Consider the following 54036-nt stretch of genomic DNA (forward strand, 5'->3'; position numbering starts at 1 on the left):
TACAGCCACTACCCCAGGCACAGCAGGGACTTCAGGAAAGCTCACCCTGACGAGCCGAAGTCAGTAACCTCGCCGGTTATCCGACCTGCTGATCTGCGGTTCTTCCCGGGACAGCGAAGGCGGCCGTTCTCCACGCTTCGAGATTCCCGCGTAGGGCCCTTGCCAGGTGATGGCAGCAGCACCCAGTAGGCACCGCCTGCCCCTCAAAGCCGCGCGCTAGTCGCCGACTCGCCTCATCCAGTACGGGTAACCACCTGAATGCCGCTGCTATCAGGCCCCCCCCCCGGAACCCCGTCGGAGCGACGGCCCTCGAAGGAGCTCTCACTAGAGTGCGATCCATGGAACCCCGTTGGCTCTCCCCCGAGGAGCAGCGCGCCTGGCGCGCCTACCGCGACCTCAGCCTGGTGCTAGAGGACGCTCTCGACCAGCAACTGCGACATAAGGCCGACCTCAGCCACCTGTACTACTCGGTGATGGTGTTCCTCTCGGAGGCCCCCGAGCGACGGCTGCGCATGACAGACCTCGCCGAACAGCTGAAGATCGCCCGGACACGGCTCTCCTACACCGTCAGCCGCATGGAGGAGCGCGGCTGGGTGCGCCGCGAGGACGCGCCGGGGGACGGACGGGCTCAGCTCGCCGTGCTGACGGACGAGGGGCTGACCGCCCTTGAGCAGGCCGCCCCCAGTCACGTCGCCACCGTCCGGGCTGCCGTCTTCGACCGGCTGACACCCGAGCAGGCGCGCGCCTTCGGTGAAGCGTGCGAGATCATCCTCAACGGCCTCACGGGCCCGGACCGCCCGGCCTTCCCCGCCGACCTCCCCTGGCGTCGCTGACCTCCCTCCAGAGGCAGAGGCAGAGGCGAGCCCGCCGAACTCCCATCCTCCCTGACTACCCTGCATGACAGTCCAGACACTCACCGCAACTTATTGCAGATTTGCAGTACCTGCTCTAGAGTGACAGCAGATAGTTGAAGCATCAAGCTTCCCCTTCTTGTCCCCACCACGAAGGAGCCGAGTGTGAAGTCCTCCCGCAAGGCATGGGCCGTCGCCGCCACCCTGGGCGTCCTGGCCGCAAGCGGTGCCACCGTCGCCGCCACCACCCCTTCCCCGAAACCCGCCCCCAAACACACGAGCGAAGAAGACCAGCTGCAGAAGCTGTACAAGGAGGCCGTGGCCGAGGGCGGCCGCCTGGTCGTCTACGCCGGCGGTGACAAGCCGGGCCAGGCGGACTACCTCAAGGACGCGTTCGTCAAGAAGTTCCCCAAGATGAAGGTCGACATCGTCGTCGACTTCAGCAAGAACCACGACGCCCGCGTCGACAACCAGATCGCCGAGCACCACGTGGTGGCCGACGTCGTCCACCTCCAGACCGTCGACGACTTCCCGCGCTGGAAGAAGGAAGGAGTGCTGCAGAAGTACAAGCCGGTCGGCTGGAACAAGGTCTTCCACCAGATCAAGGACAAGGACGGCTACTACACCGGCCTGTTCTTCTTCGCCTTCTCCAACGTCACGGCCACCAAGCTCGGCGACGATGCGCCCGTCGAGGCCAAGGACTTCCTCAAGCCCGAGTTCAAGAACAAGCTCGTCTTCACCTACCCGAACGACGACGACGCCGTCCTCTACTACTTCAAACAGCTCACCGACAAGTACGGCTTCGACTACCTGAAGAAGCTGCTCGCCCAGAACCCGAAGTTCGTCCGCGGCACCCAGGACTCCGCCGACCTGGTCGGCTCCGGTGACTACGTGGCGAGCTTCGGCACGAGCGGAGGCGTCCCGGGCGTCGCCGAGACCACCCTGCCGAAGAAGTCGCCGTGGGTCGCCTGGCCGCAGACCGGTGCCATCCTCAAGAACGCCCCGCACAAGGCGGCCGCCAAGCTCTACCTGAGCTGGCTGCTGTCCAAGGACGCCCAGCGAAACTCCATCGACACCTGGAGCGCCCGCACCGACGTCGCCGCGCCGGCGGGCCGCAAGGGCATCTTCGACTACGTGAACATGAACCCGCTCGGTCTCGGCGAGTTCATGAGCGACCGCACCGCCCTGGACCGCTACAAGGCCCGTATCAACCTCTATGTCGGCGACGTCAAGGGCGTGAACCCCTCCGACCCGCAGGGCGTGCTCGGCCTGTACCCCGTCAACCAGGACGGCACCCAGGGCTGACGGCCCTGAGTCAGCCAGCCTCACAGGAATCCACATCCCAGAGCTGCACCGTCTGCCAAACCCTGCCCGGTGACCGTCCGCGAGCACTGCTGGAATCGGCCCAAGGCAGGAATTTGGATGCCACACTTCTGTCGTGGCACACCCGAGACCGCACCCGGAGCAACACGCCGCCCCAGGCGGCAGCCGCAAGGAAGAACCGCGCTCCGCCCACTGTTGTCTGTCACAGCAGCCCTTGCACGATTCCCAAGGAGGCCGAGCTTGTACGGCGACGCAGCAACGATCCGCAAGATCCTCACCGAGCTCGGCGACACCTGGGCGATCGTGGGCCTGTCGACGAACCAGCGGCGTGCGGCATACGGCGTCGCCGACGTCCTCCAGCGCTTCGGCAAGCGCATTGTTCCTGTGCACCCGAAGGCCGAGACGGTCCACGGTGAAAAGGGATACCCCTCCCTGGCAGCGATCCCCTTCCAAGTCGACGTCGTCGACGTGTTCGTCAACAGCGACCTCGCCGGCCCCATCGCCGACGAGGCCGCTCGCATCGGCGCCAAGGCCGTCTGGTACCAGCTCGGTGTCATCGACGAAGCCGCATACGAGCGCACCCGCGCCGCCGGTCTCGACATGGTCATGGACCGCTGCCCAGCCATCGAGATTCCCCGGCTCGGCTGACCTGCCCGGCTCACGGGGTCACCTCCATACGAAACGGAATCGCACCTGCGGACACTGTCCCCGTGGACGTCGTCGACGTCTTCGTCAACAGCGACCTCGCGGGCCCCATCGCCGACGAGGCGGTCCGCATCGGCGCCAAGGCCGTCTGGTTCCAGCTGGGCGTGATCGACGAGGAGGCGTACGACCGCACACGCGCCGCCGGCCTGGACATGGTCATGAACCACTGCCCGGCGATCGAGATACCGCGCCTGGGCTGAACTCCTTCACGGCCCGAGCGGCCTGGGAGGACCTCAGTCGTGTGCGACGACCGCGACCGGGGCCGTCGCATGGTGGAGTACGGCGTGGGTGATGGGGCCGATGTGGGTGCCGAGGGGGGAGTGACGGATACGGCGGCCGACGATGACCAGGGAGGATGTGTGGGAGGCGTCGACCAGGTGGTCGGCCGCCTTGCCGAGGCGGGACTCCTCGATGACCTCGACGGCGGGGAACTCGCGCCGCCAGGGGCTCAGTACTTTGGCCAGTGCTGTGGCGTCTTCGCGGCCCAGGTCGGCGGCCGGTTCGGGGTCTTCCCGCAGGCCGAGCACGAAGTGGGGCGGTGGGCTCCAGTCGTGGACGACCCGCAGGGCCGTCTCCCGCAGGGCGGCGGCCTCGAAGGCGAATCTGATCAGTGTGCCGTTCGGGTGCGCCGTGTCCAGGCCGAGGACGACGGGCCGGAACGGCGCCGCGTCCGCCGGGGTACCGGAGGGGTCCGGCGCGTGTTCATCCGCGGCCCGCTCCTCGGCGCGTACGAGGACGACCGGCCGCTCGGTGTGCGCGATGACGTGCAGTCCTACGGAGCCGAGGAGGAACCCGGCGATCCCGCTCACCCCTCGGGAGCCGAGCACGACGAGTTCGGCGTCTTCTGCCGCCTTCACCAGTGCCTCGGTCGCCCGACCCGTCAGCTGCTCGGTGGTGACCTCCACGCCGGGGTGGCGCAGCCGGATGCCGTCGGACCTCTCGCGCAGGATCCGCCCGGGGCCGGTCCCGGGCACCTCCGGCTCGATCCGTGCCTCGGTGTCCAGCATCGGCGCCCGCCCCATCGGCTCGGGGAACAGTTCCCAGACGTTGACCAGCCGCAAGGGCAGTGCGCGCAGCCGTGCCTCCCTGGCCGCCCACTCGGTGGCGGCCATGCTCTCAGGGGAGCCGTCGAGGCCCACGACGACGGTGCGGGGCATGGGACGCACCTCCTCGGGTCGGGCTCTGTGTCCTTCCCTCTCCCCCGGGTCACCCGAATCGGCGCGGTCAGGCCTACGAGGGCCTACGAGGCCGAGCGCACTCAGGCGCTCACACCGGCAGCAACCGCGTCACCAGTTCGCCGAGGCGCCGGGCGTTGCGGCAGGCGTGCATGTCGACGACCTCGGCGTATGTGTGGGCGGCGGAGTCGCCCGTGCCCCACTGAGAGGGGGACTCCGGGTTCAGCCAGTGGACGCGGCGGGCGCGGGCGGCGACGCGTCGCAGGGCGGCCACGTTGGGGTCGAACCCGTTGGTGCGGGCGTCGCCGAGGACGATCACCGACGTACGCGGGCCCACCGCGTCGAGGTGGCGCTCGGCGAACTCGCCCAGCGCGGCCCCGTAGTCGCTGCTGCCGTGCCAGCCGCTGATCGTGGCCTCGGCGGCGAACCGGCGGCCGAGTTCGGCGGGGTCGGCCTCGCCGGTGGTGACGAGGTGGGTGACCTCGTCGACGCGGTTGACGAAGGCGTAGACCCGCACCTTGCTGAACTGGTCCCGCATCGCCTGCACCAGCAGCATCGTGAAGTTCGCGAACCCGGCGACCGACCCGGACACATCGCAGAGGAGCACGATCTCCGGACGGGCCGGCCGGTGCCGCCGGTACGCCGGGCGCAGCGGCACCCCTCCGGTGGACAGCGAGCGGCGCAGCGTACGCCGGATGTCGATCTGCCCTCGCGCGGCCCTGCGTCGCCGGGCGGCCAGCCGGGTCGCGAGCTTGCGGGCCAACGGCTGGACGGTACGGCGGAGTTCGACGAGTTGCTCGCGGCTCGCGATGAGGAAGTCGACCTGGTCGGCGCTCGGTGCGATACCCCGTTCGGCGATGAACTCCGCGCCACGGCGTTCGGCGACCCGCCGCCGCGCCTCGGTCCGGATCCGGTTCCGGAAGTCCTCGATACGGCGCCGGATCTCATCGGCGTCCAGCCGTTCGGTGAACCCGCCCGAGCCGATTCCCCCACCGAAGCCCCCGCCGAAGCCCGAGCCGAATGCGCCGACGCCCGAACCCGAGCCGACGCCGGACCCCGACCCCGCCCCAGGGCCGCCGCCCCTCCCGCCTGCCCGCTGGTCCGCCAGGATCCGAGCCAGCAGCGTCTGCGGCCGGAGCCGGTCCAGCGTCTGGTGGGCCGACCAGCCGTCCGAGCCCGGCGACGTCCCGTACCGGCCGAGCAGATCCACGGCCTCACCGGCGAGGCGGTTGAGGGCGGCCGTGTCGTCCGCGGCCAGCGCCTGGGCGAGCCGGTCGCGCAACTCGTCCCGGTCCGCGGCCGGCGCGCCCGACGTTCCCGTCAACTCGCCCACGCCGAGCGGGAAGTACAGCTCGAAGGCCGCGTCGAACACGGCTCGCTGACGGTCGGCGCGCAGCAGCGCCGCCGCCAGCCCCTCGCGGATCCGCTCCCGGTCGGTGAGGCCCAGCGCCTCCAGGACGGCCGCCGCGTCCACGGTCTCCCCGGGACCGATCCGTATCCCGTGGCCACGCAACGCCCGTACGAGCCCGGTGAGCCGCTCGGCCAGGGGAGAACGCGCGTCGGTGGCCGGGGCGTTCATACCAACGTCAGCTTCCGTGTGGCCTTCGCGATGTCGTCCTGGTGCTTGAGGATCACCCCGAGGCTGTCCCGTACGACGGTCTCGTCCAGGTTGTCGGCGCCGAGGGCCAGCAGGGTGCGGGCCCAGTCGATGGTCTCGGCGACCGAGGGCGCCTTGCGCAGTTCCATCTCGCGCAGCGCGCCGACCACCCGGACCAGGGAGTCGGCGAGCGTGGCGTCCAGGCCCGGTACCTGCAACCGTACGATCCGCTGCTCCAACTCGGCGTCGGGGAAGTCGAGATGGAGGAAGAGACAGCGGCGGCGCAGGGCCTCGGAGAGTTCGCGGGTGGCGTTGGAGGTGAGGACGGTGAACGGACGCCGGGTGGCGGTGATCGTGCCCAATTCGGGGACGGTGACCTGGAAGTCACTCAGCACCTCAAGGAGCAGGCCCTCGACCTCGACGTCCGCTTTGTCCGTCTCGTCGATGAGGAGCACGGTCGGCTCGTCGCCCCGGATGGCGGTCAGCAGGGGCCGGGTGAGCAGGAACTCGTCGCTGAAGATGTCGGTGCGCGTCTCGTCCCAGGCCTCGTCGCGCCCCGCGGTGATGCGCAGCAGCTGCTTGGCGTGGTTCCACTCGTACAGGGCGCGGGACTCGTCGATGCCCTCGTAGCACTGGAGCCGGACGAGCCGGGCCGCGCCGACCCGGGCGACGGCCTTGGCCAGCTCGGTCTTGCCGACGCCCGCGGGGCCCTCCACCAGCAGGGGCTTGCCGAGCCGGTCGGCCAGGAACACGGTCGTCGCGACGGCCGTCGAGGCCAGGTATCCCGCTTCGGCGAGCCGGGCGGAGACGTCGTCGACGGAGGCGAAGAACCCTGTTCCCTCCGGCCTGCCGTTGTCGTCGGCCATGTGCCCACTCCCCCTCGTGCCGAGCGCGATGTGCCCCCACTGGCACCCGCATTCAAGTTACCAAGCGGTCGCTTGGAATGCCTCCGCCTCGGTATGTCTCCGCATTCACGCCGCGACGACGAGCCGCCCCACCAGGTCCTCCCATCCCCGCTCCAGTCGTTCGAGAGACATGCCCCGGCGGTTGATCAGGTGGTCGACGAGGTTGATGTCCAGGTAGCCCAGCAGGGTCTGCGCTATGAGTTCGATGTCGCCCGCGGCGTCGGCGCGGCGCAGCAGCATGCAGAGGTGGCCGAGTCTGAGCCGGCTCGCCGGGTTGGTGTGGAGGCGGGAGACCTCGGTACGCGCGGCCAGGTACAGATCGCGGTGTGCGTGTTCGTGCCGTATCACGGCGGCGCCGAAGGCGCGGAGCCGCTCCACGGGCGGAGCGTCGGGGCCGAGGGGCGGCGGCCCGGTCAGGAACGCGGCCTGGAGCTCCCGCTCGTGGTGGTCGAGGAGCGCCACCACGAGCCCGAACCGGTCGCCGAACCGCCGGAAGACGGTCCCCTTGCCCACCTGGGCGGCGTTCGCCACGGCTTCCATGGTCAGGTTGGCCGCTCCGCACTCCGCCGCGAGCCGGGCGGCCACCTCCAGCAGGCGGGTGCGGTTGCGCGCCGCGTCCGCCCGCAACCGAGGCTGGTCGGCGGGGGTGAGCGTGAGGTCGATGAGTCCGTCGAGGGGGTCCGGGTCCTGGGGCACGGGGAAGGGCGGCAGCGGCTCGTTCATGAAAGGAGCGTAACGCTCGTCACGAAGAAATGGACCCCGGTCCGAATAGGTGCTACAAATTTCAGCGGACCCTGGTCCGCTTAAGCCTCGGTCCGCTTGGTCACCACCCTTTGGCACCCTGCTAGGAGTCAGCTCATGTCTGTCCGCATCCTCGCGCTCGTCGGTAGCCTTCGCGCCGGTTCGCACAACCGCCAGCTCGCCGAGGCCGCCGTGAAGCACGCCCCCGAGGGCGTCGAGATCGAGCTGTTCGAGGGCCTGGCCGACGTCCCGTTCTACAACGAGGACATCGACACCGAGGCCGCCCTCCCGGCCACCGCGGCGCAGCTGCGCGAGGCCGCGGGTCAGGCCGATGGCTTCCTGCTCTTCTCCCCCGAGTACAACGGCACCATCCCGGCCGTGCTGAAGAACGCCATCGACTGGCTGTCCCGCCCGTACGGCGCCGGCGCGTTCACCGGCAAGCCGGTCGCCGTGGTCGGCACCGCGTTCGGGCAGTTCGGCGGCGTGTGGGCGCAGGACGAGACCCGCAAGGCCGTGGGCATCGCCGGCGGTACGGTCCTGGAGGAGGCCAAGCTCTCCATCCCGGGCTCCGTGGTCCGCTTCACCGAGACCCACCCGGCCGACGACGCCGAGGTCGTCACCGGCCTCACCCAGGTCCTCTCGCAGCTCACCGCCCAGACGGGCACCGCGGCCGCCTGAGCCGGACCCGCACCGTGCGGCGCCGGGTTCCGGGTCACGCACCCGGGGCCCGGCGCCGACGTTCAGGCGGGAGCCGGCGAACCCGCCTCGATCAAGCCGATCAGGCAATCCCCAGCCCCTCCAGTACCACAGCGTTCGGCAGTTCCGCGAACGCCTTGCCCGGCACCAGCAGCTTGCCCCGCCGCCGTCCGCTGCCGACCAGGACGTACGGCAGGTCGACCACCGCGGCGTCCACCAGGACCGGCCACGCCTGAGGCAGCCCGACGGGCGTGATGCCGCCGTACTCCATCCCGGTCTCCCCCGTGGCGGTGTCCATCGGGGCGAACGAGGCCTTGCGGGCGCCCAGTTGGCGGCGTACGACGCCGTTCACGTCGACCCGGGCGGCGGACAGCACGACGCACGCGGCCAGGCTCGACTCGCCGCCCCGCTTGCCCGCGACGACCACGCAGTTCGCGGACTGGTCGAGCAGCTCCTGCCCGTAGTGCTGGACGAACACCGAGGTGTCGGCCCACTCCGGGTCGGTCTCGACGTACAGGATCTGGTCGGCGGGCACGCTGCCGCGCCAGTGGCGTACGGCGTCGGCGACCGGGCCGACGAGTTCGTCGAGGCAGTCGGGGGCGGGGGTGGCGTGGTCGAAGTCTCCGATGGGTGCGCGCATGAAACGCACGCTAACAGGGCCCGTGGACAGCCGAGTCGGCGTCTCAGGTCACGGGTGGCACCGGTGGCACGGACACCGTCAGCACCATTTTCGTCGGCACGTCGCCCTGATTGGCGTACTCGTGCGCGGCGTTGGCCTCGAAGGTGACGCTCGCGCCGGCCGGGACGCGGTACTCCGCGCCCTCGACGGTGAGCGTCAGCTCGCCCGCCGTGATGTGGGCGATCTCGACCGTCCCGACGGGGTGCGGGTCCGACCGGCTGCTCTCCCCCGGCATCAGCCGCCAGTCCCACATCTCCAGCGGGCCGGGGGCCTCCGCACCGGCAAGGAGCCTGCTGTAGCTGCCGCCTTCGGTGTGCCACAGCCGCACCACCTGGTCGGCCGGGACGACCCGGACCTTGGGGCCCTGCTCGTAGTCGAGCAGCGTGGTGATGCTGACGCCCAGGGCGTCGCCGATCTTGACGACCGTGCCGAGGCTGGGGTTGGTGCGGGCCTGCTCGATCTGGATGAGCATGCCGCGGCTGACTCCGGCACGGGCGGCGAGCACGTCCAGCGTGAAGCCGCGTACCGCGCGCCAGTGCTTGACGTTGCGCGCCAGGGACTGGGTCAGCAGGTCGAGGTCCGACACATTCCGTCCAATATTCTGAATGACAGAGTTCAATGCAATGAACTACGGTGTGGTGCACCCTTCGTTCACCGAACTGTACTGCGAGGCCACCGCATGACCGCACTCTTCGCCCTGGCCACCAGCCTGCTGTGGGGGCTGGCCGACTTCGGCGGCGGTCTGCTGACCCGACGGGTCCCCGCGCTCACGGTGGTCGTCGTCTCGCAGTCGATCGCGGCGGCCGTGCTCGGGACGATCGTGGTCGCGACCGGCGGCTGGAGCGAGGCCGGCCCTCAACTGTGGTTCGCCGTGGCCGCCGGCCTGGTCGGCCCGGTCGCCATGCTCGCCTTCTACAAGGCGCTCGCCCTGGGCCCGATGGGCGTGGTCTCCCCACTCGGCTCCCTGGGCGTGGCCGTCCCGGTCGGCGTGGGTCTCGTCCTCGGCGAACGCCCCGGCCTGCTGCAGTTCCTGGGCATCCTTGTCGCCGTCGCAGGCGTGGTCCTCGCGGGCGGCCCGCAGTTCAAGGGCGCACCCGTCCAACGGCAGGCCCTCCTCCTCACCCTCCTCGCGGCCTTCGGCTTCGGCGCGGTGATGGCCCTGATCGCCGAGGCGTCGACGACCCTCAACGGCCTCTTCCTGGCCCTGTTCGTCCAACGCGTCACCAACATCGCCGCAGGCGGCACGGCCCTGTACGTGGCGGTCCGACGCGGCACCCCCGCCCTCCCCCCGGAAGGCTTCCCGTACCGCTCCCTCCCCGCCTTCGCCTTCGTAGGCCTGGCGGACGTAGCAGCCAACGGAACGTACGCCCTGGCCGCGCAAACCGGCCCGGTCACCGTGGCCGCCGTCCTGGCCTCCCTCTACCCGGTGATCACCGCCCTCGCCGCCCGAACGATGCTCGGCGAACGCCTACGGGCCGTACAGGCAGCGGGAGCGGGCCTGGCCTTGGTGGGAACGGTCCTGCTGGCGACGGGTTAGAGCACCTTCCCAGCAGGGGCCGGCTTTTCAGGGGCGCGGGGAACCGCGCGACAAGCCACAATGGACCCGCACCCGCCACACGACAAACGCCCCCGAGCTATTAGGCGGTCTCCCCCATCCCTTCCGCCTCCAACTCAGCCAACGCCAACAACTGCTCCGGTGTAACCCCGGAGGGAATCGGCACAGGCGCAGGCGTCCGAAGCGGCGGCTGCCACCCCTCCACCGCATCCCACCGCCGTACGACCTTCGCGGGCGCCCCGGCCACCACACAGCGATCCGGCACCACACCACGCACCACGGCCCCGGCGGCCACCACCACATTCCGCCCGATCCGCGCCCCCGGCAGAATCACCGCCCCCGTGCCGATCCAGCACCCGGGCCCGATCGACACCGGATCCATCCGCGGCCACTGCTTGCCGATGGGCTCGTCGGGATCGTCGTACGAGTGGTTCGTGGACGTCACATACACATACGGCCCGACGTAGCAGTCGCTGCCGATCGTGACGGTCGTATCGGCGATGACATGGCTGCCGCGCCCGAGGACGACACCGTCACCGATGCGCAGGATCGGTTCGGCACCGAGGTCGAGGTCGGGCATCAATCCGGCGGTCAGGGTGACCTGTTCGCCGATGATGCAGTGGGCGCCCAGATGGATCCACGGCTCACCGAAGACCGTGCCGAGCGGAAAGGCCAGTCTGGTACCCGTTCCCATCGCGCCGAAGCGGAAGCGTCCGGGCCGCTCGGCCGTCACCGACCCCGTGCGCTGCAGCCATGCCCAGCCCGCATGGACGGCGCGCTGTACGAGGCGACACCGCCAGGACGAGAACGTGTTCTCACTCTTCGGCACCCGCTCACCGTACTCACCGGGCGGCACGCGCGCGGTGTCGTACGGCTGTGATCTTCACCCCACGCAGGGTCCCGCCCATGGCTTACGGTTCGCGTGGGACTGATCCACGACGAGGAGGCGGCAATGACTCGGCAGCGGGCGCTGATCACGGCATTCGGCGGCAAGAGGCCGGACGTGGAGGAGGCCGCGTTCGTCTCCCCCACGGCGGTGGTGATCGGAGACGTGACGCTCCACGCCGGGTCGAGCGTCTGGTACGGGGCGGTGTTGCGCGCGGAGTACGAGCCGATCGTCATCGGCGCCGACGCCAACATCCAGGACAACTGCACGCTGCATGTCGATCCCGGGTTCCCGATCTCCATCGGCGAGCGCGTCTCGATCGGGCACAACGCGGTGGTGCACGGGGCGACGGTGGAGGACGACTGTCTGATCGGTATGGGTGCGACCGTGCTGAACGGCGCGGTGATCGGGGCGGGGTCCTTGGTGGCCGCACAGGCCCTGGTGCCCCAGGGGATGCGGGTGCCGCCCGGTTCGCTGGTCGCGGGGGTGCCGGCGAAGGTGAAGCGGCCCCTCACCGATGAGGAGCGTGAGGGGATCTCGCTGAACGGGGCGGTCTACACGGAGCTGGCGAAGGGGCACCAGGAGGCGCAGGAGAGCTACGGCGTCTGAAGGGGCGCCCTACTCGGCGGCGGGGACCAGTTCACCTTCGGGGCTCTCTGCCTTCTCCGCCGCCTTCTTGGCCTTCCGCTTGATCACCAGCATCGACGTGGCACCGATCAGCACCGCCAGGACCAGGCCCAGCCAGGAGAACCGCTTGAGCCAGGCCTCGGCGACCACGCCGACGTAGTAGATGACGGCGGTGGTGCCGCCGGCCCAGAGGATGCCGCCGAGGACGTTGGCCGTGAGGAAGCGCCAGTAGGGCATCTGGAGGACGCCGGCGAGCGGGCCGGCGAAGATGCGCAGCAGGGCGATGAAGCGGCCGAAGAAGACGGCCCACATGCCCCAGCGGTCGAAGGACCGTTCGGCGACCGCGATATTGCTCTCGCTGAAGTGTTTGGGGAACCTGCGCCCGAGCTTGGCGAGGAGCGGACGTCCGCCTTTGCGGCCGATGGCGTAACCGATGGAGTCACCGATGATCGCGCCGGCCGTCGCGCAGGCTCCGAGGATGAACGGGTTGATGTCGCCGTGCTGGGAGGCGAGCAGCGCGGAGGAGACCAGGATGATCTCGCCCGGCAGCGGGATTCCGAGGCTCTCCAGGCCGATGACCACGCCCACCAGCAGATAGATGCTGAGTGGGGGCACTGTTTCGAGCCACTCCTGGACGTGCAAAGCCGATTCCTCCCATGTAGCGGATCCCGGGCCCCCGGCGCGCGCTCACAGAGCGCACGCCGGGGCAGCCTACCCGCTTGGTTGGACGTCGGCGGAGTTCTACAGGTGGTCCCACAGGTCGCACTGGTGCTCACTGTGCACGGTCGTGCTCAGCCCGTTGCCGCCCTGTCCGGCGGTCCGGAGGGTGAGCACCTTCCCTCCGTCGGCCGGTGCGGCGGGCTGACCGGCGGCCCGTGGGACGCCGTCGCGGATGAAGGAGCCCCAGTAGTCGATCATCTGCCGGGACAGCGTCCGCTGCCCGGCGTTCAGCGGTGTCTCCAACCCGAAGTGCTTGAAGAGGTACTGCACCTCGTTGACATGGGTCGCGCCGAAGTCGAAGTCCGTGCCCAGGTCGCGCAGCGAGGCGAAGGGCGACGAGGTGCGGTCGGCGAACTCGTACGCGTACACCGGTCCGCGATCCGCGAGGAGCCCGGTCAGCCGCAGCGCGGAGCAGGCGAAGCGCTGGTCGCCCTGGGCCGTGCCGTAGGCGATGGTCGGCGAGGGGTACGCCGACAGCGGGTAGCGGTCCAGTGCGCGGTCGCCGAAGTCGGTGCGCATGACGCCCGGGTACTGCTCGGCCGTGAGCGGGGTGCCGACGGCGTCGAACCGGGCGAAGGCGAACAGCCGCCCCTCGTCCTGGTTGGCGCCGTTGAGGACGGGTACGCGGGCCGCCGCCCCCTTCGCGTACAGCGCGGCGGGCTGCTCGGGCAGGAAGTCGCCGCCGATCACGGGTCCCCAGTTCAGACCGGCCTGGGCGGCGAGGATCTCGGCGGCGGGCTTGGCGCGCAGGCAGGCCATGTCCGCGCAGTCCAGCTTCGCCATGAAGGCCTTGCCCTGCGCCACCGCCGTATCCTGCGTACGGGCCGCGCAGTCGCCGTATGCCCCGCTCTGCACGATCCCGGCGTGGAACAGGCCCTTCGACGTCGGTGAGGCCATCTGGTTGCAGACCGAGCGGCCGCCCGCGGACTCGCCCGCGATGGTGACCCGGCCCGGATCGCCGCCGAAGCGACCGATGTTGGCGCGCACCCAGCGCAGCGCGGCCTGTTGGTCGAGCATGCCGAAGTTGCCGGAGACCCCGTCGCGCGACTCGGCGTCGAGGTCGGTCGTGGCGAGGAAACCCATCGCGCCCAGGCGGTAGTTGACGGTCACGACGACGGCGCCGGTCCGCCGTGCGAAGGTGTCCGGCACGATGTCCTCGCCGGCGCCCGCGGTGAGCCCGCCACCGTGCAGCCACACCATGACCGGGCGGGCGCCACGGCTGCCACGGCCTTCCGGCACGTACACATTGAGGTCGAGGCAGTCCTCGGTGTGGCTCGGCTGCTCATAGCCGGGGTCCCAACTCGCCGTCTGCACACATCTGTTCCCGAACTCCCGCGCCTCGCGCACCCCGTGCCAGGGCCGCGTCGACCGGGGCTCGGTCCAGCGGAGGTCTCCGACGGGCGGCTGAGCGTAGGGGATGCCGAGGAACTGCCGCCCCTCGGTGGTGGTTTCGCCGCGGATCCAGCCGGCGTCGGTGCGGACGAGGGTCGGCTGCCGGGGTTCGACGGCTTGTACGGGCGCGGGAGTCAACAGGGCGATGGCAAGGGCGGTTGCCGCTGCGCCGAGCCGCCATAAGCGGGTGGTTGCGGAACTCCGCCGGGACACGGTGTCTGACATGAAGCCGTCACTCCTTCGTGCAGGCGTCTGTGGACCGCGTGTGCGTATGCGTGTGCCGGGCGGGAAACTAGGGCCGGCGGTGACTCGCGTCAATGAAGTGAACGCAAGAAACCCTCGTCGCCCTCGTTCAATGGGAAGGAGAGGGCGGCGAGGGTCCGGGGGCGACCGGAGTCAGGCGTTGGGACGCAGCGTCCAGATGACGGTCATCTCGCCGGTCACGGCGCCGTCGGCGCGCCGGATGGCGACGGAGACGGGGAACTCGGGGCGCTGACCGGCGTCGAGTTCGGCGACGACCTCGGCGGCGGGGCGGCCCAGCGTCGCGGTGGCCGTGACCGGGCCCATCGCGAGCTTCTTGTACGCGATCTCCGCGCTGACCGCGAGCGGCACGGCACGGGAGAGTTGATCCCCGAACGCGGCGAGCACGATCGTCCCGCTCGCCGTCTCCCCCAGCGTGAACATCACTCCGGCGTGCGGCCCGCCGACATGGTTGTGGTACTCGCTCTGATCGGGCAGCGCCACCACGGCCTTCTCCGCCGAGGTCTCCAGGAACTCCAACTTCAGTGTCCTGGCCATCGGCACCGTGGCGGCGAGCATCTCGCCGATCGACATCTGGTCTGCGCTCATGACCCAGATGTTACCCGCGAGTAGACAACCTGGCCAGGAGCGCCCGGCGTCAAAAGTCGTCGGCCCGGGGCGTTTTGGAGCCGTTCGTCCCAACTGCAAAGCCGCTTGGTGGACTCCCGTGGCACCCCGCCCCCCGGCGCCTTTATGGTTACGAGCCATGTGGCCAGGACAGCAGCAGCCGCCCGGGGGCGAGCACAATCCGCAGCAGCCGAACCCGTATCAGCAACCGGGGTACGGACAGCCGGGACAGCCGGCACCAGGACAGCCGGGGCAGCCGGGGCAACCGGGGCAACCGGGGCAACCGGGGCAACCGGGACCAGGACAGCCGGGACAGCCAGGACAGTCGGGATACCAACAGCCGGGGTACCAGCAGCCCAACCCCTACCAGCAGCCCGGTTACCAGTCGACGGGTCAGCAGTCCGCGTACGGGCAGCAGCCCCAGTGGGGTACCCCGGCTCCCGTGGGCGCTCCGGAACCGCCGGGCGGAGGCGGCGGCAACCGGACCAAGCTGATCGCGATCATCGCGGCCACGGCCGTCGTCGTGGCGGCCGGGGTGACCGGGTTCCTCGTCCTCGGCGGCGACGGGGACGAGAAGACCGAGGCGAAGAACAAGCCGGCGCCGTCGGTCTCCTCATCACCGACCCCGTCGCCGTCCGTTTCGGAGAACCCGCGCGGCGAGGACGCCGGGGCGAAGCCGACCATCGAGGGCTGGAAGGTCGTCGTCAACCCCAAGTGGGGCACGGCCTTCGACGTTCCCGCCGAGTGGGAGGTCTCCTCGCCCGACACGTTCATCGGCTTCGAGGACAGTGAGAAGGGCGACGGCTCGGTCCTCATCGGCATGTCGGCGCCCGCGCACCTGAAGACGGAGTGGTGCACGTCCGACGACGACAAGGACGGCAACGAGGACACCAAGTCCCTCGCCGCCGTGGGCACCAAGGGCCAGCAGGGCGCCAAGGACACCGCCGACATCGCCCGCAACGACTCGGCGTGGTGGGTCTTCGGCGGCTACACCGACCAGAAGGAAGCCTCCAAGAAGCTGATGACCGTCGGCAAGCCCGAGACGTACACGACGACGTCGGGCGTCGAGGGCAGTGTCGCAACCACCCACTCCAGCGGCGTGACCAAGAAGAGCAAGAGCAAGTGCGACAGCGACGGCAAGGCGACGACGTTCGCTTTCAAGAACTCGGCGGGTGACTTCGTCTCCTGGACGTTCCACGGCGCCAAGGGCGTGAAGGAGGAGGTCCCGGACGCGACGGTGCAGAAGATCCTGAGCACGGTACGCCTCTACGGCGAACCGACGGGCGGCTGAGACAGCGGGGTACGGGGGTGACAGTGGTCGACCCCCGTACCTCTCCGTTCCTCCCTGTGCTCCCTGTGCTCTCCGTGCTCCCTGTGGTTGTCTCGCCCCTGGCCCGATCTGGCCGTATGCCCGGACGAAACGATTTGGCAGGAGCTGTCGGGGCGGCGATAGTCGGCCCGTGACCACTCCCGTCTCCTTCCGCCGCCGCCCCGCCTGGGCGGGCCGCAACTACACCCTGCTGACCACGGCCGCGGTCGTTACCAACCTGGGCAGCCACGGCGCCCTGATCGCGGCCGCGTTCGCGGTTCTGGAGGCGGGCGGCGACGGCGGGGACGTCGGTCTGGTCGCGGCGGCGCGGACGTTGCCGCTGGTGCTGTTCCTGCTGATCGGCGGCGCGGTCGCCGACCGACTGCCACGGCACCACGTCATGGTCGCGGCGAACACCCTCAACTGCCTCTCCCAGGCGGCCTTCGCGGTGCTCGTCCTCGCCGGGGAGGCGCACCTGTGGCAGATGATGCTGCTGTCCGCGCTCGGTGGCACCGGGCAGGCGTTCTTCGGCCCGGCCTCCGAAGGCATGCTGCTGTCCTCGGTGACCGCCGAGCAGGCGGGGCGGGCCTTCGCGCTGTTCCGCTTCGCCTCCCAGGGCGCGGTGATGGGCGGGGCGGCCCTCGGCGGCGTGCTGGTCGCGCTGATCGGCCCGGGCTGGGTGCTCGCGGTGGACGCGGTCGCGTTCGCTATCGCCGGTGGTCTGCGTGCGTTCCTCGACGTGAGCCATGTGCCGGACCGCGAGCCGGGCCACGGCATGCTCGCCGATCTCCGGGACGGCTGGCGGGAGTTCATCGGCCGAACCTGGCTGTGGGCCATCGTCGTCCAGTTCTCCCTCGTCAACGCGGTCATCGTGGCCGCCGACGCGGTCTACGGTCCCCAGGTCGCCCGCGACAGCCTCGGCGGCGCGGGTCCGTGGGGCCTGGCGCTGGCGCTGTACGGGGCCGGAAACGCCGTCGGGGCCCTGATCATGACCCGCTGGAAACCACGACGTCTCCTCCTCGTCGGCGTCCTCTGCGTCTTCCCGTTCGCCCTCCCCTCCGCGGCGCTCGCCGTGCCGACACCGCTCGCCGTGCTGTGCGTGACGATGTTCGTCAGCGGTGTGTCGATCGAGGTGTTCGGCGTCTCCTGGATGACCGCGCTGCACCAGGAGATCCCCGAGGAGAAGCTGTCCCGCGTCTCGGCGTACGACTGGTTCGGCTCGGTGGCGATGGTGCCGCTCGCCACCGCGCTGGCGGGCCCGGCGGAGAGCGCCGCAGGGCGTACGGCGGCCCTGTGGGGCTGTGCCGCGCTGTGCACCGCGGCCACGGCGGCGGTGCTGTGCGTACGAGACGTACGCACCCTGACCAGGCGCGGCACACCGGTCACCCTCACCAAACCGGACGCCGAACCCGGCTCAGCCGATGCCGAAGGCCCCGTCGGGCGGCTCGGGTGACGGCATGGCGTCCTCCTCGCGCACGGGCACCGCACCTCCGATGAAGTCGCGCAGCGCCGGGCCGAGTTCGACCCGCGCCGGGAAGACGTCGGCGGCGGTGCGCCGGGCGAGGGCGGCGACGTCGAAGGGCCGGTGGGCGGCCAGCAGCACGGCGTTGCCGAACCGCCGGCCGCGCAGCACCCCCGGCTCGGCGATCAGCACCAGCTCCTCGAACACCGCCCCGAACGTGGCCAGTTGGGACCGCAGAAACGCGAACGGCACGGCGTCGGCGAGGTTCGCGAGATAGACCCCGTCCGCGCGCAGCACCCGCTCGGCGGCCCGCGCGTACGTCAGGGTCGTCAGATGCGCCGGCACCCGCGAACCGCCGAAGACGTCCGCGACGAGCACATCGGCGGAGTCCGCGGGGGCGGCTTCGAGCCATTCCCTGGCATCGGCGCCGTGCAACGCGATCCCGGCGTCGCCGGGCAGGGGCAGATGCTCGACGACGAGGTCCAGCAGCCCCCGGTCGTACTCGACGACGTCCTGCCGCGACCCGGGCCGGGTGGCTGCCACATACCGGGGCAGGGTGAGCGCGCCCCCGCCGAGATGGAGCACATCGAGTGCCTGCTCCGGCTCCGCCACGGTGTCCAGCACATGCCCGAGTCGCCGCGCGTACTCGAACTCCAGATGCGTGGGCGCGTCCAGATCGACGTACGACTGCGGCGCCCCGTCGACGGTCAGCAGCCAGGCCCGCTCCCGGTCGATGTCGGGCATGAGCTTGGCGGTTCCCTGATCGATGGTGCGGGAGACGGGTATGGGCTCGTTCACGGCTCCCATTCTGCCGGTGCTCCCTTGACCTGGGTGACTGGCGCGGGGAACTGCGCGACCAGCCACAACCGGCCCGCAGTCCCCCACGCACACCAAACCCCCTACTGAACGGCCGTCACGGTCCCCGCCCCCACGGTCCGACCGCCCTCACGAATCGCGAACCCGAGACCAGGCTCCAACGGAACCTCACGCCCCAGCTCCACATTCATCGTGACCCGGTCGCCCGGCCTGGCGACACCGACCTCCCCGAGGTCGACGTCTCCGACCACATCCGCCGTACGGATGTAGAACTGGGGCCGATACCCGGTGGACACCGGAGTCGTACGCCCACCCTCACGGGCCGACAGCACATACACCTGCGCGGTGAAGTGCCGACTGGGCACCACGCTCCCGGGGGCGGCCACGACGTGCCCCCGCCGGACGGCGTCCCGCGGCACCCCACGCAGCAGCAACGCCACGTTGTCCCCGGCCTGCGCCTCCGACATCGGCTTGCCGAAGGTCTCCAGCCCGGTGACCACGGTCTCGACCTCCGTCCCGAGCACTTCGACACGGTCCCCCACCCTGATCATGCCCCGCTCGACGGCACCGGTGACGACGGTCCCCCGCCCGGTGATGGTCAGCACGTTCTCGACCGACAACAGGAACGGCGCGTCCAGATACCGCTCCGGCATCGGAACGTACGTGTCCACCGCGTCCAGCAGCGCGTCGATCGACGCCGTCCACCGCGGGTCTCCTTCGAGCGCCTTGAGCCCGGAGACCCGTACGACGGGTACGGAGTCACCCCCGTAGCCGTGCGAGGTGAGCAGCTCGCGGACCTCCAGCTCGACGAGGTCGATGAGCACGGTGTCCTCGCCGTCGTCGACGGCGTCGGCCTTGTTGAGAGCGACCACGATGTGGTTGACCCCCACCTGCCGGGCGAGCAGCACGTGCTCGGCGGTCTGCGGCATGATCCCGTCGAGCGCGGAGACGACGAGGATCGCCCCGTCGAGCTGCGCGGCCCCGGTGACCATGTTCTTGACGTAGTCGGCGTGGCCGGGCATGTCGACGTGCGCGTAGTGCCGGGTGTCGGTCTCGTACTCGACGTGCGCGATGTTGATGGTGATGCCGCGCGCCGCCTCCTCCGGGGCGCGGTCGATACGGTCGAACGGCACGAACGTGCCGGCCCCTCGCTCGGCGAGGACCTTGGTGATGGCGGCGGTCAGGGTGGTCTTACCGTGGTCGACATGGCCCATCGTGCCGATGTTGAGATGCGGTTTCGTGCGGATGTAAGCCGTCTTGGACATGGCGATACCTCGAAGCCTCTTCGGCGCCTGTTCGGCGGTGCTGAGTGAGATGGCCCCGGCGGCGACTGCGGGCGCGGCCGGGACGGGGACCCCAAGGTCTTGCCGACCCTCCCCCTGCGGGGTCCGCCGGAATCTCCGGGAAGGGTCAGCTTCGGGCGCCGTCTGCGGCGGCCACGACGATCAGAAGGGCAGCCTTCGGGGCATCCGCGACTACCGCGGATGCTGCGAGAACGAAGGCGTGCCGGAACATGAGGTCGATCATCGTCGACGCGTCGGCGCACGTCGAATGGTTTTCGGCACGGGCGGGTCCAGAGGTGTGGAAGGGGTGCTGGACGCCCTTCGAGGTTCCGCGGGTACGCCGGCCTCTCGCGGGCCGAAGGAGAGATGCTTCACAGGACGGCGTACGGGATGAACGGTGCCGCGGTGGCGCCCGTGTTCCGGAAGACGCAGGCGGCAAGGGTGTGCGGTGCGTGTGCGATGCCCGCCGGAGCACGTCGGCGCCGAGCGGGGCAAGGCAGGAGTTCCGCATGCTGTGACGCCGGTGAGACGTTCCGTACGGCGTACGCACACATCGGTCGGTTACCGTCGTCGAATGCTCGATGCCACCACCCGCTCTGGGGGCACCGCCACGGCCCTTCCCCGGCCCGCAACCACGGAGCTCGCCGTCGCCACACCGGTCGCCGTCGCCGCGCCAACCGTTCCGCTGGGCCGCGCCGCCCGCTGGGGCAGAGTGCTGCTGTCTCCGTGGGCGCGGTTCTCGCTGCTCGTGGCGTTGCTCGTGGGTGCGGTGTCGACCGTGCTGCTGTTCGAGCCGCAGCGGCTGCTGGCGAACGGCTGGCCGCCCCAGCTGAACGGCGCCGCGGCGGCCGTGGTGTTCGCGGTGGCGTACGGGCTGTGCACGGTCGCGTTCGTGCCCCGGCCGATCCTCAACCTCGCGGCGGGCGCCCTTTTCGGCTCCCAGCTGGGCCTGGCCTCCGCACTCACGGGCACGGTCCTCGGGGCCGGCATCGCCTTCGGCCTGGGCCGGATGCTCGGCCAGGACGCCCTCCGCCCCCTCCTCCGCCACCGCTGGCTGAAGTCGGCGGACGGTCAGCTCAGCCGCCACGGCTTCCGCTCGATGCTGGCGGCCCGGCTTTTCCCCGGAGTGCCGTTCTGGGCGGCGAACTACTGCGCGTCCGTCTCCTGCATGGGCTGTCTGCCGTTCCTCCTCGCCACCGCTCTGGGCTCCATCCCGAACACCGCCGCCTACGTCGTCGCCGGCGCCCGCGCCTCTTCCCCGACCTCACCGGCCTTCCTCATCGCCATGGCGGCCATCGCGATACCGGCCCTGATCGGCGCGGCCATCGCCTGGCGCAAGCGCCACCACTTGCGAGCCCGCTGATCGGTCGGCCGCGTGTCCACGTAGAGCTGCGGGCAGTCGTGCCGCTGGGGCGGCACGCGTGGGGCGCAGCGACCCCCCTCTCACATCGCCTCGACCACCATCGCGTTGGCCAATCCGCCCGCCTCGCACATCGTCTGCAACCCGAACCGTGCGCCCCGCGCCCGCATCGCATGCACCAGCGTCGTCGTCAGCCTCGTCCCGCTGGCCCCGAGCGGATGCCCCAGAGCGATCGCGCCCCCATGGACGTTGACCTTGGCCAGGTCGGCACCGGTCTCCTGCTGCCAGGCCAGAACAACACTGGCGAACGCCTCATTGACCTCGAACAGGTCGATGTCGTCGATGGTCAGTCCCGCCCTGCGGAGCACCTTCTCGGTGGCCGGCACCACCCCCGTGAGCATCAGCACCGGATCGGAGCCGGTGACGGCGAACGCGTGCAGCCGGGCGAGCGGACGCAGCCCGAGCCGGGCGGCGGTCTCGCCGGAGGCGATGAGCACGGCCGAGGCGCCGTCGTTGACCGGGCTCGCGTTGCCCGCGGTGACGTTCCATTCGATCTGCGGGAAGCGCTCGCCGAAGCCGGGGTCGTAGTAGGCGGGCTTGAGCCCGGCGAGGATCTCGGGGGCGCTGCCGGGCCGCACGCACTCGTCGCGCGTCACCCCGTCCAGCGGCGCGACCTCGGCGTCGAAGAGACCGCTCTCCCAGGCCTCGGCGGCCTTCCGGTGGGAGGACACCGCGAAGGCGTCCATCGCCTGACGCGAGATCGACCACTTGGCGGCGATCAGCTCGGCGCTGATGCCCTGCGGGACGAGCCCGTCGGGGAAGCGCGCGGCGACACCGGGGCCGAACGGGTCCTTGCCCTCGGGCACGTTGGACCACATCGGCACCCGGCTCATCGACTCCACCCCGCAGGCGACGACCAGGTCGTACGCCCCCGACATGACGCCCTGGGCGGCGAAGTGCACGGCCTGCTGGGAGGAGCCGCACTGGCGGTCGACCGTGGTCGCGGGCACCGTCTCCGGGAAGCCCGCCGAGAGCACGGCGTAGCGGGTGGTGTTCATGGCCTGCTCGCCCACCTGGTCGACGGTGCCGCCGATGACGTCGTCGACGAGCGCCGGGTCGATGCCCGAGCGGTCGACGAGGGTGCGCAGGGTGTGGGCGAGGATTTCGACGGGGTGGACGTGGGCGAGGGCTCCGTTCGGTTTGCCCTTGCCGATGGGGGTGCGTACGGCTTCGACGACGACTGCGTCACGCATGGGCGGTCCTCCACGACTACCAGGCGACTATGAGGCGACTACCAGCGAGTAGGAAATTCCAACTCACCATAACTCCGTGAGTTGGAAAAGCAAACCCTCCCCTAGACTGGGCTCATGCCCGCCTCCGGAGATCCACGCCCCTGTTCCATCGCCGACGCCCTGGCGATCGTCGGCGAGAAGTACTCCCTGCTGGTCCTGCGCGAGGTCTGCCTCGGCAACGGCCGCTTCGAGCAGTTGGTCCGCAACATCGGAGCCCCGCGCGACGTGCTGGCCACCCGACTGCGGCGCCTGGTCGACGCCGGCATCCTGCAGAAGCACGTCTACAGCGAGCGCCCCCAGCGCTTCGAGTACCGGCCGACACCGGCGGGCCTCGAACTGGAGCCGGTCCTGATGACGCTCATGGCATGGGGCGACCGCCATCTCCGTAAAGACGACGATCGCCCCATGGTGATCGAGCACATCTGCGGCAACGAACTGATCCCGACGGTCACCTGCACGGCCTGCGGCGGCGAAGTCCGCCACGAGGACCTGATGGCCCACCCGCAGGCCCCGGGCTGGTCGGTGGCAGGCCCGACGGCGGCGTAAAACCAAGGGGTCACGCCACAGCTCCCCCCGAGCTCCGAGGCGCCCGGAGTACGGCCCCTGATCAATTCCCCTTGTAGACGTTCAACCGCCCGCACATCCCGAACTTGCCGTACGCGGACGGCTCTTCAGCCCGTACGACCGCGTCGGCGAGGTGAGACAGATCCCCCCGCTCCAGCCGCTCCAACTGCTCCCCCGTGGCCGCGGCAGCGGCCCGCGCCCCCCGCTCCCACCGCCCCCGCCACTCCGCGAGCCGGGGCCGTACGAGCGCCGCGGCGGCCCTATGGAACGCGGCAAGCGGCTCGGGCCCGGACGCATCCCGCAGCACCCGGTACCCCTCCAGCGCGAGGTCCCGCCGTGCCCGGGCCACCCGCTCCTGCTCCTCCTCCGGCGCGTCCACCGGAATGCGGGTGGCGGCGGCGTACGTCTCCGGGTCGGTCAGATACTCGGGCGGCAGGGTGAGCACCGCGTCACCGGCCTCTGGCAGCCCGCTGTTCTGCATGAGGACGGTGATGCGCAGATCGTCCTCGTTGACCAGCCGATGGATGGTGCCCGGCGTGAACCAGGCGACCGTCCCGGGCGACAGCGGGGTGACCTCGTACCCGGAGGCCGTCAGCGTCTGCACCGCGCCGCGCCCGCCGGTGACGACATACGCCTCCGAACAGGTCAGATGCATATGGGGAGTTCCGCCGCACATCCCGTCCGCGGCGGGCCAGTCGTAGACGGACAGGTGCGAAATCGCGACCCCGCCCGGCAGTCCCTCGTACGCGCTCACCACGGGTGCACCTCCAGGTACTTGGCGATCTCCTCCCGCTCCCAGACCCCGTCCGCCACGACGACCCGGTACCGGCGGGTGAGCGTGTCGCCGGGGGCCAGCTCCAGTTCCTCGTAGAACGCCCAGGAGGGCGCGACCGCGGCGAACGGCTCGCTGCGGACGAACCAGTGGGCGGGATGGGCGCCCTGAACGCCCTCGTGGTCGTTCTCGGGCGCGTGCGCGAAGACGAGCGTGGCGTGGCCGTCGGTGCCGTCGTGCTCGCCCGAGTACGCCAGCCAGGGCGCCTGCTCGCCCATCAGCTCCGGGCCCTCGGAGTCCGGCCCGATGATCCGGCCGTCCCGGAAGGCACGCGGGCCGCGCCAGAACAGGCCCGTGTAGCCCGCCATCTCACGCCCGGCGGTGGTCGGACTGCCGAACAGCAGCGGCTCGTCGCGGCGGTTGGTGATCGAGCTCGTCCAGGTCAGCGCCCAGGAACCCGTCGCCGTGTCGAGGTCGTGGACCTCGATACGCCGCTCCTCGTCGGCCCACAGCTCACCGGTGTACGGGTGCCAGGTCAGCCGCTCGGCGATCACGACCCGTTCGCCGTCCGAGACGACCTCGTCAAACTTGACGTGCGCCATCGAGCCGACGCGCTCGGGGATCGCGAGGTAACCCTCGCCGTGCACATACGAGTTGCCGCCCCACAGGTTCTGCCCCGACAGATGCGAGGCGGTCAGCTGCAGGCCCTTGTGCCAGCGGTGGTCGTTGGGCCGGTAGTCCGTGACGACGTCGCCGGCAAGGGTCCGGATCGGATGCAGATACGGCTTCGGGGCCTCCCAGGCCGCCTCCGGCCGGTACACGTAGCTGAACAGCTCGACGCCGGTGGTGGGTTCGGTGACCGTGATCCGGTCGCCGTGGGCGTGGACGACACGCAGCCCGTCGTGGAAGGTCATGCGGGGATCTCCTCACTTGTGCCGGCGGAAGCCTGGGCGGGGACAGGCGCCCAGCCGGGGGCGCCGCCGTGCATGGCCGTGTAGTACGGGTCCCCGGGTCCGATCTCCCCACGCCGTACGGTCGTGTCGGTGAACGCCGACTTGTACAGGGCGGCGATCAGCTCCAGGCTCGTACGCCCGTCGGCGCCGCTGCTGCGAGGACGCTGGCCCGCGCGCATGCTCGCCACCAGTTCGCGCAGCTGCGCCAGGTGCGAGCTCGGCACGTCCGCGCCGAAGTCCCGCCAGGCCGCCGCGTCGGCGTCCGGGGTGGCCGGGGCGGGGGTGATCGACCAGTTGGCGTTGGAGTGGCCGTACAGATGGGTGAGTTCGACGGTGGCGCGCTCGCAGTCGATGCGGATACGGCTGACCTCGTGAGGGCTGAGGACGCTGTTGACGACGGTGGCCAGCGCGCCGTTCTCGAAGCGGACGAGGGCGGTCGAGACGTCCTCTGTCTCCACGTCGTGGACCAGGCGCCCGGCCATGGCCCGCACCTCGCTCCACGGGCCCAGCAGATCGAGCAGGAGGTCCATCTGGTGGATGCCGTGGCCCATGGCGGGCCCGCCGCCCTCGGTGTGCCAGCGGCCGCGCCAGGGCACGGCGTAGTAGGCGGTGTCCCGGTACCAGGTGGTCTGGCAGTGGGCCACGAGCGGACGCCCCAGGGTCCGCTCGGCGATCAGCCGCCGTACATGCCGCGAACCGGAACCGAACCGGTGCTGGAAGACGATCGAGGCGTACGGCCCGCCGGTCTCCGTACCCTCCTCCGCCTCGACGGCGTCGAAGTCGGCGAGCGTAGGCACCGGCGGCTTCTCGCACCACACCCAGGCGCCGGCCCGCAGGGCGGCGATCGTCTGGTCGCGGTGCAGGGTGGGCGGGGTGCAGATGCTGACCAGGTCGGGGCGCTGCTCGGCCAGCATGCGGTCCGGATCGGTGTAGCCGTGCGGGATGCCGTGCTCCGCGCAGAACCGCTTCACCGCGTCGGCGTCGATGTCCACCGCCGCGACGACCTCGGTCTCGCCCTCCTCGGCGAGCTGTGCGAGCGCCGGCAGATGGGAGCCGCCGCCGATGGCGCCGATGCCGACGATCGCGGCGCGGACGCGGCGGCCGGTCAGCGGGGTCGGAGGGCGGTTGGCCGGGTGGTCCGGAGCCGGGCTCGGGTCGTTGCTGGCTGTGGGCATGGACGTGATCAGCACTCCATCGAACGTGACGTCGGACGTCGGCCAACGCCTGGTGGCCAGGGGCTCCGGCGGAACGGCGACCCTCGCAACGGCAAGCGCTTTCCCTCGCCAGCAACGTATGTGCGGACATAGTGACTGGTCAACACCATGGATTCGGCCGTTCCACCCCTCGGAACACCCCGGCCGCTCCCCTTCCCCGCGCGGCCCTCGACCACCCCCCGCGCGTCCCCCACTCGGCCCTGCGAAACCCCTGTGTCAGCCCTGTCACCAAGGGGCGCTAGGCTGCCTCCAGCACCTCTGATCACCCGCGCCCGCACGGCCGTTCGACGGCTCTTCTCTTCCGCGGCGCGGGCACGTCATCCGTCGGCTCTCAACGATCAGCGCTTGGACCACGTAACTTCATGTCTTGGTTTGAATCCCTCATCCTCGGACTCGTCCAGGGGCTGACCGAATTCCTCCCTATCTCCTCCAGCGCGCATCTGCGCCTGACGGCGGCCTTCTCCGGCTGGGAGGACCCGGGAGCGGCCTTCACCGCGATCACGCAGATCGGCACCGAGGCGGCGGTGCTGATCTATTTCCGCAAGGACATCGCCAAGATCATCTCGGCGTGGTCCCGTTCCCTGTTCAACAAGGAGCTGCGCGGCGACCACGACGCGCAGATGGGCTGGCTGGTCATCGTCGGCTCCATCCCGATCGGTGTGCTCGGTGTGACGCTGAAGGACCAGATCGAGGGCCCGTTCCGCGACCTGCGCATCACCGCCACCACGCTGATCGTCATGGGCATCGTCCTCGGCGTCGCCGACCGTCTCGCCGCCCGCGACGAGACCGGCGGCAAGCACCGCGCCATCAAGGAGCGCAAGTCGCTGGAGCAGCTCAGCATCAAGGACGGCCTCATCTACGGCCTCTGCCAGGCCATGGCCCTCATCCCCGGCGTCTCCCGCTCCGGTGCCACCATCAGCGGCGGCCTCCTCATGGGCTACAAGCGCGAGGCCGCGGCCCGCTACTCCTTCCTCCTCGCCATCCCCGCGGTGATCGCCTCCGGCGGTTACGAGCTCAAGGACGCGATGGAGGGCGGCCATGTCTCCTGGGGCCCGACGATCTTCGCCACGATCATCGCCTTCTTCGTCGGGTATGCGGTCATCGCCTGGTTCATGAAGTTCATCTCCACGAAGAGCTTCATGCCCTTCGTCTGGTACCGCATCGCCCTCGGCATCGTGATCGTCGTCCTCGTCTCGACGGGCACCCTGAGCCCGCACGCGGGCGAGTCGGGCGGCTGACCCCGGGCGCCCGCCCGTCCTACGTTCCGACGGGCAACTCCCGTGCTCTTTGACGAGCTTGGGCCCGTAGGTCTTTCAAGTGGCCGTAGAAGGCGTTGTGGTGGTTCTGGTCCAGGTTCAACGGGACGTCGAGCTCGGAGATGAGCCTGGACTCCAGGGTCCACGGCTCGTTCTGCTCGATCCAGCACACACGCGCGTGTCCGCCATCCACCGGCTCAGGGCAGCCTCGCCGGCCTTGCCGAAGGTCATCCGCTCGCTGCTGCCCACGCGGCGCAACTCAAGCCCGAGCAGGCACCCGAGGGTGAGCCGCAGTGTCGAGCCGGACGCGTTGCCCGGTAGTGATCGCGCACGCGCTTGCGCAGGTTCTGTCGGCTCCACCAAGGTCGTCGTCGGCGGAGAGGAGTTGAACTCGGCCGCGGGCGTGCACACCTGCATCGCAATCGCGGCGGGTTCGTTCGTGACCGCCACGGTGGCGGCAATCACCCTGGCACAACGGCAACGCCGCACGCCGCCGGTCAGCTCTGGTTCCCCCGGTCAGTACGCCTCGTGCCGTCAAGCGGACGTCCCAACTCCCTTCCGTGACCAACCACATACGGCATCCGTAGCCGCCCAGTAGCGCGCTGTCAGTTCTTGCGCCTACGCTGGTCGGCATGTCCCCCGATTCCATTAGCCGTGGTTCCGTGCGGTCTGCCGCCGACTTAAACGACCAGATCCGAGCGCTGTGGCGGCGCGCGGGCGGGTCACTGTCATCCCAGGAGCGCGCGGAGTACGAGCTGTTGGTGGTGGAGTGGGCCGCGGCGATGCGCGGAGAGGTCATCGAGGCAGCGTGAGCGGCCCGGGGAAGGGTGCCGCCGAGTTGGACCACGGCCCCCGGGGACTGGTCATCTTCCTGAACGGCACGTCCAGTTCGGGTAAGTCGAGCATCGCCGCCGCGCTGCTACGGGTCCTCGACGAGCCGTACTTCCATATGCCGGTCGACGCGTTCCACGCCATGCGTACGAGCCGGGAGATACCGCCCGAGCGGCTCCCGTCCGTGCTGCACAACACCTGGCGCGGCTACCACCGCGCGGTCGCCGGCATGGCCGCCGCGGGCAACAACGTCGTGGTGGACCACGTCCTGAGCGAGGAATGGCGGCTGCGGGACTGTCTCGACCTGTTCGTGCCGCAGGACGTCGTGTTCGTCGGGGTGCACTGCCCCCGGGCCGAGCTCGAACGACGCGAGCGGGAGCGGGGCGACCGGCCGTCGGGGCTGGCAGCACGGCAGTTGGCGCAGGTACACGCGCATGGGATCTACGACGTCGAGTGCGACACGAGTACCGCCGCCCCTCTCCCATGTGCGTTGCGCATCAAGGAGTTCCTGCCGCACCGGCCCACGCCGACCGCGTTCCGGCGGCTGCTCGACAAGCAGCGCGGCTGAAGCTCACCCGGCGCTCACCGCCCTCCGGCCACCCTCAGCACCGCGCCCGTCGTGTACGAGGCTTCCGGGGACATGAGCCAGGCGATGGCGGAGGCGATCTCGTCGGCGCGGCCCGGGCGGCGCAGGGGGATGGACGCGGCCAACCGCTCGGGACGCTCCGGGTCGCCCATCCTCGCGTGGATCTCGGTGTCGATGACGCCGGGAGCGACCGCGTTGACACGGATGCCGTCCGGGCCGAGTTCCTTGGCGAGCCCGGTGGTCAGCGCGTCGACCGCGGCCTTGGTCGCCGCGTAGTGGACGTACTCGCCGGGGCTGCCCAGCGTGGCCGCCGCCGAGGACACGTTCACGATCACCCCGCTGCCCCAGGCCGCCATCGCCTTGGCCGCCCGGCGCGAACACAGCAGCACACCAAGGAGGTTGACCTCGACCACCCGGCGCAGAACGGCCGTGTCGGCGTCGGCCAGCCTGCCGAACCCGCCCGTCACCCCGGCGTTGTTGACCAGCCCCGTCACCGGCCCGAGCCGTTCCGCCGCCGTCTCGAAGAGCCGGTCCACGTCGGCCTCCACCGACGTGTCCGCCTTGACGGTGACACACCGGGCCCCGTTCGCCCGTACCCCCGTCGCGATCCACTCGGCGGCCGCGCCGTCGTTCACGTACCCCACCGCCACGTCGTGCCCGTCCGCCGCGAGCCGCAGACAGGTCGCGGCACCGATCCCCCGGCTGCCACCCGTGACCACCGTGACCGGACGTGACATCCCAACCTCCCTGATACGAACGGCTGTTGCGGTCCTCAAGACCCACCGAGCCCAATGATCGATCATCCTACGATCACAGTGCGAAAGCCGGTGACAAAGCCCGGCAACCTTTCCGGGCCCGGCGGCCACTGGTGAGTTGGAAGCTCCTTTCCCTGGAGTCTCACCCGAACCACGTGTTCACCCGAACCAGGTGTTCGCCCGACCCGCGCAAGGACTCATCCGTGGCATCCCGTTCCCACCGTTCCGACGGCCGCCCTCCGGGCCACCCTTCCCGCCGCCCGCGTCGCCGCCCCACCAGCCATCCCTCCCGCCCGAAGTGGCGCGCCGCGCTCGTCTCCGTCGTCGCCGTGGCGGCCGTCGGGCTCGTCGCGTCGCTGGTCATGGCCCTGAGCCCGGGTGGCGAGGCCGATGCCGGGGATGCCAGGTCCGCCGGGGACTCCAGGAGTGCGCGGGATGCCGCGGCCACGCCCGCCGCCGGTGCCCGAGCGAGCGCACCGCAGACGGCACCGGAGCGGAAGCCGTCCACGGCGTCCCCGACCTCGACCCCGACGGCGGGCAAGAAGCGCCCGAAAGCGACCCCGACCCCACCGCCCGAGCCCACGCCGCCGGCGGCCAGGAGCACCCCGCAGTCCGGGTCCGCACCGTCGGCGGGACGCATCCGGCCCGGCACCACCTACGAGGGGGTCGCCACCTTCTACGACGCCGGGAACGGCGACGGCGCCTGCTCGTACGGCCCGACCGACGACGTCATGACCGCGGCGATGAACCACACCGACTACGAGACGTCCAAGGCGTGCGGGGCATACGTACGCGTCCGGGTGGCGAGCGGCACCTCCGTCACGGTCCGCATCACCAACGAATGCCCCCTGCCCTGTGCACCGGGCCAACTCGACCTCAGCGCTCAGGCCTTCGCCAAGCTCGCCGATCCGTCACGCGGCCAGATCCCTATCACATGGAGTCTGCTGAGCCCGGACACCTCCGACACGATCTCGGTCCGGTACAAGACCGGCTCAAGCCGCTACTGGTGCGGGATCCAGGTGATCGGCCACCGCAATCCGGTGGCACGCCTGGAGGTCAGCGCCGGCGGCGGTTGGCGCCAACTGCCCCGTACCGAATACAACTACTTCCTCGCCGAGGACGGCAACGGCTGCGGCGGCACGATCAGGATCACCGACATCCACGGAGAGCGACTGACCGTCGACGGGGTCGCTGTGCGTCCCGAGGCCGTGCAACCGACCCGGGTCCAGTTCGCGAAGCGCTGACAGCACTGGCAGCGCCCCCCCATGTCGGGCACGGCGGATCGCCGCTAGGGTTCGCCCCATGAAGGCCGCCGTGCACGACCGGTACGGGCCGCCGGACGTGGTCCGGATCGCCGAGGTGGACAAGCCCTCGGTCGGCGACCGTGACGTTCTCGTCAGGGTGATGGCGACGACGGTCAACCGCACGGACTGCGCCTACCGTGCGGCCAGGCCCTTCTTCATGCGTGCGGCCACCGGTCTGGCCCGGCCGCGCCGTACCGTCCTCGGGACCGAGTACGCGGGAGTGGTGGACGCGGTCGGCGGCGGGGTCACGTCCTTCGCCGTCGGTGACCGGGTCTTCGGGTACAACGAGGACGCGTTCGCCTTCGGAGCCCATGCCGAGTACCTGTCGGTCCCGGCCGACGGTGCCATCGCGACCATGCCCACGAACGTGACCTTCGAGGAGGCCGCACCCGGCACCGAGGGCACGCACTACGCCCTGGCGTTCATCAGGAAGGCGAACATCCGGGCCGGCCAGGACGTCCTCGTGCACGGCGCGACCGGCGCCATCGGCTCGGCGGCGGTGCAGCTCCTCAAGCACCACGGGGCCACCGTGACCGCCGTGTGCGGCCCCCCGCACCTGGAGCTGGTGAAGGGCCTGGGCGCGGACAGAGTCGTCGGCCACACGGCCCACGAGTTCACCCACGACTTCACCGAGGACGAGCAGCGCTACGACGCGGTGTTCGACGCGGTCGGCAAGAGCACCTTCGGCCGCTGCAAGCGGCTGTTGAAGCCCGGCGGGGTCTATCTCTCCTCGGACCTGGGCCCCGGCTGCCAGAATCTGCTCCTCCCGCTTGTCACGCCCTTGTTCCGCGGCCGGAGGGTCAAGTTCCCCTTCCCGAAGCAGGACCAGGAGATGGTGCGGTACCTCAGCGGCCTGATCGAGACGGGCGCGTTCAGGGCGGTCATCGACCGGCGGTACCCGTTGGACGAGATCGTCGACGCCCACCGATATGTCGAGACGGGCCAGAAGATCGGCAACGTCGTCATCACCGTCCATCCGCTGGACTGACCTCGGCGGTCTCTCTCCCCCTGGTTCGCGGAGCCGTTCGGCCGAATAGCTCAGGCTCGCGAGCACCCGGACGCCGTCCCTGCCCATGCTGGGTGTGCCCTGCCCCGCCAAAACGCTCCCCCGGGACCCCCATGCCGCACGCGCCCCGCCCCCGTCCCCGCCTCCGCCTGGCGCTCATCGGACTCCTCGGCGCCTCCTGCCTCGGCGGCCTGATCGCCGCCCCGGCAGCGGGCGCCGCCACCGCCCCCGGAGACGAACACACCCTCCAACGGCAGCTCGACGAACTGGTCACCACCAGCGGCGGGCCCCCCGGCGTCATCGTCGTCCTGCGACGCGGAGACACGTCACGCGTCCTCCGCGCAGGCGTCGCCGACCTGGAGACCGGCCGTCCGATCCAGCCCACCGACCACATGCGGATCGCCAGTACAGCGAAGGCGTTCAGCGGTGCCGTAGCACTTCGCCTGGTACAACGCGGCGTCCTCGGCCTCGAAGACACGATCGGCCGCCGACTGCCCCGGCTGCCGCACGCATGGCGGAAGGTGACCCTCCGGCAGCTGCTGAACCACACGAGCGGGCTGCCCGACTACAGCGCGGACCCGGAGTTCCTGGAGCTGGTCCTGGCGGATCCACGCCGCACCTTCGACCCCCGCAAACTGCTGGACTTCGTGGCCGACGAACGGCTGCGGTTCCGCCCGGGCTCCCGGTACCGGTACTCCAACTCCGACAACATCGCCGTCGCCCTGATGGCGGAGGCGGCGACCCACCGGCCGTACGAAGAGCTGCTCCGCCACATCGTCAGCCGGCCGCTCGGTCTGCGCGACACCAGCCTCCCGCTCGGCTACGAACTGCCGGAGCCGTACATGCACGGCTACGACGTCCGACCGCCCGGGCCGCCGGAGGACGTCAGCGAGGTGTTCAGCGCCTCCGGTTCGTGGGCCTCGGGCGGGATCGTGTCCACCCCGCGCGACATGACGCGGTTCATCCGTGCCTACGCCGCCGGAGAGCTGACGTCCAGGGCGGTTCTGCGCGAGCAGCGCCGCTGGGTCGAGGGGGCGTCCGAACCGGCCGGCCCCGGCCGCAACAGGGCAGGCCTCGGCATCTTCCGCTACGACACCCGATGCGGGGTCGTGCTGGGGCACACCGGGAACACCCCCGGCTACACCCAACTGATCGCCGCGACGCCCGACGGACGCAAGTCGCTCACCTTCTCGCTCACCACCCAGATCAACAGGACGGCCGACCCGGCCCTCCTGGAGCGACTCCGCACGATCGAGGAGAACGCGGTCTGCACGCTCCTCCGCCGGAACCGCGGCTAGGCGCGCAGGTGGGCCAGCACCTCGTCCTCGACGGGGTACGGACGCTCCTCGGGCAGCAGCCCGGCCGCCGCGTCGAGCTCCCCCGCCCGTACGTGGCCGTGGATCTCCCTGGCGAGCGGCGTCACATCCTCGATGCCGACGATCCACTCGTCCGCGTACCGGGCCGCCGCCTCGCCCGCCAGGCCGAGCTGCAACGAGCGGTACGGCAGCGGGTTCAGCCGCAGATCGCGCTCGGGGTCCCACTGCACCCGCGCGGGCGAGCGCCGCAGCTCCCGTTTCCAGGCGGCCTCGTTCTCGTGCAGCCCGCTGACGTAGTGCGAGAGGCAGGAGTTCCGCAGGGCCCACTCGAAGCCCTCGCGGCCGATCTCGACGGCCAGGACGGTCTCCTGCCCCTCCTTCAGGCCCCAGCCGCAGCGGTACATCATCCACAGGAACGACGGCTTGATCCATGTCATCCGGTCCCGCTTCCACACGGCCGGGAAACGGCCGTCGCGCGCGGCCGGGCCACCGATCTCCGGACGGTAGGCCTGGTAGACGGTCACGGTGTCCGCCGTGTGGCGGGCACGGACACGGAACCTGGGCTCCGTTGCTCGTTCTACTTCTTCACGTACTTCTTCACGTACTTCTTCACGTTCGATGTCACTCACAGAGATCAGATTCGATCAATTCCGTGCCCCGGAGCCACCGAATATCGGCTCCGCCGCATGTCGCCGCTGCACGCCCCTTGGCGTGGCGAGCCTCCTGCCCCAAGACTGAGCCGATGACGCAGCGTGTGGAGCTCGCCACAGTGATGGACCGGCTCGCCGTCGACGGCCTGATCACCGACTACGCGGTGGCGGTCGACGACGGCGACTGGGCGGCGTACCGGGACCTGTTCGCACCGGACGGCCGCGCGGACTACCGCTCGGCAGGCGGCATCGAGGGCGACGCCGCGCAGGTCGCCGGATGGCTGGCCCGGAGCATGGAACTCTTCCCGATGCGGCAGCATCTGATCGTCAACCGGAGGGTGCGGTTCGGCTTCCTGGAGCAGGACACCGGCGACACCGCCCACGTCCAGGCGGACTACATCAATCCGATGCGCTTCGCCGGACACGACGGCGGCTCCACGGCCCCCGACTTCATCTGCGGCGGCCGCTACGCCTTCGCCCTGGTCCGTACCTACGACGGCTGGCGGCTGCGCGAGGTCGTGGTCCAGGAGAAGTGGCGCCGCACCCCGGAAGGCCTCACCACCGAGCAGAGCCCGTCCCCGGCCTGAGCCCACCAAGGCCGGCCAAGCCCTCCGAGTGCCCCTCCCCGCGCCCCCTGTCGGAGATCGTCCCGGGCGCGCACACTGGAGACACCCACCACCGGGGAGGGAGGCGCTGTATGAAGACGCCCGACTGGCTCGCCTCCCCATGGCGGCGCCGTCTCGCCGTCGCCGTGGCCGGCGCGCTGCCCGTGCTCGCCTTCCCGGAGCCGTCCCTGTGGTGGTTCGCGTACGTGGCCCTGGTGCCCTGGATGCTGATCGTCCGCACGGCGCCGACCGGTCGGCGGGCGGTGTACGACGGCTGGCTGGGCGGCTTCGGGTTCATGCTGGCCATGCATCACTGGCTGCTGCCGAACCTGCATGTGTTCACCTTCGTCCTGGCCGCCCTGCTCGGCGTGCTCTGGACGCCCTGGGCCTGGCTGGTGCGCCGTCTCCTGGCCGGGGAACCCACGGCCCGGCGGGTGGCCGCCGCGCTGCTGGTCCTGCCGTCGGGCTGGCTGGTGATCGAACTCGTCCGTTCCTGGCAGGGGCTCGGCGGGCCGTGGGGTCTGCTGGGGTCCAGCCAGTGGCAGGTGGAACCCGCGCTGCGGCTGGCCTCGCTGGGCGGGGTCTGGCTGATCAGCTTCCTGGTGGTGGCCGTGAACGTCGCGGTCACCGTACTGGTCGCGATACGGCCCGCCCGCATCCCGGCGGTCGCCGGCCTGGTCACGGCGGTGATCGCGACCTCGGCCGCCTGGATGTGGTCGCCGCGTCCCGACGAGGACGGCCTGGCACGGATCGCCGTCGTGCAGCCGGGCGTGACCAAGGGCCCCGACAACCGGTTCGCCCGCGAGGAGGCCCTCACCCGCCAACTCGCCGGTCAGGACCTGGACCTCATCGTGTGGGGCGAGAGCAGTGTCGGCTACGACCTCGCCGAGCGGCCCGACCTCGCCGACCGCATCGCCGCACTCTCCCGCGAGACGGACTCGAACATCCTCGTCAATGTCGACGCCCGCCGCTCCGACCGCCCCGGCATCTACAAGAGCTCGGTGCTCGTCGGCCCCGACGGCCCGACCGGCGCCCGCTACGACAAGATGCGGCTGGTCCCCTTCGGCGAGTACATACCGGCGCGCTCCCTGCTCGGCTGGGCCACCTCGGTCGGTGAGGCGGCCGGTGAGGACCGCAGGCGCGGCAGCGGGCAGGTGGTCATGGACACCGGCGGCGGACTGCTCGTCGGCCCCATGGTCTGCTTCGAGAGCGCGTTCCCCGACATGAGCCGCCATCTCGCCGAGGACGGCGCCGAGTTGCTGCTCGCCCAGTCGGCGACCTCGACGTTCCAACAGAGCTGGGCGCCGGAGCAGCACGCTTCGCTGGCCGCGCTGCGGGCCGCCGAGACCGGCCGCCCGATGGTGCACGCGACACTCACCGGGGTTTCCGCCGTGTACGACCCGAGCGGTGACCGCGTCGGCTCCTGGCTCGCCACGAGCGAGAGCACGACGGCGGTGTACGAGGTCCCGCTGGCCGACAGTACGACGCCGTACGTGCGATTCGGCGACTGGCCGGTCTACGCGGCGCTGCTGATGCTGGTGGCGTGGGGCGCCTCCGACGGCGTACGGGCGGTACGGGCGGTACGGGTCAGGCTCGGCCGGGGGCGGACCGGTCCTCCACCGCCCGCACCACCCGCTCGCACATCTCGTGAGTCGCCAGCGCGTCCCGTGCGCTGAGCACCTTGCCCGCGCGCACGGCGTCGAGGAAGGCGAGCACGGCCTGCTCGATACCGCGCTGCCGGGCCACCGGCACCCAGTCGCCGCGCCGCCTTATCGACGGCTGCCCCTTGTGGTCGATGACCTCGGCGAGGTTGACCACCTGCCGTTTGGTGTCCTGCCCGGAGACCTCCAGGATCTCCTCCGCCGAGCCGCTGAGCCGGTTCATGACGCCCAGCGCGGTGAACCCGTCCCCGGACAACTGCAGCACGACATGGTGCAGCAGCCCGTTCTCGGTGCGGGCGCGCACGGTCATGTCCTCGACCGGCCCCGGCACCAGGAACCGAAGGGTGTCGACGACATGGATGAAGTCGTCCAGGATCATCGTGCGCGGCCGCTCGGGCAGGCCGATGCGGTTCTTCTGCATCAGGACCAGCTCACGCGGATGGTCGGCGCACTGTGTGTACCCGGGCGCGTACCTGCGGTTGAAGCCGACCGCGAGGCCCACGTTCCGCTCCTCCGCGAACCGCACCAGCCGTGCGGAGTCGGCGAGTTCGTACGCGAGCGGCTTGTCGACGTACGTCGGCACGCCCGCCTCAAGGAGCCGGGCGACGATCTCGGGGTGGGCCCCGGTCGGTGCGTGCACGAAGGCCGCGTCGAGCTCCTGGGCGAGCAGCGCGTCGAGGTCGGCGTGCCGTTGGCCGGGCGGGAGATGGAGGCTGTCGGCGACCCGGGTGAGCGTCGCGGGTGTCCGCGTCTGCACATGCAGTTCGACCCCGGGCTGGGTGCCGAGCACGGGCAGATAGGCCTTGCGCGCGATGTCGCCGAGTCCGATGCAGCCGACCTTCACAGGGGATCTCCCGTCCGCGGTGTGCCGAGACCCCAGGATATGCATGGTCGCGCAGGCACCCGGTGAGCGAAGATGCGGGCATGACCACGCAGCGCACCGAACCCTCCGTCACCGCCGGCGAACGGGCCATGCTCGAAGGCTGGCTCGACTACCACCGCGAGACCCTCGCGCTCAAGTGCGCGGGCCTGGACGACGACCGCTTGAGGACGGCCTCGGTGCCGCCCTCGGAGCTGTCCCTGATGGGTCTCGTACGGCACATGGCCGAGGTGGAGCGCATCTGGTTCCGCAAGGTGCTGGTGGACGACGACCAGGGGCCGATCTACTTCAGCGACGAGGACCCGGACGGGGAGTTCCACCTCACCGAGCAGGACACCTGGGAGGAGGCGCACGGCACCTGGCAGGCCGAGATCGCGGTCGCCCGGCGCAACGCGGCGCGCTTCGCCCTGGACGAGACCAGCAAAGCCGTGCACAGGCGCTCCGGTCAGTCCCCCAGCCTGCGCTGGATCTACACCCACATGCTCGAGGAGTACGCACGGCACAACGGGCACGCCGACCTGCTCAGGGAGCGGATCGACGGGGCCGTCGGGTACTGAGACGGGGCAGTGGGACGGAACCGCCCATTACCGCACGCCGCACCGCAGTCGGAGCCGGACGTCACCCATGTGGGGGCATCCTTCGCCCGTTCCCTCCCCAAAGCGGCCCGGACACAGGAGAGTTGCGCGCGTGCATCGACCGACCACCACCGCAACGCTCCTGGTCACCGTGGCCGTCTCGGCCCTCACCGGCTGCGTGACCACGCAAAACCCGCCCGCCTTACCGCCCGTCCCGTCCCAGCCGTCCCAGCCGTCCCAGCCCCGCCCGGACGGCACGACCGAGACCCAGATCGTGCAGGCGCCGGCGCGGGAGGCCCTGGAGCTGATCGGCCCGCCCCGCCGGCCGACGCCGAGCGCGTCCGTGGCACCCGAGCCGCCCACATCAAGGCCCACCGCCGTGCCCCCAACACCCACCGCTCCCCCACCCCGGGCCGAACGGCCCGCCCCTCCGAAGCAGCACAAGCCACCGAAGACCCAGCCCCGCGTCGAGCTCCCCCGCGTACCCCACGGCCCCAAGGGCATCCCGACAGAGCCGCCGAAGAGCGAGCACGTCTGCGCCCTCGGCCACAAGTACGGCGGCTGGGGCAAGGACACCCCGCAGGCGGTCATCTGCAAGGACGTCTACGGCCCTTGAGGCCCCCGGCCCCGCCCTTGCCCGACACCCCGCCTCGCCCCGCCAGGTGACCTCGCTAGGGCCGCTGTCTCGGCGGCCCCGGCGTCTCCCCTCCGACGGAACCCTCCGCGTCGAGCTGGGCCTCCAGACGGGCGAGGGCGGACCGGATGCCGTCGCCGTAACCGTCGTCGCCCAGCGCCCCGATCGTGCCCTTGGCCAGGCGCAGATGGCTGCGGGCGGCGTCGTGGCGGCCGAGCTTGGCGTAGTCGGCGGCGAGGTTCAGATGCAGCGAGGGGTAGAAGCCACGGACCGCGAGCCCCTGGTGATGCTCCGCCACCCGCCCGTCGGTCAGCTCGTCGGCCGCCGACAACGCCCTGAGGTCCCAGGCCAGTTCGTCGTTCGGGTCGTCCTGGGTGTCCGCCATGTAGTGCGCCAGCGTGCAGCGGTGGAGCGGGTCCCCGTCCTCGCCGATCTCCGCCCACAGCTTCAGGAAACGGTCCCGGGCCTCCTCGCGGTCACCGCCGTGGTGCAGCATGACGACCTGCCCGATCCGGGTCATCATGGCGTCCGGCGCCGCCTGCTCCTGTCGCTCCACCACCGCGTCCCTCCACACTCGTCGCCCCTGTCCCACCTGTCCGTCCCGACGCTAACGGCAGGCACTGACAATCCCCGTCAGGCGGCTCCGTACGGCCGCGGGGGCGCCCCGGCGGCCGTACGACAGGTGGACAGAGCAGGGCGGACGGGCGGCAGGTCAGCCGAGGTTCGGGATCGTCCAGTCGATCGGCTCGTGGCCCTGCTGGGCGACGGCCTCGTTGATCTGCGTGAACGGGCGGGAGCCGAAGAACTTCTTGGCGGACAGCGGCGAGGGGTGGGCGCCCTTCACGACGACATGGCGCTCCTCGTCGATCAGCGGGAGCTTCTTCTGCGCGTAGTTGCCCCACAGCACGAAGACGGCCGGGTCGGGGCGATCGGCCACCGCGCGGATCACTGCGTCGGTGAACTTCTCCCAACCCTTGCCCTTGTGCGAGTTGGCCTCGCCGGAGCGGACCGTGAGGACCGCGTTGAGGAGCAGCACGCCCTGCTCGGCCCACGGCATGAGATAGCCGTTGTCCGGGATCGGGGTGCCCAGCTCCGCCTGCATCTCCTTGTAGATGTTCCGCAGCGAGGGCGGGGTCTTGACCCCCGGCCGCACGGAGAAGCACAGGCCGTGGCCCTGGCCCTCGCCGTGGTACGGGTCCTGGCCGAGGATCAGCACCTTGACGTTCTCGTACGGCGTGGCGTCGAGGGCGGCGAAGACCTCCTCGCGCGGAGGGTAGACGGGACCCTTGGCACGCTCCTCCTCGACGAACTCGGTGAGTTCCTTGAAGTAGGGCTGCTGCAGCTCGTCCCCCAGGACCCCGCGCCAGGACTCGGGCAGCATGGCGATGTCGGTCACGTCAACTTCCTCCGGTGTGCGCTCACTTCACGGCCGCGCAGAAGTCACGGCCATGGGCGGCCACGTGAGGCGCGGCCGCCGTCAGAGCACAGAACCTACAGGCGCCCACTGACAATCGCGCCCGGCCCCCGGAACTACCAGCTGGTCTTCCAGGACAGCTGCCACATCATCATCATCGTCGCCGGGTCGATGACGTTCTCCAGACCGGCGATCTCCTCGTTCGCGGCCGTGTACGCCTTGCCCTGCCACAGCGGAATCAGCCGCGCGTCGTCCACGAGGATCTGCTGGGCCTTCTCGAACTCCTCGGACACGGCCCCGCGGTCGCTCTCCGCGCGTGACCGCGGAATCAGCTCGTCGGTGATCTCGGGCGCGTCGTACGGGGTGCCGAGCGCATTCTGCTCGCCCACGAAGGGCGCGATGAAGTTGTCGGCGTCGTTGAAGTCGGGGTTCCAGCCGCGACCGAACACCGGGTACTCGCCCTTCTGGTATCCCTCCGAATAGGTCTTCCAGGGGCGGCTCTTCAGCGTGATCGTGAACAGGCCGGAGGACTCGAGCTGGCGCTTGAGCTCCTCGAAGGCCGGCTTGGTCTGGGAGCCGTAGCGGTCGGTCGTGTACCAGAGCGTCAGCGGGACGCGCTCGGTGATGCCCGCTTCCGTGAGGATCTTCTTGGCCTTGGTGGCGCTCGGGTTGCCGTAGTCGTCGAAGAAGCCCGTCGTGTGCCCCACCAGACCCCTGGGGATCATGGAGTACAGCGGCTCGACGGTGTCCTTGTAGATGTTGTGCGCGAGCGCCGGGCGGTCGAGGACCTGGGCGACCGCCTTGCGGACGGCGGGGTTCTTGGCCCAGGTGTCCTTGGGGTTGAAGACCAGGTAGCTGATCTCCGTGGTGGGGTTCTCGACGATCTGGAGGCCCTGTTCGTCGTGGTTGGCCTCGATGTCAACGATGTCCGAGGCGCCGAGACCTCGGTAGATGACGTCGATCTCCTTGGACTTCAGGGCCTTGACCACCCCGGCCGAGTCCGCGAAGTAGCGGATGGTGATGCCGCTGTTCTTGACGTCCGCTATGCCCTGGTAGCTCTCGTTGGTGGTGAGCTCGGCCGCCTCGCCCTCCTCGAAGGAGGCCAGGTTGTACGGCCCGGAGCCGATGATCTTCCCGTCCTCGCGGAGCTTGTCCGCGGGGTACTCCTCGGGGTCCACGATCGACATGGCGGGCGTGGTGAGCACGAGGGGGAAGGTGGCGTCGGGCTGGCTGAGGTGGAAGACGACCTCGCGGTCACCCTTCGCCTGCACCCGGGAGAGCGTGCCCAGCAGACCCGCGGGGCCGCCGTTGACGTTGATCTTCTTGATCCGGTCGAACGAGTGCTTGACGGCCTTGGCGTCCAGCGCGTGTCCGTTGGAGAACTTCAGGCCCTCACGCAGCGTGCAGCTGTACGTCGTGCTGTTGCTGTCGGTGAACTCGCAGCTCTCGGCGGCGTCGGGCTCGGGCTCGGTACCGCCGGGCGAGTAGTTCAGGAGGGGCTGATAGACGTTGCGCATCAGCTCCCAGGAGCTGTCCCAGGCGGCGGCCGGGTCCAGGGTGCTGGGTGGGCTGGTGGTGCCCACGACGATCGGATCCGCGTCTTCGGAGGCGTCCGAGGAGAACACACCACACCCGGCCACCATGGATATGGACGCGATCGCCGCGAGAGGCGGCAGGAATCGGTTCCGGTTGAACACGTGCATGCTCCTCGAAATGCCGTACGCAAGTGGCCGAACGATACCGCAGGCCCCGCCCGTCGCTCCCGCCCGGCTGACAGTGCTCTTGGCCGCTCCGTTTGTGACGGCCTCGTCGAGCTGGTGTGAGGGTCAAGGCCGGGCACCGGTGGCATCTGGTGAAACACCCATCGGTGCCCGACCGCGACGGGTCAGCCGACCCCGGCGTTGAGGAAGATGCCGCCGTCCACCACAAGCGTCTGACCGGTGATCCAGTCGGACTGCTCGGAGGTGAGGAACGCGGCGGCGCCGCCGATGTCGGAGGGCACACCGAGCCGGCCGAGCGGGTAGGACGCGGCGGCCTCGGCCTCCCGGCCCTCGTACAGGGCCTGGGCGAACTTGGTCTTCACCACGGCGGGCGCGATGGCGTTGGCCCGCACCTTGGGCGAGAACTCGTGCGCCAGCTGCACGGTCAAATTGATCATGGCGGCCTTGCTGATGCCGTACGCGGCGATGAACGGCGAGGCCGAGACCCCGGCGACGGAGGCGATGTTGACGATCGCGCCGCCGTTGTCCTTCTGCCAGGCGTGCCAGGTCTTCTGGGCGAAGCCGAGGGCCGAGAGGACATTGGTCTCGAACACCTTGCGCGCCACGTTGAGGTCCATGTCGGCGATCGGGCCGAACACCGGGTTCGTACCGGCGTTGTTGACCAGGAAGTCGACGCGGCCGAAGGCCTCCATGGTGCGCTCGACGGCGAGCGCCTGGTGGGCCTCGTCGTGGGCCTTGCCCGCCACACCGATGACGCGGTCGGCGCCGAGCTTCTCGACGGCCTCCTTGAGGGCGTCCTCGCCCCGGCCCGTGATGCACACCCGGTCGCCGCGCGCGACGAGGGCCTCGGCGATGCCGTAGCCGATGCCGCGGCTGGCGCCGGTGATGAGGGCGACCTTGCCCGAGAGCTCGGGGAGTTCCACCGAAGTCATGTTCCCGATCCTTTAGTTGAGCGGTCCGCCGGCGACGTACAGCACCTGGCCGGAGACGAACCCGGCGTCCTCGCCCGTGAAGTAGGCGATGGCTCCGGCGATGTCCTCCGGCCTGCCGACGCGCTGGACGGGGATCTGGGTGGCGGCCGCGGCCTGGAAGTCCTCGAAGTCCATGCCGACGCGGGCGGCGGTGGCGGCGGTCATGTCGGTGACGATGAAGCCGGGCGCGACGGCGTTGGCGGTGACGCCGAACTTGCCGAGCTCGATGGCGAGGGTCTTGGTGAAGCCCTGCAGACCGGCCTTGGCGGCGGAGTAGTTGACCTGACCGCGGTTGCCGAGCGCCGAGGACGAGGACAGGTTGACGATCCGGCCGAACTTGGCGTCCACCATGTACTTCTGACAGGCCTTCGACATGAGGAACGCGCCGCGCAGGTGCACGTTCATGACCGTGTCCCAGTCGGACGCGCTCATCTTGAACAGCAGGTTGTCGCGGAGCACGCCCGCGTTGTTCACGAGGATGGTCGGCGCGCCCAGCTCCTCGGCGATACGGGTGACGGCGGCCTCGACCTGGGCCTCGTCGGAGACGTCGCAGCCGACCGCGAGCGCCTTGCCGCCGGCGGCGGTGATCTTCTCCACGGTGTCCTTGCACGCGGCCTCGTCGAGGTCGATCACCGCGACGGCACGCCCCTCGGCGGCCAGTCGTACGGCGGTCGCGGCGCCGATGCCACGCGCGGCACCCGTGACCACGGCGACACGCTGCTCAGTGGTGGACATTGCTGGTTCTCCTCGCCCTTTGGGATGCGGCTCCGGCGGCCGCCCATCGGGTGAGCGACCGCTTAGTACCTTCAGCACACGTGACGCTAGAAGTCCTGGCACCCGGTGTCAACGCTCCACCAGGTGTGATCCCTTACCGCGTCCTCGCCGGGGCCTTACTTGACCAGCAGATCGAGCAGCCGCGCGGCCTCCGCCGCCGGGTCCGCGGTGAGCCCAGTGTGCACGGGTCCCGCCTGCACGACCGTGGAACGGGGCGCGACGAGCCAGCGGAACCGCCGCCCGGCGTCGTCGCGGGCGGCCTGCCCCGCGGCCTCACCCCCGGCGCACACGCCCTCCACGGCGCGCAGCGCGGCCCGTACGCCCGCCACGTCCGCCCCGGGGTCCAGGGCGAGCAGCCTGGCCTCGTCCAGGTGCGTACGGGCGGCCACGAGGGCCCGGGAGCGGCTGTAGACGAGGACGCCCGCGTTGAAGCACTCGCCGCGCTCGATGCGCGGTACGACCCGCAGCAGCGCGTACTCGTAGACGTCCTGCCCGGTCGCCCCGGTCGCCAGGAATCGGTCGCTCACTTGATCCCCTCGATGCGTTCGTGAATGCCGGTGGCCCGCGCGAGCAGCGGCTCCGCGTACGCCCGCCGCAGCGCGTCCGGCGTGTCGAAGCCGGGCTCGCCGGCCAGCCACACGTCCGGGATCTCGGCGGTGACCTCGGCGAGCAGGTCCTCGGTGACCAGGGGCGCGAGCTCGGCGGCGGCCGCCGCGACATCGGGGCCGAAGCGGGCGAGGGCGTGGTCGGAGGCGTCGTACGGTTTGGCGGCGGAGGTGCGGGCGCCGGGCCAGTGGTGGTGCCAGATCATGGTGGCGCCGTGGTCGATCAGCCACAGCTCGCCGTGCCACATCAGCATGTTGGGGTTGCGCCAGGAGCGGTCGACGTTGTTGATCAGCGCGTCGAACCAGACGATCCGCCCGGCCTCCTCGGGGCTCACCGTGAAGGCGAGCGGGTCGAAGCCGATCGCCCGGGTCAGGAAGTCCATGCCGAGGTTGGTGCCGCCGCTGGACTTGAGCAGCTCCTGGACCTGCTCGTCGGGCTCGCCGAGGCCGAGGACGGGGTCGAGGTCGACGGTCACGAGGCCGGGGACGCGCAGCCCGAGCCGCCGGGCCAGCTCACCGCAGACGACCTCCGCGACCAGCGTCTTGCGGCCCTGTCCCGCGCCGGTGAACTTCAGGACGTACATTCCGCGGTCGTCGGCCTCGACGAGCCCGGGGAGCGAACCGCCCTCTCGCAACGGCGCGATGTACCGGGTCGCGCTGACTTCTTTGAGCATCGTCCCAGGTTACTGGTGGTGGTGTGGGCCCCCGTGGGGCGACCCGTCGGATCGACCCGTCGGGTCGGGGCCGCCGATCGACAGGTGAACGACAGCTCTGGTTCACGCCGTTCTCACCCCGGAGGGACCAGGATGTGGTCCCTGTCTGAACGTTCAAGCACTGCCCCGTCGTATCCATGGGCGAACGTGCAAAGCCATCTCGGAAGGAACCGTCAGCATGACCAGCGAAACGATGAAACCCGCGTCGATTCCCGGCCGCCGCACCGTCATGTCGGCGGCCGGCGTGGCGGGCCTCGCCGTCGCGCTGACCGCGTGCGGGTCGAGCGACGACTCGTCGAGTTCGTCGGCCTCGGCCGGCGCCCAGGACGACAGCTCCACGAGCAGCGGCAGCGCGAGCGGTGGTGACAGCGCCGGCTCGGGCGGTGGCACCGAACTCGCCAGGACCTCCGACATCCCCGAGGGCGGCGGCAAGATCTTCGAGAGCGAGGGCGTGGTCGTCACCCAGCCGGCGGCCGGCACCTACAAGGCGTTCTCCTCGACCTGCACCCACAAGGGCTGCGCCGTGAAGTCGATCGCCGACGGCGTGATCAACTGCCCCTGTCACAACAGCAACTTCTCCATCACCGACGGCAGCGTGGAGAGCGGCCCGGCGACCAAGGCCCTGCCCGCCAAGGAAATCAGCGTCAGCGGAGAGTCGATCATGCTGGCCTGACGTTCACCAGGTACTCAACTCCGCCGGGGCCGTCCGAGACAGCCCAGCACCTCGTCCGTGGTCGCGACCGTGGCGACCAACGCGAGGGTGTGGCGGATCATCGCGGGGGTGTAGTCGGCAGGCACCCCCGCGATGGCGTCCCCGGGCACGACGACGGTGTAGCCGAGGTTCACCGCGTCGAACACCGCGTTCGGGACGGCCACGTTGGCCGAGACACCGGTGACGATGAGGGTGCGGCAGCCGAGGTTGCGCAGCAGCGCGTCGACATCGGTGCCCGCCAGCGGGGACAGCCCGTGCAGCCGCCGTACGACCAGATCCGCCTCGGCGACCTCGATGGGCGGCGCGACGCGTACGGCGTCGGTGCCCGTCAACTGCCGTATGGGAAGCCGTTCGGCAGCGCGGAACAGGCGGGCGTTGCGGTTGGCACCGCGCCCGTCGGGCCGCCGCTCGGCGACGGCGTGGACGACCTGGACCCCGCTCTCGTGCGCGGCGGCGACCAGCCGCGCCACATTCCCGAGCACCCCCGAGGAGCGCACCTCCTCCGCGAGTTCGGGCAGCGCACTGCCCGGCCCGACGACACCCTGCTGACACTCGACGGTGAGCAGCACGGCGACGACGGGATCGAGCAGCTCGCCCAACTCCCGAAGCCTCTTCCCCTCGCTCGCCCCACTCTCACGTGACGGCATGGCGTCCCCTTGTCGCCGGCGGTCGGGCCGGGGAGCGTAACTCCCCTTGCGCATCAACGGAAGGCAACCGATGCTCTTCTGACGTCTAGTCAGCCGAGGGAGAGCAGCCATGGCCGTCACTCAGCGCCGGGGCCGGAAGATCATGATGGAGCCCGGTGAGCTGGACGAGTTCCTGGGCGCGCAGCGGACCTGCCGGGTCGGGACGGTCTCGGCCGACGGAGCCCCGCACGTCAGCCCGCTCTGGTTCATGTGGGACGGCACCTCGCTGTGGCTGTACTCGATCACCCGAAGCAAGCGCTGGGCGGCCCTGCGCCGCGATCCGCGCGTCGCCGTCGTGGTCGACGCCGGCGAGGAGTACGGCGAGTTGTGCGGCGTCGAGCTGTCCGGCACCGTCGAGGTGGTCGGGGAGGTGCCCCGCACGGGCGAGCCGAACCCCGAACTCGTCGAGGTGGAGCGACTGTTCGCCCGCAAGAACTTCGGCCTCGACGAAATGCCGCACGACGGCAGGCACGCCTGGCTGCGCCTGAAGCCGGACGCGATCACCTCCTGGGACTTTCGCAAGCTGGTGGGGTCAGTGCCCCTTCGGTGACCTGTATGGATGACCTGTACGAGTGTGCCGTCGGCGCGGGGCCCGCCGACGCTACGGTCCGCACGCCGTCCCAGCCGCCTTGAGCGCCTCCACCGCCGCCCTGATCGACGGCCGCCGGTCGGCGTCCCCGCGCCACACCGCGTAGACGCTCCGGTGGACCCGGTGCCGCACCGGCACGGTCCGCACCCCGGCCGGCATCGGGTCGCGGCCCAGCCGCGGTGCGATGCACACACCCAACCCGGCGGCGACCAGGGCGAGTTGGGTGTGGTGTTCACCGGCCCGGTGGGCGATGTGGGGCTCTATGCCGTTGGCGCGCAGCGTGTAGAGCAGCCACTCGTGGCAGAACTCGCCCTCGGGCCAGGCGACCCACGCCTCGTCCGCCAACTCCTCCAGGTCGATCTCGTCCCGGCCGGCCAGCGGGTGGTCCTCGGGCAGCGCGACCTCCACCGGGTCGTCGAGGATCGAGGCCCGGGCGAGCCCTTCGGGCACGGGCAGCGGCTTGTTGTACCAGTCGAGCACCACGGCCAGATCCGCGTCGCCCCGGATCACCGCGCCGATGGCGAGCTCTGGCTCCAGCTCCCGCGACCGCACGCGCAGCGCCGGATGGTCGTCCCGCAGCGCACGGAAGACCGCCGGAAGCAGCCCTCGTACGGCGGTCGGGAACGCCGCCAGCCGCAGCTCGCCGACGACCTGCCCTCGCTGTGCCTCCAGGTCCGCCTGGGCCAGCTCGACCTGGGACAGGATCCGCGCGGCGTGGTCGGCGAGCAGCCGCCCCGCGTCGGTGAGGCGCACGCCCCGCCCGTTCTTGGCGAGGAGCTGTTGCCCCACCTCCCGCTCCAGCTTGGTCATCTGCTGAGAGACGGCCGAGGTCGTCACATGCAGCCCTTCGGCCGCCCCGCTGACCGAGCCGTGCCGGGCGAGGGCGTCGAGGGTACGCAGGCGCTCCAGATTCAACATGTAAGCAATGCTACGAGATTCAGCTCACCAAATCTCGCTTGTGCTACAGGATTGTTCGGGAGCATCGTTGCGTGCATGACCGCCATGGCCCCCACCCGCGCCCCCGCCCGCGCCCCCGAACGCCGCCGCGCCACCGTCGACTGGCGACTGCGCTTCGCCTTCCTTTCCCTCATCTGGGGCTTCAGCTTTCTCCTGATCAAGGTGGGTACGGAGGCCTACGCGCCCTTCCAGGTCACCTTCGGGCGGCTACTGTTCGGCACGCTGGTGCTCGCGGCGGTGATGGCGGTCAAGCGGGAGCGGCTGCCGCGCGGCGCCCGCACCTGGGGCCATCTCGCGGTCGCGGCCCTCCTCCTCAACGCACTGCCGTTCTCCCTCTTCGCCTACTCCGAGCTGACGATCCCGTCCACACTCGCGGGCATCTGCAACGCGACCTCGCCCCTGTGGGGCATGGCCCTGTCCCTGGTGGCTCTCTCCGAGGACCGCCCGACGAGGGTGCGGGTCGCCGGTCTGGGCCTCGGCTTCCTCGGCGTCCTCACGGTCCTCGGTGCCTGGCAGGGCTTCAGCGGCCTGGACGCCAGGGGCACCGCGATGGCCCTCCTCGCCTCGCTCAGCTACCCGATCGGCTGGATCTACGTCCGCCGCACCCTGGCCGGCAGCGCCCACTCGCACCTCTCCCTCACCGGCGCCCAACTCCTGCTGGCCACCGCCCAACTCGCCTTCATCACCCCACTGTTCACCACCCTGCCGAGCAGCTTCCCGATCCTGCCACTCCTGGCGATCATCGCCCTGGGCGCCCTCGGCACGGGCGTCGCCATGCTCGTCCAGTACGGCCTCGTCTCCGAGATCGGCCCGACGACGGCCCAGATGGTCACATACTTCATCCCGGTGATCGCCACGGCCGCAGGCGTCGCCCTCCTCGGCGAATCCCTGACCTGGTCGACACCGGTCGGCGCGACCATCGTCCTGGCGGGCGCGGCCCTCACCCAGGCGAGGCCGCGCACCTGACGCAGCCCCTGACAGCCGCCCGCTCGCGGGTACCACGTGCCGCAGCCGCCCGCTCGCGGGTACCACGTGCCGCAGCCGCCCGCACCCAGCTGCAGCCCGTCATGCGTACCTGTCCCCGTCGCCCGACACCGACCCGATCGCCGAGGCGACCGCATCCGCCACCCGCCCGATCTCCTCATCAGTGAGCGTGGAGATCGTGATCCGGATGCCTTGCGGGGCGTTCATCCGGAAGCGTGCGCCCGGCGCCACGGCCCAGCCGGCGTGCAGCAGCCGGGCGACCGCGCCGGTCTCGTCCGGGACCCGGATCCACACGTTCATCCCGCTGACCCCGCGCGCCTCGACCCCCCGCCGCGCGAGCGCGCCGATCAGTGCGTCCCGCCGTCTGCCGTACGCCGCCGCCACGGCCCGCGCGTCCACCGCCCCGCCGGCCCACAGCCGCACGACGGCCCGCTGCACCAGCCGGCTCACCCAGCCCGGCCCAAGCCGCTGCCGTCCCCGCACCCGGTCGACGGTGGCGGCGTCCCCGGTGAGCACCGCGAGTCGCAGATCAGGGCCGTACGCCTTGGCGACCGACCGCACGAACGCCCAGTGGTGCGTGACCCCGGCCAGCGGATGAAGGGCCTGGTCGACGATCCGATAGCCGTGGTCGTCCTCGATGAGCAGGGTCTCGGGGTGTTCCCGGAGCGCGGACCGCAGGGCACGCGCGCGTGCGGCGCTCACGGCCGCTCCGGTCGGGTTCTGCGCCCGGTCGGTGACGACGAGGGCACGCGCCCCGCCCTCCAGAGCCCGTCGTACGTCGCCGGGGAGCGGCCCTTCGTCGTCGACGCCGACCGGGACGACGCGCAGCCCGAGCGCGGGCACGAGGTCGAGCACGCTTCCCCACCCGGGATCCTCGACCGCGACGGCGTCCCCGGGCTTCAGATGCACGGCGAGCACCCGCTCAATGGCGTCGAGCGACCCGGAGGTGACGGCGATGGGCCCGTCCGGCATCCCGTCGGCGTCGAGGTCGGCCCGCGCGCTCCGTGCCAACTCGGGCTCCACGGGCCCCGCCCCGTACAGCACCGGCTCTCGGTCGCCCTGCTCGGCGGCGGCCGCGAACACCTCCGCGAGAGGGGGCAGCAACGCCACATCCGGATTGCCGTCGGCGAGGTCACGCACCCCCTCCGGCACGTCCACCCTGATGTACTCGCGCCCCGTGGTGGCGGGCCTGTGCCGCACCCGACTCCCGCGCCGCCCGGCGGTCTCGATGACCCCGCGCTCGCGCAGCGTGCGATAGGCGGCCGCGACGGTATTCGGATTCACCCCGAGGCGATCCGCCAACTCGCGCATGGGAGGCAGCAGTTGCCCCGGTTCCAACTCCCCCGCGCCCACCGCACGCTCGACGCTCGCCGCAATCTCAGCTGCGCGCCGACCCGTGATCACGTATCCTCCTAGCACAAAGCAGATTATGTACTAGCGCAATAGAGACCGCAAGTAGACGCAGGAGCCAGCAATGCAGGAGATCGCGATGCAGGGGACGCAGCAGCCGACGCCGCCCGCCGCCTACACCCCCACCGAACGCACCGTCCCCACCCGGTCCGCGCAGAAGGCCTCGTACGACAAGGAGTTGGTGCACGCGATACTCGACGAGGGGTACGTCTGCCACCTCGGCTTCGTCCGTGACGGCGCCCCGGTGGTACTGCCCACGCTGTACGGACGGGTCGGCGAGACGCTCTACGTGCACGGCTCGACGGGCTCACGCCCGCTGCGGATGACGGGCCAGGCTGATCCGGGCCTCCCGGTGTGCCTCACGGTCACGCACGTGGACGCCCTGATCCTGGCCCGCTCGGGCTTCCACCACTCGATCAACTACCGCTCGGTGGTCGTGCACGGCGCCGCCCACCAGGTCACCGACCCCGAGGAGCGGCGGATCGCCCTCGACGCCCTCGTGGACCACGTCGTCCCGGGCCGCTCGCGGGACTCCCGGCCCGCCAACGCCAAGGAGTTCGCCGCCACCGCCGTGATCCGGCTCGACCTGAACGAGGTCTCCGCCAAGACCCGCACCGGCGGCGTCAACGACGAGCCCGAGGACCTCACCCTCCCCCACTGGGCCGGCGTCGTCCCCCTCCGGAAGGGCTACGACACCCCGATCCCCGACCCGTCCCTGGCCCCCGGCACCGAACTCCCCGACTACCTCAAGACCTTGTGATGCTGATACACCCCTGGGACGCCCCACGCGACGACACCGAATGGCAACACTGGCTCACCACCCACGACTTCGGCCAACTGGCCGTCAACGGCCTGCCCGGCGACCCGCCGTACGTCCAGCCCCTGCACTTCGTCTACGACCCCGACGACGGCGAGCACGGCACGGCCCTGACCCACCTGGCCCGCCCCAACCCCATGTGGCCCGCCCTGGAAGCCGCCCCCCATGTCGTCCTGAGCATCGTCGACGACTACGTCTACGTCCCCGGCCCCTGGCAGGCCCCTCCGGACACCCCACCCGAACACGGCGTCCCGACCAGCTTCTACGCGGCGGTCCAACTCCACTGCACAGCCCACATCGTGGACGACCCCACAGAAAAGGCCACCGTCCTCAACCGCCAACTGACCCACTTCCAGCCGCAGGGCGGCTCCGCACCGGTCACGACCGACGACACCCCGTACGACCGCATGCTGCCGGGCCTGCGCGGCCTCCGCCTCGAAGTCACAGCCGTACGCGCCAAGTTCAAGTACGCGACCCACCGCCCGGAAGAGGTCCAGAACCGCATCGTGACCAACCTGGCGACACGAGGAGGCCCCCACGACGAGGCAGCGCGACAGCATCAGCTGAGCAGACGGGGCATCTGGCCACCGGCAAGCTGAGGATAGCCTCTCGGGGGCGAACCTTCTCCCCACCGGCCCGCTGACGCGCCGCTCAAGGGGCGCGGGGAACTGCGCGAGCGACCACAGACAACCCGCACCCCGCCAACCCCCGAAGCCCCCACGGCGCTCACCGGCTATCCCTCACCACCAACTCCCGCTCAACCCCATCCCCACCGGAAGCGACCACCCCCGCCCCCTCCCCGGACCGCTGCGCGACAACCGCCCCCACCAACACAACCACCCCACCCACAACCTGCGGCGCCGACAAACTCTCCCCCAGCAACACCCACGCCAGCACCGTCGCGACGACCGCCTCAAGACACGCCACCACCCCCGCCACCTGCGGAGACAACCGCCGCACAGCCACCACCCCGGTGACATACGCCAGCACCGTGGCGATCAACACGACCCACGCGAGCAACAACCACGCGGCAACCGGTGCCCCATCCATCCGCACGGTGCCACCCAGCACCGCCCACTCCATACCCCACGGCCGGGCGACAACGGTGAGCACGGCCGCCCCCACGAGCAGCCCGTACGCGATCACCCCGAGCGGATCCGGCGCCGCCTCCCCCGCCTCGCTCCCCTGGTCGGAGAGCACGAAGTACCCGACCTGACAGCAGGCCGCCCCCAGCGCGAGCAGCAACCCCAGCGCATCGAAGCTCAGCCCCGACCACACCTCAACGACACAGGCGAGGCCGCCGACCGCGAGAACGACCCCGACGGCGGCAGCCCTCGTCACCGGCCTCCGCTGTACGAACCGCACCCAGCCGAGCACGAGCGCCGGCGCGAGGTACTCGACGAGCAGGGCGACCCCGACGGGTATGCGGGCGATCGAGGCGAAGTAGAAGGCCTGGACACCGGCCACGGCCAACAGCCCGAACCCGGCGAGCAGCGCGGGCCTCCGACGTACCAACTCCCGGTGGCGCACGGCCAGCGGCAGCATCACCAGCGCCGCGCCCGCGACCCTCAGCCACACCACATGGAGGGGGTCCAGCCCCGCCTCGATGAGCGGCTTGGCCGCGGTACCCGATCCGCCGAAGGCCACCGCAGAACCGAGCGCGAGCCCCAGCCCAACACCCCGCCCCTGATACCCCTGGCTCCCCTGATGCCCCTGACTGCCCTGAGACGTATGCACCGGCACATGATGACAGGCGCCGACAGGAGCGTCACCCCCAATCACTCCTGTCTCACCGCTCGGACGTCAACCCCGATCCGACGCCGACCCTGATCGGACCTCACCCATCTGCTCGATCCGCCGCGCCAACACCCCCACGTCGGCCCCCGTCCTCCTCAGCACCTCCACGGCCCGCGACGCCGGCACCGCGACGATCACGGCGAGCAGGTCGACCCCATGGGCCCGCTCCTCGCCCCGCCGCACGGCACGCTCGTACGCCTGGGTCATGGCCCGCGCCGCCACCGGCGACCAACCCGGAGTGCCGGGGACCCCCGGTACGGCACCGGCACCCTCGACGCCGATCCGCCAACGCAGCCCGTAGCCGATGCTGCGCTGCACCAAGTAGCCGAGCAGCCGGGCGACCTGCCGGCCGTCGAAGGCCGCGCGCACCTCGGGGTCGGACTCCACCAGCGTGTGCAGCAGATGGGCGGTGTCGATCTGCCGGTCCCCGTCCCGCAGCGCCCGTCTGCGCGCACCGGCGACCACGGAGGCCAGCTCATCGGTGAGCCTGCCCTCGAGCTCCGCGTGGTTCGGACCATGGCCTACGGCCGACTGCCGGGGGATACGGGGTCGCACACCCCCACCCCATCAGTCCCGCCGAGCCGAGTCATCCACGACAGGAAGCATCTTCACGTCCACCACAGGCTGCGCAGGTACGACCCCCGTCTCCTCCCTACGGATGAGATCTCCTCTGAACATTCCTGACGGTTCATCAGTATTGAATGTTCCGGCCCTCGCGGCTACGTTCCGCGACACCACCGTCCGAGACGTCCGAGTCGAAGGGGTTGTCGCATGGCCGATGTCAGCGCGGAGGCGCACATCGAGGCTCCCGCCGAGAAGGTCTGGGCCCGGCTCGTCGACTGGTCCGCGCACAGCGAGTGGAACACGACGCACACCGGCTTCCCCAAGGGTGGCCCGGAGACGCTCGAAGTGGGCGGCACCTTCCAGGAGAACCTGAAGCTCATGGGCTTCCCGGCGGAGGTCGAGTGGACCATCGCCGAACTCGAACCCGCCCGGGTCCTGGCCATCCGCGGCAAGGGCCCGATGGCCGTCGACCTCGCCACCCGCTACACGCTCACACCCGACGGCGACGCCACCACGGTCCGCATCGACGGCCGTTTCACCGGCGCGGCGGTCTCCCTGATGGCGAGCAAGCTCAAGGACTCCGCGACGGCCGCCCTCGCCGAGTCACTGCGCAAACTGGGCGCCCTGGTGACGTAAGGCGGCCGCACGACCCTCTTGGCCACCACACACGGGAGTGCCCCGCGGAGAAACTCCACGGGGCACTCCACGCTCTACCGCTTACCGCCCACCGACCATCAGTCCTCGTCGGCGAGGATCAGGTACAGCTTCTTGCGGGCCTCATTGATCACCGCCAGCGCCTTGTCGCGCTGGTCCTTGCTGCCGGTCTTCCAGACCTGACCGAATGCCTCCATCAGACCGAAGCCGGCCGTCCGGATCTCGCTCAGCGCCTCCCAGTCAACCCCGCGCGAGGCCTCTTCCCAGGGAGCGTCGGAACCCTCCTCGGCCGCGGCGCGACCGGCCTCGGTGAGGGAGAACAGCTTCTTGCCACCCTCGGTCTCACTGACGATCAGCCCCTCGTCCTCCAGCAGTTGAAGGGTGGGGTACACCGAGCCGGGGCTGGGCTTCCACGTCCCGCCGCTGCGCTCGGCGATCTCCTGGATCATCTCGTAGCCGTGCATGGGCCTGTCCTTGAGGAGGGCCAGGATCGACGCGCGTACGTCACCTCGCCGCGCCCTTCCCCTGGGTCCGCCGCGGCCTCGTCCACCCCAGGGGCCCGGACCGAAAGGCCCGAAGCCACCGGGCCCACCATGGCCCGGCCCGAAGGGCCCGAAGGCGGCGCGCAGCGCCTCTACGTCACCTCGACCGCGGGGGTGGTCCCCACCACGGCGTCCATGTCCACGCTCGAATCCGAAGTCCTGTCCACGGGAACGCATCGCAATCACTCCATTCCATCGTTGATCTGTCGCGATGCTTCAACGATATATCGGTACCTGTCGCGTGGCAAGCCCCGCAAAAGAAGTCGTCCTGACCTGCGAGGAGTTCGGGCGCCACATGCCCAGCCCTTACGAGCGAAAGCGCA

General features: G+C 70.6%; 60 protein-coding genes and 1 pseudogene. 27 read left to right on the forward strand and 34 right to left on the reverse strand.

All coding sequences use genetic code 11. From position 1 onward, the window contains the following. Nucleotides 1-338: 338 nt before the first annotated feature. From F3T56_RS31795 to F3T56_RS31810, 4 genes are all read left to right on the forward strand, one after another. Complete coding sequence (locus F3T56_RS31795) at nucleotides 339-833, forward strand: MarR family winged helix-turn-helix transcriptional regulator (RefSeq protein WP_149828807.1); 495 nt, start codon at nucleotides 339-341, stop codon at nucleotides 831-833. 183 nt (nucleotides 834-1016) lie between these two features. After that, nucleotides 1017-2156: an ABC transporter substrate-binding protein gene (locus tag F3T56_RS31800; protein ID WP_149828808.1), complete on the forward strand. Its 1140-nt coding sequence runs from the start codon at nucleotides 1017-1019 to the stop codon at nucleotides 2154-2156. A gap of 258 nt (nucleotides 2157-2414) precedes the next feature. Further along, entirely contained in the window at nucleotides 2415-2822 is a 408-nt protein-coding gene (locus tag F3T56_RS31805) for a CoA-binding protein (protein ID WP_149828809.1), read from the forward strand. Between the two features lie 26 nt (nucleotides 2823-2848). Continuing rightward, complete coding sequence (locus F3T56_RS31810) at nucleotides 2849-3079, forward strand: CoA-binding protein (protein ID WP_281291929.1); 231 nt, start codon at nucleotides 2849-2851, stop codon at nucleotides 3077-3079. A 33-nt stretch (nucleotides 3080-3112) separates the two neighbouring features. Here F3T56_RS31810 and F3T56_RS31815 read toward each other — a convergent pair whose 3' ends face one another. The 4 genes from F3T56_RS31815 to F3T56_RS31830 all read right to left on the reverse strand — a co-directional run bounded on the left by F3T56_RS31815 (nucleotide 3113) and on the right by F3T56_RS31830 (nucleotide 7279). Then, entirely contained in the window at nucleotides 3113-4036 is a 924-nt protein-coding gene (locus tag F3T56_RS31815; protein WP_149828810.1) for a universal stress protein, read from the reverse strand. 109 nt (nucleotides 4037-4145) lie between these two features. Then, a complete protein-coding gene (locus F3T56_RS31820) occupies nucleotides 4146-5633 on the reverse strand; it encodes a VWA domain-containing protein (RefSeq protein WP_149828811.1) in 1488 nt (495 codons plus the stop codon). Then, on the reverse strand, nucleotides 5630-6517 hold the full coding sequence (locus F3T56_RS31825) for an AAA family ATPase (protein ID WP_149828812.1): 888 nt from the start codon (nucleotides 6515-6517) through the stop codon (nucleotides 5630-5632). The genes F3T56_RS31820 and F3T56_RS31825 overlap by 4 nt, the downstream gene beginning before the upstream one ends. 105 nt (nucleotides 6518-6622) lie before the next feature. Beyond that, nucleotides 6623-7279 carry a TetR/AcrR family transcriptional regulator gene (locus F3T56_RS31830; RefSeq protein WP_149828813.1) on the reverse strand — a complete coding sequence of 219 codons (657 nt, stop codon included), beginning with the start codon at nucleotides 7277-7279 and terminating at the stop codon, nucleotides 6623-6625. Nucleotides 7280-7414: 135 nt separating this feature from the next. On the opposite strand from F3T56_RS31830, the gene F3T56_RS31835 reads away from it, so the two are divergent. Next, nucleotides 7415-7975, forward strand: coding sequence for an NAD(P)H-dependent oxidoreductase (locus tag F3T56_RS31835; RefSeq protein WP_149828814.1), 561 nt, complete (start codon nucleotides 7415-7417; stop codon nucleotides 7973-7975). 100 nt (nucleotides 7976-8075) lie between these two features. Here F3T56_RS31835 and F3T56_RS31840 read toward each other — a convergent pair whose 3' ends face one another. Both F3T56_RS31840 and F3T56_RS31845 read right to left on the reverse strand, forming a co-directional pair. Further along, nucleotides 8076-8633 (reverse strand): YbaK/EbsC family protein, encoded by a 558-nt coding sequence (locus tag F3T56_RS31840; RefSeq protein WP_149828815.1) that lies wholly within the window; start codon nucleotides 8631-8633, stop codon nucleotides 8076-8078. Nucleotides 8634-8676: 43 nt separating this feature from the next. Beyond that, nucleotides 8677-9258 (reverse strand): helix-turn-helix domain-containing protein, encoded by a 582-nt coding sequence (locus F3T56_RS31845; RefSeq protein WP_149828816.1) that lies wholly within the window; start codon nucleotides 9256-9258, stop codon nucleotides 8677-8679. Nucleotides 9259-9351: 93 nt separating this feature from the next. Between F3T56_RS31845 and F3T56_RS31850 the strand changes: the two genes are divergently transcribed. After that, nucleotides 9352-10209, forward strand: coding sequence for an EamA family transporter (locus F3T56_RS31850; protein WP_149828817.1), 858 nt, complete (start codon nucleotides 9352-9354; stop codon nucleotides 10207-10209). A gap of 100 nt (nucleotides 10210-10309) precedes the next feature. Here the strand turns inward: F3T56_RS31850 and F3T56_RS31855 are convergent, their stop codons facing one another. Next, a complete protein-coding gene (locus F3T56_RS31855) occupies nucleotides 10310-11056 on the reverse strand; it encodes an acyltransferase (protein WP_149828818.1) in 747 nt (248 codons plus the stop codon). Nucleotides 11057-11179: 123 nt separating this feature from the next. Between F3T56_RS31855 and F3T56_RS31860 the strand changes: the two genes are divergently transcribed. Then, entirely contained in the window at nucleotides 11180-11722 is a 543-nt protein-coding gene (locus F3T56_RS31860; protein ID WP_149828876.1) for a gamma carbonic anhydrase family protein, read from the forward strand. Nucleotides 11723-11731: 9 nt separating this feature from the next. Here F3T56_RS31860 and F3T56_RS31865 read toward each other — a convergent pair whose 3' ends face one another. From F3T56_RS31865 to F3T56_RS31875, 3 genes are all read right to left on the reverse strand, one after another. Next, nucleotides 11732-12382, reverse strand: a complete 651-nt coding sequence (locus F3T56_RS31865) for a DedA family protein (RefSeq protein WP_149828819.1) — start codon at nucleotides 12380-12382, stop codon at nucleotides 11732-11734. 99 nt (nucleotides 12383-12481) lie between these two features. After that, nucleotides 12482-14077 carry a carboxylesterase/lipase family protein gene (locus F3T56_RS31870; RefSeq protein WP_149828820.1) on the reverse strand — a complete coding sequence of 532 codons (1596 nt, stop codon included), beginning with the start codon at nucleotides 14075-14077 and terminating at the stop codon, nucleotides 12482-12484. A gap of 171 nt (nucleotides 14078-14248) precedes the next feature. Continuing rightward, the gene (locus F3T56_RS31875) at nucleotides 14249-14686 is read right to left on the reverse strand and encodes a DUF4442 domain-containing protein (RefSeq protein WP_149828877.1); all 438 of its coding nucleotides are present in this window, start codon (nucleotides 14684-14686) and stop codon (nucleotides 14249-14251) included. Nucleotides 14687-14858: 172 nt separating this feature from the next. Between F3T56_RS31875 and F3T56_RS31880 the strand changes: the two genes are divergently transcribed. Then, complete coding sequence (locus F3T56_RS31880) at nucleotides 14859-16010, forward strand: DUF8017 domain-containing protein (RefSeq protein ID WP_149828821.1); 1152 nt, start codon at nucleotides 14859-14861, stop codon at nucleotides 16008-16010. 169 nt (nucleotides 16011-16179) lie between these two features. After that, nucleotides 16180-17481, forward strand: coding sequence for an MFS transporter (locus F3T56_RS31885; protein WP_149828822.1), 1302 nt, complete (start codon nucleotides 16180-16182; stop codon nucleotides 17479-17481). Here the strand turns inward: F3T56_RS31885 and F3T56_RS31890 are convergent. Then, nucleotides 17443-18288, reverse strand: a complete 846-nt coding sequence (locus tag F3T56_RS31890) for a spermidine synthase (protein ID WP_149828823.1) — start codon at nucleotides 18286-18288, stop codon at nucleotides 17443-17445. The two genes, F3T56_RS31885 and F3T56_RS31890, sit on opposite strands and share 39 nt — an antisense overlap. Before the next feature lie 101 nt (nucleotides 18289-18389). Beyond that, entirely contained in the window at nucleotides 18390-19571 is a 1182-nt protein-coding gene (tuf, locus tag F3T56_RS31895; RefSeq protein WP_149828824.1) for an elongation factor Tu, read from the reverse strand. A 592-nt stretch (nucleotides 19572-20163) separates the two neighbouring features. On the opposite strand from tuf, the gene F3T56_RS31900 reads away from it, so the two are divergent. Beyond that, the gene (locus tag F3T56_RS31900; protein WP_149828825.1) at nucleotides 20164-20952 is read left to right on the forward strand and encodes a TVP38/TMEM64 family protein; all 789 of its coding nucleotides are present in this window, start codon (nucleotides 20164-20166) and stop codon (nucleotides 20950-20952) included. A gap of 80 nt (nucleotides 20953-21032) precedes the next feature. Here the strand turns inward: F3T56_RS31900 and F3T56_RS31905 are convergent, their stop codons facing one another. Continuing rightward, on the reverse strand, nucleotides 21033-22202 hold the full coding sequence (locus F3T56_RS31905) for a thiolase family protein (protein WP_149828826.1): 1170 nt from the start codon (nucleotides 22200-22202) through the stop codon (nucleotides 21033-21035). Between the two features lie 114 nt (nucleotides 22203-22316). Between F3T56_RS31905 and F3T56_RS31910 the strand changes: the two genes are divergently transcribed. Further along, entirely contained in the window at nucleotides 22317-22787 is a 471-nt protein-coding gene (locus F3T56_RS31910) for a winged helix-turn-helix transcriptional regulator (protein ID WP_149828827.1), read from the forward strand. Between the two features lie 61 nt (nucleotides 22788-22848). Here F3T56_RS31910 and F3T56_RS31915 read toward each other — a convergent pair whose 3' ends face one another. Genes F3T56_RS31915 through F3T56_RS31925 form a run of 3 tightly spaced genes read right to left on the reverse strand, consistent with a single transcriptional unit; the run spans nucleotide 22849 to nucleotide 25705 of the window. After that, nucleotides 22849-23562: a cupin domain-containing protein gene (locus F3T56_RS31915; RefSeq protein WP_149828828.1), complete on the reverse strand. Its 714-nt coding sequence runs from the start codon at nucleotides 23560-23562 to the stop codon at nucleotides 22849-22851. Then, nucleotides 23556-24491, reverse strand: coding sequence for a DUF6807 domain-containing protein (locus tag F3T56_RS31920; RefSeq protein WP_149828829.1), 936 nt, complete (start codon nucleotides 24489-24491; stop codon nucleotides 23556-23558). Before F3T56_RS31920 ends, F3T56_RS31915 begins: the two co-directional genes overlap by 7 nt. Continuing rightward, a complete protein-coding gene (locus F3T56_RS31925) occupies nucleotides 24488-25705 on the reverse strand; it encodes a Gfo/Idh/MocA family protein (protein ID WP_172639235.1) in 1218 nt (405 codons plus the stop codon). Before F3T56_RS31925 ends, F3T56_RS31920 begins: the two co-directional genes overlap by 4 nt. A gap of 401 nt (nucleotides 25706-26106) precedes the next feature. Here F3T56_RS31925 and F3T56_RS31930 point away from each other — a divergent pair, with 401 nt between their 5' ends. Further along, a complete protein-coding gene (locus F3T56_RS31930; protein WP_149828831.1) occupies nucleotides 26107-26982 on the forward strand; it encodes an undecaprenyl-diphosphate phosphatase in 876 nt (291 codons plus the stop codon). A 19-nt stretch (nucleotides 26983-27001) separates the two neighbouring features. On the opposite strand, the gene F3T56_RS48445 is transcribed toward F3T56_RS31930, so the two are convergent. Continuing rightward, a complete protein-coding gene (locus F3T56_RS48445) occupies nucleotides 27002-27193 on the reverse strand; it encodes a GIY-YIG nuclease family protein (protein ID WP_246204097.1) in 192 nt (63 codons plus the stop codon). Nucleotides 27194-27240: 47 nt separating this feature from the next. Next, nucleotides 27241-27417: pseudogene (locus F3T56_RS49855) on the reverse strand (hypothetical protein); the annotation flags it as partial. 215 nt (nucleotides 27418-27632) lie between these two features. Here F3T56_RS49855 and F3T56_RS31940 point away from each other — a divergent pair. Together F3T56_RS31940 and F3T56_RS31945 are read left to right on the forward strand one after the other, a co-directional pair. Then, complete coding sequence (locus F3T56_RS31940) at nucleotides 27633-27812, forward strand: hypothetical protein (protein ID WP_149828832.1); 180 nt, start codon at nucleotides 27633-27635, stop codon at nucleotides 27810-27812. After that, complete coding sequence (locus F3T56_RS31945; protein ID WP_149828833.1) at nucleotides 27809-28399, forward strand: chloramphenicol phosphotransferase CPT family protein; 591 nt, start codon at nucleotides 27809-27811, stop codon at nucleotides 28397-28399. The genes F3T56_RS31940 and F3T56_RS31945 overlap by 4 nt, the downstream gene beginning before the upstream one ends. 14 nt (nucleotides 28400-28413) lie before the next feature. Here the strand turns inward: F3T56_RS31945 and F3T56_RS31950 are convergent, their stop codons facing one another. Next, nucleotides 28414-29154 (reverse strand): SDR family NAD(P)-dependent oxidoreductase, encoded by a 741-nt coding sequence (locus F3T56_RS31950; protein ID WP_149828834.1) that lies wholly within the window; start codon nucleotides 29152-29154, stop codon nucleotides 28414-28416. Nucleotides 29155-29375: 221 nt separating this feature from the next. On the opposite strand from F3T56_RS31950, the gene F3T56_RS31955 reads away from it, so the two are divergent. The 3 genes from F3T56_RS31955 to F3T56_RS31965 all read left to right on the forward strand — a co-directional run bounded on the left by F3T56_RS31955 (nucleotide 29376) and on the right by F3T56_RS31965 (nucleotide 32780). Then, entirely contained in the window at nucleotides 29376-30416 is a 1041-nt protein-coding gene (locus F3T56_RS31955) for an expansin EXLX1 family cellulose-binding protein (protein ID WP_246204098.1), read from the forward strand. Nucleotides 30417-30474: 58 nt separating this feature from the next. Further along, nucleotides 30475-31464, forward strand: a complete 990-nt coding sequence (locus F3T56_RS31960; protein ID WP_172639236.1) for an NAD(P)-dependent alcohol dehydrogenase — start codon at nucleotides 30475-30477, stop codon at nucleotides 31462-31464. Between the two features lie 131 nt (nucleotides 31465-31595). Then, nucleotides 31596-32780, forward strand: a complete 1185-nt coding sequence (locus tag F3T56_RS31965; RefSeq protein ID WP_149828835.1) for a serine hydrolase domain-containing protein — start codon at nucleotides 31596-31598, stop codon at nucleotides 32778-32780. On the opposite strand, the gene F3T56_RS31970 is transcribed toward F3T56_RS31965, so the two are convergent. Beyond that, nucleotides 32777-33418 carry a DUF4291 domain-containing protein gene (locus F3T56_RS31970; protein WP_149828880.1) on the reverse strand — a complete coding sequence of 214 codons (642 nt, stop codon included), beginning with the start codon at nucleotides 33416-33418 and terminating at the stop codon, nucleotides 32777-32779. The two genes, F3T56_RS31965 and F3T56_RS31970, sit on opposite strands and share 4 nt — an antisense overlap. Nucleotides 33419-33540: 122 nt before the next feature. Here F3T56_RS31970 and F3T56_RS31975 point away from each other — a divergent pair, with 122 nt between their 5' ends. Then, the gene (locus F3T56_RS31975) at nucleotides 33541-34035 is read left to right on the forward strand and encodes a nuclear transport factor 2 family protein (protein ID WP_149828836.1); all 495 of its coding nucleotides are present in this window, start codon (nucleotides 33541-33543) and stop codon (nucleotides 34033-34035) included. 110 nt (nucleotides 34036-34145) lie between these two features. Further along, on the forward strand, nucleotides 34146-35729 hold the full coding sequence (lnt, locus tag F3T56_RS31980; RefSeq protein WP_149828837.1) for an apolipoprotein N-acyltransferase: 1584 nt from the start codon (nucleotides 34146-34148) through the stop codon (nucleotides 35727-35729). Here lnt and F3T56_RS31985 read toward each other — a convergent pair. Beyond that, entirely contained in the window at nucleotides 35641-36558 is a 918-nt protein-coding gene (locus F3T56_RS31985; protein WP_149828838.1) for a Gfo/Idh/MocA family protein, read from the reverse strand. The two genes, lnt and F3T56_RS31985, sit on opposite strands and share 89 nt — an antisense overlap. 80 nt (nucleotides 36559-36638) lie before the next feature. Between F3T56_RS31985 and F3T56_RS31990 the strand changes: the two genes are divergently transcribed. Together F3T56_RS31990 and F3T56_RS31995 are read left to right on the forward strand one after the other, a co-directional pair. After that, nucleotides 36639-37151 (forward strand): DinB family protein, encoded by a 513-nt coding sequence (locus tag F3T56_RS31990; protein ID WP_149828839.1) that lies wholly within the window; start codon nucleotides 36639-36641, stop codon nucleotides 37149-37151. A 130-nt stretch (nucleotides 37152-37281) separates the two neighbouring features. Then, on the forward strand, nucleotides 37282-37785 hold the full coding sequence (locus tag F3T56_RS31995) for a hypothetical protein (RefSeq protein ID WP_149828840.1): 504 nt from the start codon (nucleotides 37282-37284) through the stop codon (nucleotides 37783-37785). A 55-nt stretch (nucleotides 37786-37840) separates the two neighbouring features. Here the strand turns inward: F3T56_RS31995 and F3T56_RS32000 are convergent, their stop codons facing one another. From F3T56_RS32000 to F3T56_RS32030, 7 genes are all read right to left on the reverse strand, one after another. Next, the gene (locus tag F3T56_RS32000) at nucleotides 37841-38362 is read right to left on the reverse strand and encodes a tetratricopeptide repeat protein (protein WP_149828841.1); all 522 of its coding nucleotides are present in this window, start codon (nucleotides 38360-38362) and stop codon (nucleotides 37841-37843) included. Nucleotides 38363-38515: 153 nt separating this feature from the next. After that, nucleotides 38516-39199 carry a uracil-DNA glycosylase gene (locus F3T56_RS32005; RefSeq protein WP_149828842.1) on the reverse strand — a complete coding sequence of 228 codons (684 nt, stop codon included), beginning with the start codon at nucleotides 39197-39199 and terminating at the stop codon, nucleotides 38516-38518. 134 nt (nucleotides 39200-39333) lie between these two features. Continuing rightward, complete coding sequence (locus F3T56_RS32010; protein ID WP_149828843.1) at nucleotides 39334-40914, reverse strand: ABC transporter substrate-binding protein; 1581 nt, start codon at nucleotides 40912-40914, stop codon at nucleotides 39334-39336. Nucleotides 40915-41102: 188 nt separating this feature from the next. After that, nucleotides 41103-41870 carry an SDR family oxidoreductase gene (locus tag F3T56_RS32015; protein WP_149828844.1) on the reverse strand — a complete coding sequence of 256 codons (768 nt, stop codon included), beginning with the start codon at nucleotides 41868-41870 and terminating at the stop codon, nucleotides 41103-41105. 12 nt (nucleotides 41871-41882) lie between these two features. Beyond that, entirely contained in the window at nucleotides 41883-42644 is a 762-nt protein-coding gene (gene fabG, locus F3T56_RS32020) for a 3-oxoacyl-ACP reductase FabG (protein WP_149828845.1), read from the reverse strand. A gap of 155 nt (nucleotides 42645-42799) precedes the next feature. Next, nucleotides 42800-43210: a DUF3037 domain-containing protein gene (locus F3T56_RS32025; RefSeq protein ID WP_149828846.1), complete on the reverse strand. Its 411-nt coding sequence runs from the start codon at nucleotides 43208-43210 to the stop codon at nucleotides 42800-42802. Then, a complete protein-coding gene (locus F3T56_RS32030) occupies nucleotides 43207-43962 on the reverse strand; it encodes a HipA family kinase (protein ID WP_149828847.1) in 756 nt (251 codons plus the stop codon). Before F3T56_RS32030 ends, F3T56_RS32025 begins: the two co-directional genes overlap by 4 nt. A gap of 217 nt (nucleotides 43963-44179) precedes the next feature. Here F3T56_RS32030 and F3T56_RS32035 point away from each other — a divergent pair, with 217 nt between their 5' ends. Next, nucleotides 44180-44674, forward strand: a complete 495-nt coding sequence (locus F3T56_RS32035) for a Rieske (2Fe-2S) protein (RefSeq protein ID WP_149828848.1) — start codon at nucleotides 44180-44182, stop codon at nucleotides 44672-44674. Nucleotides 44675-44688: 14 nt separating this feature from the next. On the opposite strand, the gene F3T56_RS32040 is transcribed toward F3T56_RS32035, so the two are convergent. After that, entirely contained in the window at nucleotides 44689-45360 is a 672-nt protein-coding gene (locus F3T56_RS32040) for a cysteine hydrolase family protein (protein WP_149828849.1), read from the reverse strand. 109 nt (nucleotides 45361-45469) lie between these two features. Between F3T56_RS32040 and F3T56_RS32045 the strand changes: the two genes are divergently transcribed. After that, nucleotides 45470-45949: a pyridoxamine 5'-phosphate oxidase family protein gene (locus tag F3T56_RS32045; protein ID WP_149828850.1), complete on the forward strand. Its 480-nt coding sequence runs from the start codon at nucleotides 45470-45472 to the stop codon at nucleotides 45947-45949. A 51-nt stretch (nucleotides 45950-46000) separates the two neighbouring features. Here F3T56_RS32045 and F3T56_RS32050 read toward each other — a convergent pair whose 3' ends face one another. After that, nucleotides 46001-46906: a LysR family transcriptional regulator gene (locus F3T56_RS32050; protein ID WP_149828851.1), complete on the reverse strand. Its 906-nt coding sequence runs from the start codon at nucleotides 46904-46906 to the stop codon at nucleotides 46001-46003. Between the two features lie 75 nt (nucleotides 46907-46981). Between F3T56_RS32050 and F3T56_RS32055 the strand changes: the two genes are divergently transcribed. Next, nucleotides 46982-47911 carry a DMT family transporter gene (locus tag F3T56_RS32055; RefSeq protein ID WP_149828852.1) on the forward strand — a complete coding sequence of 310 codons (930 nt, stop codon included), beginning with the start codon at nucleotides 46982-46984 and terminating at the stop codon, nucleotides 47909-47911. Between the two features lie 99 nt (nucleotides 47912-48010). Here the strand turns inward: F3T56_RS32055 and F3T56_RS32060 are convergent, their stop codons facing one another. Then, nucleotides 48011-49348, reverse strand: coding sequence for an aminotransferase class I/II-fold pyridoxal phosphate-dependent enzyme (locus tag F3T56_RS32060; RefSeq protein WP_149828853.1), 1338 nt, complete (start codon nucleotides 49346-49348; stop codon nucleotides 48011-48013). Nucleotides 49349-49418: 70 nt separating this feature from the next. On the opposite strand from F3T56_RS32060, the gene F3T56_RS32065 reads away from it, so the two are divergent. Together F3T56_RS32065 and F3T56_RS32070 are read left to right on the forward strand one after the other, a co-directional pair. Next, on the forward strand, nucleotides 49419-50099 hold the full coding sequence (locus tag F3T56_RS32065) for a pyridoxamine 5'-phosphate oxidase family protein (RefSeq protein ID WP_149828881.1): 681 nt from the start codon (nucleotides 49419-49421) through the stop codon (nucleotides 50097-50099). Continuing rightward, nucleotides 50099-50755: an FMN-binding negative transcriptional regulator gene (locus F3T56_RS32070; RefSeq protein ID WP_149828854.1), complete on the forward strand. Its 657-nt coding sequence runs from the start codon at nucleotides 50099-50101 to the stop codon at nucleotides 50753-50755. The genes F3T56_RS32065 and F3T56_RS32070 overlap by 1 nt, the downstream gene beginning before the upstream one ends. Before the next feature lie 127 nt (nucleotides 50756-50882). On the opposite strand, the gene F3T56_RS32075 is transcribed toward F3T56_RS32070, so the two are convergent. Together F3T56_RS32075 and F3T56_RS32080 are read right to left on the reverse strand one after the other, a co-directional pair. Next, nucleotides 50883-51899, reverse strand: a complete 1017-nt coding sequence (locus tag F3T56_RS32075; RefSeq protein ID WP_149828855.1) for an EamA family transporter — start codon at nucleotides 51897-51899, stop codon at nucleotides 50883-50885. 60 nt (nucleotides 51900-51959) lie between these two features. Beyond that, nucleotides 51960-52508 carry a Clp protease N-terminal domain-containing protein gene (locus tag F3T56_RS32080; RefSeq protein WP_149828856.1) on the reverse strand — a complete coding sequence of 183 codons (549 nt, stop codon included), beginning with the start codon at nucleotides 52506-52508 and terminating at the stop codon, nucleotides 51960-51962. Nucleotides 52509-52724: 216 nt separating this feature from the next. Here F3T56_RS32080 and F3T56_RS32085 point away from each other — a divergent pair, with 216 nt between their 5' ends. Then, nucleotides 52725-53153: a type II toxin-antitoxin system Rv0910 family toxin gene (locus tag F3T56_RS32085; RefSeq protein ID WP_149828857.1), complete on the forward strand. Its 429-nt coding sequence runs from the start codon at nucleotides 52725-52727 to the stop codon at nucleotides 53151-53153. Between the two features lie 98 nt (nucleotides 53154-53251). Here F3T56_RS32085 and F3T56_RS32090 read toward each other — a convergent pair whose 3' ends face one another. Next, complete coding sequence (locus F3T56_RS32090) at nucleotides 53252-53890, reverse strand: PadR family transcriptional regulator (protein ID WP_149828858.1); 639 nt, start codon at nucleotides 53888-53890, stop codon at nucleotides 53252-53254. Between the last annotated feature and the right edge of the window lie 146 nt (nucleotides 53891-54036).

Origin of the sequence: Streptomyces tailanensis (genome assembly GCF_008386495.1) — a bacterium.
Taxonomy (GTDB): Bacteria; Actinomycetota; Actinomycetes; order Streptomycetales; family Streptomycetaceae; genus Streptomyces; species Streptomyces tailanensis.

What these genes read in the sequence shown, in the direction of transcription:
- F3T56_RS31795 (WP_149828807.1), top strand. Translation starts at nt 339, where the DNA reads ATGGAACCCCGTTGGCTCTCCCCCGAGGAGCAGCGCGCCTGGCGCGCC.
- F3T56_RS31815 (WP_149828810.1), bottom strand. Translation starts at nt 4,036, where the DNA reads ATGCCCCGCACCGTCGTCGTGGGCCTCGACGGCTCCCCTGAGAGCATG.
- F3T56_RS31820 (WP_149828811.1), bottom strand. Translation starts at nt 5,633, where the DNA reads ATGAACGCCCCGGCCACCGACGCGCGTTCTCCCCTGGCCGAGCGGCTC.
- F3T56_RS31825 (WP_149828812.1), bottom strand. Translation starts at nt 6,517, where the DNA reads ATGGCCGACGACAACGGCAGGCCGGAGGGAACAGGGTTCTTCGCCTCC.
- F3T56_RS31830 (WP_149828813.1), bottom strand. Translation starts at nt 7,279, where the DNA reads ATGAACGAGCCGCTGCCGCCCTTCCCCGTGCCCCAGGACCCGGACCCC.
- F3T56_RS31835 (WP_149828814.1), top strand. Translation starts at nt 7,415, where the DNA reads ATGTCTGTCCGCATCCTCGCGCTCGTCGGTAGCCTTCGCGCCGGTTCG.
- F3T56_RS31840 (WP_149828815.1), bottom strand. Translation starts at nt 8,633, where the DNA reads ATGCGCGCACCCATCGGAGACTTCGACCACGCCACCCCCGCCCCCGAC.
- F3T56_RS31850 (WP_149828817.1), top strand. Translation starts at nt 9,352, where the DNA reads ATGACCGCACTCTTCGCCCTGGCCACCAGCCTGCTGTGGGGGCTGGCC.
- F3T56_RS31860 (WP_149828876.1), top strand. Translation starts at nt 11,180, where the DNA reads ATGACTCGGCAGCGGGCGCTGATCACGGCATTCGGCGGCAAGAGGCCG.
- F3T56_RS31870 (WP_149828820.1), bottom strand. Translation starts at nt 14,077, where the DNA reads ATGTCAGACACCGTGTCCCGGCGGAGTTCCGCAACCACCCGCTTATGG.
- F3T56_RS31875 (WP_149828877.1), bottom strand. Translation starts at nt 14,686, where the DNA reads ATGTCGATCGGCGAGATGCTCGCCGCCACGGTGCCGATGGCCAGGACA.
- F3T56_RS31880 (WP_149828821.1), top strand. Translation starts at nt 14,859, where the DNA reads ATGTGGCCAGGACAGCAGCAGCCGCCCGGGGGCGAGCACAATCCGCAG.
- tuf (WP_149828824.1), bottom strand. Translation starts at nt 19,571, where the DNA reads ATGTCCAAGACGGCTTACATCCGCACGAAACCGCATCTCAACATCGGC.
- F3T56_RS31900 (WP_149828825.1), top strand. Translation starts at nt 20,164, where the DNA reads ATGCTCGATGCCACCACCCGCTCTGGGGGCACCGCCACGGCCCTTCCC.
- F3T56_RS31905 (WP_149828826.1), bottom strand. Translation starts at nt 22,202, where the DNA reads ATGCGTGACGCAGTCGTCGTCGAAGCCGTACGCACCCCCATCGGCAAG.
- F3T56_RS31910 (WP_149828827.1), top strand. Translation starts at nt 22,317, where the DNA reads ATGCCCGCCTCCGGAGATCCACGCCCCTGTTCCATCGCCGACGCCCTG.
- F3T56_RS31920 (WP_149828829.1), bottom strand. Translation starts at nt 24,491, where the DNA reads ATGACCTTCCACGACGGGCTGCGTGTCGTCCACGCCCACGGCGACCGG.
- F3T56_RS31925 (WP_172639235.1), bottom strand. Translation starts at nt 25,705, where the DNA reads ATGCCCACAGCCAGCAACGACCCGAGCCCGGCTCCGGACCACCCGGCC.
- F3T56_RS31930 (WP_149828831.1), top strand. Translation starts at nt 26,107, where the DNA reads ATGTCTTGGTTTGAATCCCTCATCCTCGGACTCGTCCAGGGGCTGACC.
- F3T56_RS31940 (WP_149828832.1), top strand. Translation starts at nt 27,633, where the DNA reads ATGTCCCCCGATTCCATTAGCCGTGGTTCCGTGCGGTCTGCCGCCGAC.
- F3T56_RS31950 (WP_149828834.1), bottom strand. Translation starts at nt 29,154, where the DNA reads ATGTCACGTCCGGTCACGGTGGTCACGGGTGGCAGCCGGGGGATCGGT.
- F3T56_RS31960 (WP_172639236.1), top strand. Translation starts at nt 30,475, where the DNA reads ATGAAGGCCGCCGTGCACGACCGGTACGGGCCGCCGGACGTGGTCCGG.
- F3T56_RS31965 (WP_149828835.1), top strand. Translation starts at nt 31,596, where the DNA reads ATGCCGCACGCGCCCCGCCCCCGTCCCCGCCTCCGCCTGGCGCTCATC.
- F3T56_RS31975 (WP_149828836.1), top strand. Translation starts at nt 33,541, where the DNA reads ATGACGCAGCGTGTGGAGCTCGCCACAGTGATGGACCGGCTCGCCGTC.
- lnt (WP_149828837.1), top strand. Translation starts at nt 34,146, where the DNA reads ATGAAGACGCCCGACTGGCTCGCCTCCCCATGGCGGCGCCGTCTCGCC.
- F3T56_RS31990 (WP_149828839.1), top strand. Translation starts at nt 36,639, where the DNA reads ATGACCACGCAGCGCACCGAACCCTCCGTCACCGCCGGCGAACGGGCC.
- F3T56_RS32015 (WP_149828844.1), bottom strand. Translation starts at nt 41,870, where the DNA reads ATGACTTCGGTGGAACTCCCCGAGCTCTCGGGCAAGGTCGCCCTCATC.
- fabG (WP_149828845.1), bottom strand. Translation starts at nt 42,644, where the DNA reads ATGTCCACCACTGAGCAGCGTGTCGCCGTGGTCACGGGTGCCGCGCGT.
- F3T56_RS32030 (WP_149828847.1), bottom strand. Translation starts at nt 43,962, where the DNA reads ATGCTCAAAGAAGTCAGCGCGACCCGGTACATCGCGCCGTTGCGAGAG.
- F3T56_RS32035 (WP_149828848.1), top strand. Translation starts at nt 44,180, where the DNA reads ATGACCAGCGAAACGATGAAACCCGCGTCGATTCCCGGCCGCCGCACC.
- F3T56_RS32040 (WP_149828849.1), bottom strand. Translation starts at nt 45,360, where the DNA reads ATGCCGTCACGTGAGAGTGGGGCGAGCGAGGGGAAGAGGCTTCGGGAG.
- F3T56_RS32045 (WP_149828850.1), top strand. Translation starts at nt 45,470, where the DNA reads ATGGCCGTCACTCAGCGCCGGGGCCGGAAGATCATGATGGAGCCCGGT.
- F3T56_RS32050 (WP_149828851.1), bottom strand. Translation starts at nt 46,906, where the DNA reads ATGTTGAATCTGGAGCGCCTGCGTACCCTCGACGCCCTCGCCCGGCAC.
- F3T56_RS32055 (WP_149828852.1), top strand. Translation starts at nt 46,982, where the DNA reads ATGACCGCCATGGCCCCCACCCGCGCCCCCGCCCGCGCCCCCGAACGC.
- F3T56_RS32065 (WP_149828881.1), top strand. Translation starts at nt 49,419, where the DNA reads ATGCAGGGGACGCAGCAGCCGACGCCGCCCGCCGCCTACACCCCCACC.
- F3T56_RS32070 (WP_149828854.1), top strand. Translation starts at nt 50,099, where the DNA reads ATGCTGATACACCCCTGGGACGCCCCACGCGACGACACCGAATGGCAA.
- F3T56_RS32085 (WP_149828857.1), top strand. Translation starts at nt 52,725, where the DNA reads ATGGCCGATGTCAGCGCGGAGGCGCACATCGAGGCTCCCGCCGAGAAG.
- F3T56_RS32090 (WP_149828858.1), bottom strand. Translation starts at nt 53,890, where the DNA reads ATGCGTTCCCGTGGACAGGACTTCGGATTCGAGCGTGGACATGGACGC.